Here is a 57671-nt window from a genome sequence, read left to right on the forward strand (position 1 = left end):
ACGTTCTTTAAGACATTACGAAACTTCCATTGGCGCCAATGTTTTAGGTGATATTGGTGAGGTGAATGATGCTATTATTGCCCGAGATCCTTATTATAAAATGGGCGACCTTATTGGAAAACAGGGTATTGAAACATCATACGAAAAAACATTACGTGGTGTAAAAGGTATTAAATTTATTCAAAAAGATAGATTTAACAGAGATTTAGGCCCGTATAAGGACGGCATTTATGATACCCTACCCAAACCTGGTAGCGATATTACCATTACAATTGATGCCAAGTTACAAGCCTACGGCGAGCTGCTTATGCAAAACAAACATGGTGGTATTATTGCCATAGAACCTAGTAGTGGCGAAATTTTAGCGATGGTTTCTACACCTACCTACAATCCTAATTTATTAGTGGGCCGTCAACGATCTGTAAATTTCTCAAAATTATATAACGATAGTATTAACAAGCCTTTATATGACAGAGGCCTTCAAGCCATGTACCCGCCTGGGTCGCCATTTAAAATTTTAAATGCGCTTATTGGCTTACAGGAAGGAGTGGTAACCACCGAAGATCGTTTTTCCTGTAACCACGGGTACAGTTACGGCGGCCGAAAAATGGGATGCCATTCACATGCAAGTCCGTTAAATATGAATGGTGGTATTTACAATTCTTGTAATGCCTATTTTGCTAATGTGTACCGAAGAATTATTGATAAGACAAAGGATCCTGCGGTGGGTATGGATATATGGAGTAACCATGTTAAGAGTTTTGGTTTAGGCAATTATTTAAATAATGATTTATCGGTTGGACAACCTGGAAAAATTCCAAACAGCAAAACATACGACCAACTTTATGGTGAACATAGATGGGGAAGCACCTTTAACTTGTCAAACGCTATTGGACAAGGTGAGGTATTAACAACACCCATTCAATTAGCAAATATGACAGCAGCTATTGCTAACCGGGGTTACTACTTCACGCCCCATATCATAAAACATATTGAAGGCCATACTATTGATGCGAAGTACACAACACCAAACCACACCACTATAAACAAAGAACATTTTGAGCCTATTGTACAGGGTATGTTTGATGTTTACAACCACGGTACTGCGGCAGGTGTACAAGTAAAGGGTATTGAAATTTGTGGAAAAACAGGTACTGCTGAAAACTTTATAAAAATTAATGGTGAACGCATGCAACTTACAGACCATTCTATTTTTATAGCTTTTGCCCCTAAAGACAACCCAAAAATAGCATTGGCCATATTTGTTGAAAATGGATATTTTGGTGCTAGATTTGCCGGTAAAATAGCCAGTTTAATGGTTGAAAAATATATAAACGATACAATTACCAGACCAGATCTGGAAAACTGGGTTTTAAGATATTCTTTAGAACATGAGTATGCTAAACCATATTCTGGAGAACCTTTTGGAATTAACAGAAATTCAACTTTAGACCCTATTAGCGAACCAGAATACCTAGAGCTCAAAGAACTATTGAACAAAATAAATAGTAAGTCAAGAAACCCTGAGGATATAAAGAAAAACCAAGGTGCTAATTTATAAACAACATTAACAAATTTTATAACCAGTTGAACAAAAAACAATGGTAGAAGCAGGTAGATATTATAAATTTGATTGGTTAACAATTATCCTATTCTTCATCCTAGTGGGTTTTGGATGGTTAAATATAGTGTCGGCTTCACATTCAGGAGATACCATAAATTACTTTGATTTTTCGCAACCCTATGGAAAACAACTCATGTTTATCTTTATGACCATAGGGCTTATAGTCCTTATTTTAGCAATAGAATCCAAGTTCTATGAACGCTTTGCCAGTGTAATATACATCGTTTCCATGTTATCGCTGGTGGGCTTATTTGTTTTTGGGAAAAGCGTTAACGGTGCCACATCTTGGTATGGTATTGGCGGCATGACGTTGCAACCCAGTGAGTTTGCAAAAGCCGCCACAGCCCTCGCCGTTGCCAAATATGTAAGTGATTTAAACACCGATATTAACAGACTAAAAGACCAAATTTACGTTTTTGGCATTATCGCTATTCCAGCTATTTTGGTATTACTTCAAAAAGATGCCGGTAGTACCTTAGTATATGGTAGTTTTATTTTTGTATTATATAGAGAAGGATTATCGCCCATTTATTTAATTATCTTGTTCATGATAATTTTTATTAGTTTATGTTCCTTAAAATTCGGGGTCATCATAACATCTACTATAATTACCGTTCTGGTTTTGGGTTATCATTTTACTAGAAGAAGAAAGCCGATTTTAATTCAACCAATTTCTATCATTTTAGTTAGTATTTTAGTTTCTTTCGGTATTCGTTATTTTTACGACAACATTTTGCCTTTCCATCAAAAAGATCGAATTACCATTTGGCTAAGTCTTGAAAAAGATCCTGTAAAACTAGAGCGCATGAAAAAAACCATCGCTTATAATTTAAACGAATCTGAAAAAGCCATTAGCTCGGGCGGATTAACAGGAAAAGGTTTTTTAGAAGGTACCCGTACCACCGGAAAGTTTGTACCCGAACAACACACCGATTATATTTTTAGCACCGTTGGTGAAGAATGGGGATTTGTTGGAAGTGCCGGTGTCGTCATAGTTTTTATATTATTGTTTCTTCGTATTCTGCATCTAGCCGAATTACAACGCTCGCAATTTAGCCGTATGTATGGCTATGCGGTTGCCTCTATATTTTTTATGCACTTTTTCATAAATATTGGTATGGTTATGGGCGTAATTCCAACTATTGGTATTCCTTTACCCATGTTTAGTTATGGAGGCTCTGGACTTTGGGGGTTCGCCATCTTATTATTTATTTTTGTTAAGTTAGATTCCGATAGGATTAACCAATGGTAAGTTTGATGAAGAAAAACGTTTTCCTTTTAATAGGTATTACTATCATACTTTCATCGTGTTACGGTTCAAAAAGTATACTGAAAAATTCTTTTACTGTTGAACAATCTGAACTCATAATGAATTCCGATTCTTTAACACCCATGCGTGTTCTCAAAATAACAAACAGACAAGATTCTTTACTACTCAGAACTAAAAGTCAGTACATAAAAGCAAACCCAAACGACCTTGTTTTACAAAGGTTTGTTAATCGACTTTATGCCACAGTTAGAGATAGTATTTCTTTAGGTGTTGGCATTGCGGCACCGCAAGTAGGAGTTTTAAAAAACATTATTTGGGTACAACGGTTTGATAAAGAAAACTTCCCTTTTGAAGTGTATTTAAATCCTGTGATTAAAACTTATTCTGATGAAAAACAAACTTTTAGAGAAGGATGCCTATCCATTCCCAACAGAACAGAAACATTAAACACACGTTCTTTTTCAATTTCAATAGAATACGATACTATGGAAGCTGAACACAAAACCGAAACGGTTGAAGGTTTTACATCGGTTATTTTTCAGCATGAAATAGACCATTTAAATGGCATTTTGTATCTGGACCATCTTCAAAAAGAAATAAAAGAAGCTAAGGAATAAATTTTTTAGATCCGATTCCCAAGAAAATAGTCTCAGAGTTGTTTTTACAACATAAAAACATCGTTAAAGTACAAAATTTGTAAGAAACATTATGTTTTAGCATCCAAACTAACGTTTATTACGTATTTTGGTCAGACCCAAATACCTACTTATGAAAAATCTCGTTTACTTAAGCCTGTTTTTTAGTTTATTGTTCTTGAATTGTAGTGAAGATAAAGATGACAACATCGTCAATCAAAATGATTTAGAAAACTTACCTGTAGATACTGGCGGAGAACAAACAGCAAATGTTCTTGGAAGTACGAACGCTATTTATGGACATTATATTTACACTCCAAGTGATTATAATAGTAATTCACCAGATTATCCTTTACTAATATTTTTACATGGATCTGGACAAGTAGGCAATAGCCAAAATAACGCAGATGTTTTAAAAAATGTATTCTATACCGGGCTTCCTAGTCTGATTGAACAAAAAAAATGGTCTCCAAAATACCCTATGATTGTTGCCTCTCCACAGCTAACATCTGGAAGTTGGAATGCAGATGATGTACATAATTTTATTAAATACATAATTGATAATTACAATATCAACACAAACAGAATTTACCTTACTGGCTATAGCTTAGGTGCTTATGGCTGCTTCACTTATATTTCTAAATATGGAGCCGATTCTTACGCAACAGCAATTGTTCCTATTGCGGGCGGTGGAGACACGGGCTCTGGCAGCCAATATACATCGGTTGCTGTTTGGGCATTTCATGGTGATAGTGACACTTCGGTGCCAACAAGTCGATCTTTAGATATGGTAAGCGCTATCAATGCTGCAAACCCTAGTACAAAAGCTAAGGTAACTATTTACCCTGGTGTAGCTCACAACTCAGACACTAGAACTTTCGATGGTACAGGTATGGGTACAGAAAGTAGTGATTATGACGCTTTTAACATGAGTATTTTCGATTGGATGTTATTACATGAAAAATAACCAATAAAAATCACTTTTTAATCTCCAATTTTTCAGCAAAATAGTCGCAGAAATCTTTCATGGTTGCTGTCATTTTTTCATCTTGCGTCGCTCTGTTAAATGTATCGCTCATTGCTACGAGTGTTTGATGGAAAAATACTTTCATTTCATCTACGGGCATATCTTTTGTCCATAAATCGATACGCAAAGTTTCTTGAGTTTTAGAATCCCAAACTGCCAACATCATTGCTTTAGCTTCTTCGTTGCTAATACCACCATCTTGGGCGGTCCAATGTAATTTCTCTGGCACTCTATTAGCATCAAGCTCGACGGTTAACTCTATTTTAGATGTAATATTCGACATTATTTTCTTGGTTTAAACTTTGAATTATTAAAAATTTCCTCCGGACTTTTTATCAACATATCTTTTAACGACACGTCATTGTTCTCCATATACGCCCTCACAATTTGCCACCCTATGTATTGTCCTAAACGCCCTGGCGATTCGGTATCAATATCTTCTAAATAAAATTTAGAAAAAGGCGCTGGGGTAATAAACCTACCAGCTAATTTGGCATCGGTACTATATAATAGTTCTCGTTCTACAAAATAGCGCCAAATATAATTTTCGTTAGATGTGGCCCAATCTAGTTGTTCTTTGGTGTACCCAATGCGTTCCGCTTCGGTTTTAAACGGAATAATTACATCCTTAAAATAAAGTTCCTTACCAAAATAAATAAGTTCGTCTAAAAACATTTTATTTGGCTGTTGATAGATATATTTTTTAGCATATTCAGTAGCTAAATCGACTACTATTCGTTCTTTCTTTAAATCTTCCCTTAAATATTTGGGGATATTTTCGTAAAATTCGTGGTTGCTTCCTAAATAAGTATCTAACGCAATAACAGCAATGGTATCGGTTACTATGACGCGACTTCTATAATCTACATCGCTTGTTGTAGTGATAATTCTCGGCGTATGAAACTCTGGAAAATAATATTTTAAATGATTGAATAAGGATTCTATTTCCAATTCGGTTTCATCCATATTTAAAAACGTTTTTTCAACCTCTTTAAATAATTGTTTTTGCAAGGTATCTTGCGATTTTTCAATCCAAAAAGAATCTGGATACTTTTCTGAAAACATAAATGGATATGCTTGCTTTAATTTAGGTAGATTTTCATTATTAATTTCAGCAAATAACAAATCAAAACGTTCAATTTTTGCATCTAAATTAATCTTAGCAATATCATTTTCTAACCCACTCTCATTTTTACAAGAAAAAGCCATAAGTATTATGCTTAAGAAAATTAATACTTGCTTCATATAAAACTTAAACGTCATAAATTTTTATTAATAGAGTGTTTCGTTTATTTTTGTTAGCAAAGGTACAATTCTTGGAATTAAATTCATTTAAAAATGCAAACAGAAAAAGTTATAAATCATATAGTTGATTGGTTAAAAGATTACGCCACCAAAGCAGGTGTTAATGGTTTTGTTATTGGAATTTCGGGTGGTATAGATTCGGCTGTAACATCTACATTATGTGCCAAAACAGGTTTAAATGTATTATGTATTGAAATGCCAATTCATCAAGCTGAAAGCCATGTAACCCGAGCACAGGAGCATATTAAACAACTAAAAAAACGCTTTGATAACGTAAGTGATACCAGAACCGATTTAACACCTATTTTTGAAAGCTTTAAAAGTGAAGTGTTTTTTGATGGCGACCAAGCCACTGTTGATATGGCGCTGGCAAACACCCGAGCCCGTTTACGCATGACAACCCTTTACTATTACGCTGGTTTATATAAATTGCTAGTAGCAGGTACTGGTAATAAAGTAGAAGATTTTGGTGTTGGTTTTTACACCAAATACGGAGATGGTGGCGTAGATTTAAGCCCCATTGCAGATTTACTAAAATCTGAAGTATATGAATTAGGGGCTTACTTAAACGTACCAGAATCTATTATGAAAGCACAACCAAGCGACGGCCTTTTTGGAGATGCGAGAAGTGATGAAGACCAAATAGGCGCATCGTACCCAGAATTGGAATGGGCCATGAAAATGGACGAAGCTGGCAAACATGCAGAAGACTTTTCAGGGAGGGAACAAATAGCTTTTAAAATCTATAAACGCTTTAATAACGCCAATAAACACAAGATGATTCCGATACCTGTTTGCGAAATTCCCAACAATATGATGTGATTCTTGCAAATTGTTTAAAAGTTTACTACTTTTACGGCAAGCCTATTCTCTCAACTTTCATTAAACCTCTAACTTAATATAAAAGTAGGCTTAAAACATTATGATAAAATTATTGATAGCAGACAACCACCCTATTACCAGGAAAGGACTAGAAGTACTTTTTTCAGCATCTTCAAACATTAAAATTGTTGCAAGTGTTGATAATGGCGAAGCCATTTTAGAGTATATCAAAAAAAATCCTGTAGACATTATTTTAACTGAAGCTGACCTACCTAAGCTTAATGGTTTAACCGTTTTACGTTATTTAAAAAATGACTATCCAGACGTTAAAACTATTATTCTTAGCGCACAACCAGAAGAAGTGTATGCCGTAAACGCCATTAAAGCTGGTGCACATGGTTACATTCACAAATCAGTTAACGTTATTACCATCAACGAAGCTATTTTGAAAGTGAACGATGGCGGTATTTATTTAAGCAACGATTTAACGCAACAATTAGCTTTTGGAAACAGAGTTAATAAAGGCGGATCGTTTTACAAAAAACTATCAACTAGAGAAGCAGAAGTTTTAAAACTTCTAACTATTGGTAGAAAAAACAAAGAAATTTCAAAAGAACTTAACATCAACGAAAAAACAGTTAGTACTTACAAAGCACGTTTAATGCGTAAATTAAAAGTGACTAATTTAGTTGATTTAGTTAGTCAAGCAAAACTCAACGAATCGATGTTATAAAACACGATTCAGTTTTCTAGACAACAACATTTTTAGACCCGAATAGTCTTTTACTTCTTCAAGTATATTTCTATTCGTGTCTATTTTGTTTTGTAGCGTTTCTTGCTGAAATTCCTTAACCTTTTGGTCTATTAAAAAACAGCGAAGACTTAATATGGTTTCGCTTACCAATTGGGCAACACTATGTGTTTTTTCCTTGGGAAAAATATTCATACGCTGCCAATTATCTAACGCATAGCGCTCATCCTCCATTAAAATATGAGTGATTTCATTACCCATTTCAGCATCTACTGAATTAATGAAATTTTTAAGTTCGAACTCTGGATTTTGATTTAAAGTATCAATAATGGTATAGTACAAGCTTTTAAATTGCGGATTAGTAAATTGCATTTCATCATCCTGAAGATCTAAAAATATTTTTTCAAACACCTTTGCTTGGTGAATTACAGGTTCTAAAACCAATTCCTTTTTATCGTTTTCTTTTAAAACCAAATCTTCAAAATCTTCAGTTCTATTTCCATAAAGCAATAAGGCTTCAATTATTTTACGTTCTAACAAATATTGAACATCTACTTTTTCAACAGGGCGCTCGTGCTTAATAACATCAAATGCCTTTTGTTCGGTTTTAAACTGTTTGTTTTCTTCTTGGAATTCCTTTTTATTAATTTGAGCCAAGGTACTAAACAATACTTCCTCACTAATATCCATAATTCGGGCACATTCCTGAATATAGATTTCCTTTTTAATACGATCTGGAATTTTCGAAATACTATTTACAATATCTCGAACCGTATCTGCTTTTTTTATCGGGTCGTTTTTAGACTCTTCAAATAAAATAGAGGCTTTAAACTGAATAAAATCTTTAGCATTTTCATTTAAATAAGAAGAAAGTTCTTCCAAGGTATTTTGTTTTGCAAAACTATCAGGATCTTCACCTTCAGGGAACGTACAAACTTTCACATTCATTCCTTGTTCCAAAATTAAATCGATACCACGAAGCGATGCACGCATACCAGCAGCATCACCATCAAAAAGCACGGTGATGTTTTTTGTGAGACGATTTATTAATCGAATTTGTTCTGAAGTTAAAGCAGTTCCAGAAGAAGAAACCACATTTGTAATGCCTGTTTGGTGAAACTGAATCACATCGGTATAGCCTTCAACCAAAAAACAATTATCTTCTTTGGCAATGCTTTGTTTAGCATGATGAATGCCGTAAAGCACATTACTTTTGTGGTAAATATCACTTTCGGGTGAGTTTACATATTTAGCGGCTTTTTTATCAGTAATTAAAATACGTCCACCAAAACCCAAAACACGACCGCTCATACTTTTTATAGGAAACATAACGCGCCCTTTAAACCTATCGAAGCGCTTATCGTCTTTTACAATGGTAAGTCCTGTTTTTTCTAAAAAATCGATGTTATAACCTTGTTTTAATGCCTCATCTGTAAAGGCTTGCCATTCATTTAAGGAATAGCCTAAATCGAATTTCTTAATAGTTTCTTCAGTAAAACCACGTTCTTTAAAATAACTTAAACCTATAGATTTTCCTTGATCGGTTTTATGCAGTATTTTTTGAAAATACGTGTTTGCAAACTCACTTACCAAATACAAACTTTCGCGTTCGCTCGCTTTTTCCTTTTGTTCGTTACTTTGCTCGGTTTCTTCTATCTCAATATTATACTTTTTTGCTAAGTATTTTATCGCCTCAGGATAGGTAAAATGTTCGTGTTCCATTAAAAACGACACCGCAGTCCCTCCCTTTCCTGTTGAAAAATCTTTCCATATTTGTTTAACTGGAGATACCATGAAACTTGGAGAACGCTCTTCGCTAAACGGACTCAAGCCTTTAAAGTTACTGCCCGATTTTTTGAGTTGTACAAAATCGCCAATAACCTCCTCAACCCGAGCGGTTTCAAAAACTAAATCTATGGATGCTGCTGATATCAATTATGAAGAATTATTTTTAGAATGTAAATGTAATTATAAAGTATTGATTTTTGAAATTAAGAAGCATCAGAAGGTTGGCTTTGTGGGAAAAAAGAATTAAATTCGTTTAATAAAAGATATATAATACCGAAGTAATTTAATACGTTTAAGTAATGCGTCATTATAAAGAAACCAAAGTAACAAGTAAAATTAGACTATTAAAAAAAACATTTACACTCATTTTCACTTTGCTTTTAACTAATATTATAAATGCAAATGACATAATCCAAATTAATCAGAATCAATATTTTATTGATATAAATAAGGGTATTGTTATTACAAATATGGATGTTACTACAATAAATTCAACTTGGCCAAATTCCAAAACCCATATTTTACTCAATGAACTATGTGAATTTACAATTCCACCAGTTAATATAGAAATAGGAACAGTTTATACAATTCATATTCCATCTCAAAACTCAAATTTTGCACTGTATTTTTCAGAATTACCAATTATTAGTATTTTCTCGGATAATACTATAGTTGATGACCCAAATGTTTTGGCGTATTTTAAAATGATAGAAACTAATCAAAATTTCCTAGAATCGAATATAGGAATACAGTACAGAGGGGGATGGTCTCAATCCTTGGCTAAAAAATCGATGGAAATTGAATTTTGGACTGACTCTACAGGCGCTGAAACAGAGGACTATAATTTATTAGGTATGGCAAACAATGATGATTGGAATTTGCAAGCAATGTACAACGAACCTTTACGGATAAGAAGTAAAACAAACAATGACTTATGGCGTAAGATTAACACACTTCATTACCAAAACCAAGAACCAGAAGCCATAAATGGTATAAGAATGAAATACATTGAACTTTTTCTTAATAATGAATACAGAGGTGTTTATTGTTTAGGGGAAAAGGTTAGCAGAAAACAATTGAAACTTAAAAAACATAATGGTATTATTAGAGGAGAGTTATATAAAGGTGTTTCATGGGGAGCAAGTACCTTTACTTCTATCCCTACTTATAACAACAATTTGTTGGCTTGGAGTGGTTTTGAATATAAACATCCTGATGAAGAGGTTGATTGGTCTAATTTGCATGGATTAGTTGACTTTATTATAAATTCATCTAATGGAAATTTCTTTGACGAATATAAAGATCGATTTGAGATTGACAACTTAGTAGATTATTACATTTTTCTTAATCTATTAAGAGCCACAGATAATACAGGTAAAAATATTTATATAGCTAAATATAACACAAATGACAATTACTTCTATGTGCCTTGGGATTTGGATGGCTCCTTTGGAACCATTTGGAATGGCACAAACGACAACACTACGAATGACTTACTATCTAACGGATTTTATAACAGATTAATTTATGATTGTAGTCCAAACGGCTTTAAAGAGAGATTAAAAAACAAATGGCTTTTATTACGCTCAACCGTTATTACACACGATTCCTTAATGTCTTTATTTACTTCAAATCACGATTATTTAAAAGTTAATGGCATATATGATAGGGAGAATTTGGCTTGGACAAGTTATACTTATAATAATACTGATTTAAATTATATGTCTGCTTGGATAACTAACAGATTAATTTATTTAGATGTAAAACTTACAGAAAACTGTATTCCCCTTTCCATAAACCAAAGTACTTTTAATAATGAATTGATTAAAATTCACCCAAATCCTACAGATGATTTAATTTTTATAAACACAGAATTTTTACATGATTACAAAGTTTCTGTGTACAACTATTTAGGACAGGTAGTTCAACATGAACTGATTAGCAAATCAAATAACACCATTTCTTTAGGAAATCTAAATAGTGGAATTTATTTTATAAAATTAGAAAATAAAGAACATACTGAAATTCGAAAAATAATATTAAGTAAATAACAAACTCCCATCAAGCCTTGTAAAAAAACAGCCGATTTAATAATAAATCGAAGGCTCTTCTTTTCATACACGCAAACTCCTTAAACGAAAACAAAAAAGCTTCCAATTACAGAAGCTTTTTTAACTTTAAATAAGTTGACTAATCCATATCAAACCGTAAACCAATGGATATATTATTTTGTTTTATGGCTTGATCTTTAAAAACAGGTGATAAATCGTATTTAACATACAACGCAACCTCATCAAAAGCTATGTAGCCACTTAAACCGTAAACCAAATCACTAGTATTAAAGCTTTGTTTTTGCTTATCTTTTTTTCGGTCACCATCTAATTCATATTTTAATTTTTGGCGTGTGCCTATGTTAAATCCGCCATAACCACCAAGTCCTATTTTAAATTGATTATCGGTTGAGTACCTAAAATAAGTGTCTTTTTCTATTTTTTTGGATGGACCGAATTCAAAATGTACAGGAAACACTAAATTAGTTATTGTCAATTTCGACTTTTTAAGATTTTCAGGAAATGTTTCTAAAGTGGTTTGGTTTCCATCTTGAACAAAGTATTGATTATCGGTTGGTTTCAAACCATTAAACTGAAAGGAATACCCATATTTTAAACGCATAAAGTTCGATTCTTTAAACACACGGGTTTTCCACGCCCAACCTATTTCGAAAAAACGCGAACCACCAAATTTATATGGCGAATCGTCTAATTTTTCACCTGCAATAATAGCATTGTTTAAACCGAAGGCTAAAACAAAATCACTTGATGTGCGTAAATCATATTTTTTTGGTTTATTCTTATAGTTAATCTTCACACATGCAAAACTATCATCATTGCCACCTATGCTGAAACCAACTCGCGATAAATCCTCTTCATTATTAATACGATAGCCTTCATCATTGCGTTCCATGAGCATTATTTTATTATCAATAATAGCCAAACGATTTTCTATATTAAGCGCTCGTTTTTCAGCAGATTCTTTTTTTAAAATTTCTGCTTCAGCATTTGAAATATCTCTCTTACCCAACCTTAAATTAATAGCCTCAACTTCTGCTTTTAAAAAATTGCGTTCTTCATTTTGAATTTGCTCTTTAAGCTTTTTTAAGACTTCAATTTTATCTTTATTATTCCCATTTGGAATACTGTCTTGTGCATTGATGAATTGCACACTTAACCCAAGCACTACGAGTGCTAAATACTTAGTAATTGTTTGCATAACTGTTCGTTTTTATCCCTAAGGGACGTTTATAGATGATTTTGATTGATGATAATTTTATTTTTTTTAATGAGATTCCTGCCTTCGCAGAAATTAGAAACTACTCATTCCGTTGTGCTACTGCCGTTTTTACTGAATTATAACTTGCTTTTATAGCGTCGAATACTTTACTTCTGAATGATTGGTCTAAATCGGCTTCTACTTCCTGAAGCAGCATATTGGCATCTACTATTCCCGTAGTACTATTATACATTTTCTTTAGCCTAATTTCTTTTTGAGCTTGAAGTAACAATTGGTCTATAACAGCATCGGTAACTTCTAAATTTTGCGATTTTAGGGCTTCTACTTGGGCTACAACGTCTTGTATTTTTTGTTCTTCAAACCTTAAGTTTTCTTCTTCTTTTTTAACTGTTTGAATAATGACTTCTGTTTTAATTATGGTATTCTCTTTAGTTATAGCTATTGAATTTTTAATGTTTGGAAAACTTATCTTTTCTTTTAGTGGCAGCTTTTCAAATGCTTCATTTTCTTCAATGTCTTTTATTGCCGCTTTTTCAGTTTTTACATCATCAAGGACTACTTGAATGTTATTGTTTTTTTCATTTACTGTTGGTGCATCAACTATTATTGGTTTCACTTCCTCAGTATTAAAAAACTGAAATGCCATAAAGAAAACACCCACTAAACTCGCCGCTATACCCAACCACCATATGGTTTTTTTAGTATGATTTTTTTCTTCATGATCTAAACGTTCTGAAAGTTTTGCCCAAGCATCATTTGATGGCTGCAATTTTCTTCCTTCTAGCGTTTCTTTTATAGTATTATCAAATTTATTTGATTCCATAACCTGTGTTTTTATTCAATTCCTTTAGGCGTTCCTGCAGCATTTTTCGTGTTTTAAATAATTGCGATTTTGATGTGCCTTCGGTAATATTCAACATCGTTGCAATTTCATGGTGTTTATAACCTTCAATAGCATACATAACAAATACCATTTTATAGCCTTCTGGTAGGGCATCAATTAATTGTTGTATTTGGTCAACTTCAATATCTATATTTATTGCGTCGTTGTGCGTATTCTTAAAATCAATTTCTTCAACAGGAAATTCAATGTTTTTTTGCTGCCTTAAAAACGAAATGGATTCCCTAACCATGATACGGCGTATCCAACCTTCAAAACTACCTTCTTCCCTAAAACTTTTTAAATTGGTAAACACTTTAAAAAACCCATTAAGCATCGCTTCTTCGGCATGTTGAACATCTTTAATATAACACCTACAAATACTAAACATTTTTGGTGCATGCAACTCATACAACATATGTTGAGCTTCACGATTGCCTTTGGCAGCACTTTTTATGAGTGCAGATTCGTTTTTATGGAGTTGTATTACTTTCAAAAATGATTGCATTTAGCCTTCTATTTATAAAGACGCTTATTTTATACTAATGGTTGCCTGAATTAAATTTATTTTATTAAATAAAATTTAAGCATTAGTAAATATAATTCACTAATTTAAACACATGCTTATTCTTAAATTATTTATAACACAATTAAATAAGCAAAAAACAGCTTACTTATTAAAATTTCGAATTATTTTTAATGAAATGAAATAAACACTGTATTTAATTCATATAAACAGGCAAATCATTAAAAATCTTTTATCAATTTATTATATTTGGTTTTATAGCTTATAATATATGAATAACAATCATCTTTTCTCGTCTTACGACAAGCTCCCTAGTACTTGGGACGAAATGTACTGTGATAGCCAAAAATTCAGAGCTCAATATGAGGGCTTTATTGAATATCTTGAAAACACATCCCCAGAAAAACTCACTAAGAAAGAAGACCTTTCTAAACAGCTATTTATGAGTCAAGGGGTCACTTTTACGGTTTATAATGACAATGAGGGTATTGAAAAGATATTCCCTTTCGATATTGTTCCCAGAATTATTACAGCACCAGAATGGGATAAAATTGAAACAGGCATTAAGCAACGTCTTAAAGCATTGAACCTATTTATAAAAGATATTTATAACGAACAGTTTATTATAAAGGACGGTCTTATTCCTGCTGACTTAATTTACTCGTGTCCAAATTTTCTACGTGAAATGAAGGGTGTAAAAGTACCATACGATGTATATGTACACATTTCCGGAGTCGATTTGATAAGAAATAATGATGGTGAATTTTATGTGCTTGAAGACAACTTAAGAACCCCTTCTGGAGTTAGTTATATGTTAGAAAACCGAGAAATTTCCAAACGTTTATTTCCTGGGATTTTACCAAAAAACCATGTGCGGTCGGTATCAAATTACCCCAACATGCTTTATAAAAAACTTAAGGAACTATCAGACCTTAACAATCCTAACATTGTACTACTAACACCTGGTATTTATAATTCGGCTTATTACGAGCATACCACCTTAGCCCGATTAATGGGTATTGAATTGGTTGAAGGATCTGATTTGGTAGTAAAAAACCACTTCGTTTACATGAAAACCACAAATGGCTTAAAGCAAGTAGATATAATTTACAGGCGTGTTGATGATGATTATTTAGATCCTTTAGAATTTAACGCACAAAGTGTTTTAGGTGTTGCAGGTATTATGGCAGCATACAGAAAAGGCAATGTAAACATTGTAAATGCTCCTGGAACTGGTATTGCCGATGATAAGGCGATATATATTTATGTGCCAGATATGATTAAATATTATTTAAATGAGGAACCTATTTTAAAGAATATTGAAACTTATCAATTAGGTAGACCAGACGAGTTGGAATATGTTACCAAAAACATTAAAGACATGGTTATTAAAAAAACTGATGGTAGTGGTGGATATGGTATGCTAATGGGACATGAAGCAACAGATGAAGAAATAAAAGACTATTTGGACAACGTTAAGAAAAAGCCCGATAACTTCATCGCACAACCAATATTAAGGCTATCAACAGCACCTTGTTACATTAATGGACAATTATCACCGCGTTGTATCGATTTACGTCCTTTTGCTTTGGCTGGTAAAGATGGTATTGATATTTGCCCTGGTGGACTTACCCGAGTTGCTCTTAAAAAAGGCTCGTTGGTAGTTAACAGTTCACAAGGCGGAGGTAGTAAAGACACATGGGTATTAAAATAATTCTGAAAAAAATAATATATGTTAAGTAGAGTAGCTAACAACCTAATATGGTTGGATCGATACATGGAGCGCGGTAATGGAATTTTAAGTTTGCTTAAAGTGAATTTTTTAGCAAATCAAGACTCTCCGGAATTGTTTTCATGGACACCAATTATTAAAAATTTTACAACTTCTGAAAATGAATTTTATACTGAAGACGCCATAGAATGTATTTATTTCATGGTGTTTAATATAGAAAATTCAAACTCCATTCTAAATATTGTCACAAAAGCAAGAGAGAATGCCCGAAGTGTACAAGAACACATTTCCAGAGAGTTGTGGCTATGCATCAACAATTACTATTTATATTTAACAGATAAAGATCTACCTAGAAGACTTCGGGAAGAAGACCCTGTACAGTTTTTAGAAGATTTAAGAAAACACCATTTAATATACTACGGAACATCTGATGTTACGCAAGAACGCGGACCATCATATTACTTTATGAGTATTGGTAAATTTCTTGAGCGTGTTATTCAAATATCCGATTTCACAGAATTTAAACTTATGGAAATTGGAAACACTTCTGATAGTTTAGAAAAAAGTTTTTATTGGAAAAATTTATTGCTTTCAATTGGCGGGTATCAATTATACTTAAAAACCCATAAATCTACTTTCAATGAAGACCACGTTATTAGATTGGTGTTTCAAGAAAAATTATTCCCAAGGTCTGTTTATTATTGCGTCAATAAATTAAGCTGGTACATCACCAAACTTATTGATGCTAACGAGCTTGAAAAAACAAACTTGGAGTTTTTAATAGGAAAGCTAGAAAGCACCATAAAATATACCACCATTGAAAGCATAAAAGAACAAGGATTGCATAATTACATTGAAAGTATTAAACAAGATATTAGAAATATATCTATGAATATTAATTCTGTTTACCTTTCTAACATTAATTGATAATAAAAAACATCATGGCAACATTCTATATAAAACATATTACAAAATTCAGTTATAGTAATAAAGTAATTGATGGGGCGAATTTAATTAGGCTTTACCCAATAAATGATGACTTTCAAAAAGTGAATTCTCATTTTATTTCGGTTACAAACAATCCATTTGTAGAATCATTTAACGATTTTTACAATAACAGGGTTGGTACTTTTCTAATTACAGAGCAACATGATGAATTAACTATCACTTCAGATGTTGAAGTAGTAACTTATGATAAGTTATTTCCAGAAGATACTGTAGATTCAAAAACCCAATGGGAAGAATTAAAAACTAAAAAATACGATGCAGACATTATCGATTTTGTAAAACCAACTCTTTTTAGTGGTTCTGAAGATGTTTTAGCTTTAATTGCATCTAAAAATCTTAATGAAAAAACACCTTACAAAGCTGTTTTAGAACTTTGTGAATATGTGTACAACAACTTTAAATACATTGTAGGAGTTACTAATGTAGATTCTACCTTAGATGATGTTTGGAAACTAAAAGCAGGCGTTTGTCAGGATTTTACTAATATTTTACTGCAAATGGTGAGAATGTCTGGTATTCCGGCACGCTACGTTAGCGGGTATATTTGCCCTGCAGAAGATAATACAAGAGGTTTAGGCGCTACCCATGCTTGGATTGAAGCCTACATCCCTTTTTACGGCTGGTTTGGAGTAGATCCAACAAACAATGCCATCGCCAATGAAAACCATGTGCGATTAGCAGTGGGCAGAAACTATGCCGATTGCTCTCCTGTAAAAGGTGTTTTTAAACGAAAAGTAGATTCTGATTTGTATGTGAAAGTTGAGATAAGTTCAACAAAAAACAAAGAAACCATTGTAGTGCCTCCAAATACATTTTCTGATGCTAAAACCAATAGTTACCAACGTAATTTAGACCGCATACAGCACCAACAACAACAACAACATCAAAACCAGCAGCAACAGCAATAACAGTATTTAAAAAAATGGAATAATGGTTGGGCTTTTAAAAGTCAACCATTATTTTTTTCTATCAATCACATAATTCACCATCAACTCTAGTGAATTTCTATATTCAGAATTTGGGTATGTTTTAAGTAATTGTAAAGCTTCTTCTTGAAATTGCTTCATTCTTGCAATGGCATAATCTAGACCACCATTGTTTTTCACATAAGCGATCACTTCTTTAACACGTTTTGCGTCCTTATTATGATTTTTAATAGAGTTGATTAACCACTTTTTATCTTTCTTATCCGCTTGGTTTAGCACATAAATTAAAGGCAAGGTCATTTTTTGCTCTTTAATATCGATACCCGTTGGTTTCCCTATTTGGTCGTCGCTATAATCAAATAAATCATCTTTAATTTGAAATGCCATACCTATAAGTTCGCCAAACTTTCGCATTGTTTCTACATGTTGCGATTCTGGTTTTACAGAAGCAGCGCCCAAACTACAACACGCGGCAATTAAAGTGGCTGTTTTTTGTCGGATAATTTCGTAATAAACAGCTTCGGTTATATCAAGTTTACGGGCTTTTTCAATTTGAAGTAATTCGCCTTCACTCATTTCTCGTACCGCAATTGAAATGATTTTAAGTAAATCAAAATCATTATTATCAATACTTAAAAGTAATCCTTTAGACAGTAAATAATCGCCTATTAAAACAGCAATTTTGTTTTTCCATAAGGCATTTACCGAGAAGAATCCACGGCGACGATTACTATCATCAACCACATCATCATGTACCAAAGTTGCCGTATGGATAAGTTCAATTACTGATGCCCCTCTATAAGTACGTTCACTTACTTCACCATTCGACACCATTTTAGCAACCAAAAAAACAAACATGGGTCGCATTTGCTTCCCTTTTCGATTTACTATATACGTTGTAATTCTATTAAGCAATGCCACCTTACTAGACATTGAAAGCAGGAACTTTTGCTCGAAAAGATCCATTTCATAGCCTATGGGTTGTTTTATTTGCTCTACTATTTTCAAATTAAAAAAATCACTTTATAACAACAAACGTACTAAAAAAATACAATAACCGCATAAATAATTACAACCTGCTTACAATTAACTTTTTAAGTTTGAATACTTGCTCGTTATTTTATATATTATACTAAATTAATCTATAAAACATCAAAGCTTATGAAAAAAATTACTTTATTATTTTTACTATTGTTAACCTTTAGTTTTAATAGCTTTGCTCAATTTCCCGAAAATTTTGATACCGAGTTACCTACTACATGGTCTACGTTTATTGGGACAAATTCTGAAGGAACAGTTGAAAACTGGGAATATAATTCCTTTGGGTATATGTTTGTAGCATGGGAAGATGTGGCAACACTAGCAGAAGATTGGTTGGTTTCTCCTCAAATAGCAATTACATCTACCAACTCCTTGCTTACATTCAACCAAACGGATTATTACATTGATGATTATGGGTCTACATTAACAATTAGGATTTCTACAGGAAGTTCTCAAACATCCCATGGAGATTTTACAATTGTAGACACTCAAAACGAAACAGATGTAACAAATGGAACTGCTTTAACATTTTCTAGACATGAAGTTGATTTGTCAGTTTATGAAGGTCAAAGTGTTTTTATTGCTTTTGTCTGGGCTCAAGACAATGGAGATGCGTTGTTTATTGATGATATTAATTTGGAAAACCAAAACGTTTCTGCTCCAGATGCGGTTACTACCCCAGCTCCCACAGACACCACCATAAATGTCCCCATTGATGCAACAGACCCTGCTAACTTACTTATTGCTCCTTTTACTTGGGTAGCCGCAACAACAGGAGACCCAGCAACAAGTTTTAATATTAATCTAGGCACTAATGCTGCAGGCAATAATATAGGAACGATCTCTGGGTTTAATAGTGGCGGTGGTGTTATTTTTGATTGGGCCTATAATACAACTTATTATTGGTCTATAAATGCAGTAAATTTTGGGGGAAGTACCCCTAGTGCGGTATGGAGTTTTACTACCGAATCAGACCCAAGTTTGTCAATTAATGACGACCAATTAAAATTGTTTCATGTTTTCCCAAATCCAGTAAAAGGTGTTGTTACTATCAATACCAATAAAACCATTGAGAGCATTTCAATTATGAATCAACTTGGACAAAAAATTATGAATTTTAATCAATCACAAATTTTTAACAACAAGGTTGATTTAACTTCGTTGAAAAAAGGAATGTATTTTATGAATATTAGTTCTGAAAATAAATCTCAATCAATCAAAATAATCAAAGATTAGTTATTAAAAATCAAGATAGATAGAAAAGAGCTGCAATTCGCAGCTCTTTTTCTTAACTTTTATTTGCCAATTGACCACAAGCCGCATCGATATCTTTACCTCTGCTTCGGCGTACGTTAACAACAATTCTGTTTTTTTCTAAATTACTTATGTAATTCTCTAAGGCTTCGTTTGATGCTTGCTGAAATTCGCCATCATCAATGGGGTTATATTCAATAATGTTTACTTTACAAGGCACATATTTGCAAAACTTAACTAGAGCGTCAATATCTTTTTGCGAATCGTTTATACCTTTCCAAACCACATATTCGTAACTGATTTTACATTTGGTTTTAGCATACCAATATTCCAATGCTTCACGTAAATCTTCCAAAGGGAAATTTTCGTTAAATGGCATGATGGTAGTTCGAACTTCATCGATGGCAGAATGTAATGATACTGCTAAATTGAACTTCACATCATCATCTGCCATTTTCTTAATCATTTTTGGCACACCCGATGTGGAAACGGTAATACGTTTTGGCGACATACCCAAACCTTCGGGAGATGTAATTTTATCGATAGCTTTAATAACATTGTTATAGTTCATAAGTGGTTCGCCCATACCCATAAATACAATATTACTTAATGGACGGTTAAAATACAACTTACTTTCATTATCAATAGCTACTACTTGATCGTAAATTTCGTCGGGATTTAAATTTCGCATACGTTTTAAACGCGCCGTAGCACAAAACCTGCAATCTAAACTACAACCTACTTGACTGGACACACATGCAGTGGTTCTGGTGGCCGTTGGAATTAAAACCGACTCCACAATCAACCCATCGTGTAAACGTACCGCATTTTTAACCGTACCATCGTTACTACGTTGCATGGTATCTACTTTTATATGGTTGATAACAAAGTTGTCTTCCAGCATTTGACGTGTTTCTTTTGAAACATTGGTCATATCATCAAACGAGTGGGCACCTTTTTGCCACAACCATTCGTAAACCTGGTTGCCACGAAACGCTTTATCTCCTTGTTTTTCAAAGAAATCACGGAGTTGCTCTTTGGATAATGCGCGAATGTCTTTTTTTGTTGTTGCCATATAAGATGCAAAAATAGGGAAAGGATTATCGAATTACGATTTTTGATTAAAGAATGATGATTTTAACCTGTTGGTCGCAAACTACTTTTTAAATGTCAAATCAAATTTCTATGTTACTCAGAGCATATTGAAGCATCTCTATATTAGATATTCAACATGCTCATAACAACCTTATTATTCTTCTGCAATGGTTGGATGCAACCACTTTCTAGCTTTTTCTTTCGTGATGCTTTTTCTAGTGGCATAATCCGTTACTTGGTCATCTGTAATTTTACCTAATCCAAAATATTTCGCTTCTGGGTTTGCAAAATAATATCCGGAAACTGCTGCCGCTGGCCACATGGCTAAACTTTCGGTTAACTTCACGCCTATTATTTTTTCAACTTCCAATAACTCCCAAATAGTTTCCTTTTCTAAATGGTCTGGACATGCGGGATACCCCGGTGCCGGACGAATACCTTTGTAACTTTCTTTTATCAAATCATCATTTGAAAGTGTTTCATCAGAATCATAACCCCAATGTTTGGTTCGTATTTGTTTGTGTAAATATTCTGCAAAAGCTTCAGCAAAACGATCGGCAATAGCTTGCGCCATTATTGCATTGTAATCATCCTCTTTGGCTCTGTAGCTGTCGGCTAATTCTTGCGCGCCAAAAATGGCCACACAAAAAGCGCCCATATAATCGGTTTTGCCGGTTTCTTTAGGTGCAATAAAATCGGCTAAGGCAATGTTTGGAATGCCTTCTCTTTTACTTAATTGTTGACGCAAGGTTCTAAAAACAGCCACTTCTTTTCCGTTTTTTTGAACTGAAATATCATCATCATGTATCGAATTTGCTTCAAACAAACCGAAAACCGCTTTTGGTTTTAGCAATTGTCTTGCAATAATATCTTCAATCATTGCTTGGGCTTCGTTGTACATGATGGTTGCTTGTTCACCAACCAATTCATCCGTTAATATATCTGGAAATTTACCGTGTAAATCCCAGCTTCTAAAAAACGGACTCCAATCAATATAAGGCACCAATTCTTTTAAGCTTAATTGTTTTAACATCTGAACGCCTAATTCTTTAGGTTTTACAATTTCAGACGTATTCCAATCAATTTTATATTTTCTTGCTCGTGCTTCTCCAATTGAAATATATGATTTTTCTTTGCCTCGTTTTAAAAACTTAGTTCGGAATTCATCATAATCCTTTTTTAAATTGGCAACATATTCGTTTGAAGTTTTCTTATTTAGTAGATCCCCCACAACTGTTACTGCTCTTGAAGCATCATTCACATGAACCACCGCATTTTTATACTGCGGATCAATTTTAACTGCTGTATGTGCTTTTGAGGTTGTTGCACCACCTATTAACAAAGGAACAATGAAATTTTGGCGCTCCATTTCTTTAGCTAAATACACCATTTCATCAAGAGACGGCGTAATTAATCCAGACAAACCTATTGCATCCACATTATGTGCTTTAGCCTCTGCAATAATTTTTTCTGGTGGCACCATAACACCCAAATCGACAATAGCGTAATTGTTACAAGCTAATACCACGCTTACAATATTTTTTCCAATATCGTGCACATCGCCTTTTACGGTTGCCATTAATACTTTGCCTACGGGTTCTTGTAAATCGCCTTTTTCAGCTTCAATAAACGGATTTAAATACCCTACTGCTTTTTTCATTACACGAGCAGATTTCACTACTTGTGGCAAGAACATTTTTCCTGCTCCAAATAAATCGCCAACAACGTTCATACCAATCATTAAATGCCCTTCAATAACATCAATTGGTTTTTCGGCTTGTAATCTGGCTTCTTCTACATCTTCAATAATAAAAGCATCAATACCTTTCACTAAAGCGTGCGTAATTCTATCTTGAATGGGGTTTTCTCGCCATGATAAATCGACTCCTTTTTCTACTTTGGAACCTTTTACGGTTTCAGCGAAATCTAACAACCGCTCGGTCGCATCATCACGTCTGTCTAAAATAACATCTTCAACGTGTTCTAATAAATCCTTTGGAATATCATCATAAATTTCTAATAGTGCAGGGTTTACAATACCCATATTCATACCCGCTTGAATAGCATAATATAAAAATACAGAGTGCATTGCCTCACGAACACCATCGTTTCCTCTAAACGAAAACGACACATTGCTGACTCCACCACTCACACTAACGTTTGGCAAATTTTGTCGCACCCAACGTGTAGCTTCAATAAAATCGATGGCATTTCTTTTATGCTCATCCATACCTGTTGCTACAGGAAATATGTTTAAGTCGAAAATAATGTCTTCCGATGGGAAACCTACCTTGTTTACTAAAATATCATAGGAGCGTTTTGCTATTTCAATACGTCTATCGTAATTATCAGCTTGTCCAACCTCATCAAAAGCCATAACAACTACCGCTGCACCGTAACGTTTTATTTTTTTGGCTTCTGCTATAAACTTGTCTTCACCTTCTTTTAAGGAAATAGAGTTTACCACACATTTACCTTGCACCACCTGTAAACCAGCTTCAATGATTTCCCATTTTGAGCTATCAATCATGATAGGAACTCTAGAAATATCGGGTTCTGCGGCTATTAAATTTAAAAAACGCACCATAGATTCCTTTCCGTCTATAAGTCCGTCGTCCATATTAATATCGATAATTTGCGCTCCACCATCAACCTGATGGCGAGCCACTTGCAAAGCTTCATCGAATTTTTCTTCTTTAATAAGTCGAAGAAACATTCTAGAGCCTGCAACGTTAGTACGCTCTCCTACATTTATAAAGTTGCTGTTTTCGTTTAGGATTAGAGGTTCTAATCCTGATAAATGCATGTATTTTGTTTGCTTAATACTCATTATTTATAATGTTCTACAGTGGGAAATGGTTCGTAAAAATGATGTAATAATTGTTTCCATTGTTGGTATTTATCTGATTGTCTGAAACCAATTTCATGGTCTTCAATCGTTTCCCAATTCACTAATAATATATATTTATCTTGATGCTCAATACATTTTTTCAATTCATGGGACATATACCCTTTCATTGTTGAAATTATTTTTTCAGCTTCTTTAAAACTTGTTTCAAAATCTAAAGAAAAACCTTTTTTTATGTTTAAAGTAGCAACTTCAAGTATCATAATTTCATTTATTCTATAACCCTTCGACTGCGCTCAGGGCAACAGCAGTACGTGGTTTGTATTTTGCAGCTATGTTTGCAATTACTTTAATATGTTCTGGGGTAGTTCCGCAACAACCTCCAATAATATTAATTAAATTTTTCTTTAAATATTCTTCAATTTGCTCACCCATTTCTTCTGGAGATTCATCGTATTCACCAAAAGCATTTGGCAAGCCAGCATTGGGATGTGCAGAAATAGCAAAATCTGTTTTATTAGCAATTGCTTCCAAATGTGGCTGTAATAAATTAGCTCCCAAAGCGCAATTAAAACCAATTGACAGTAATGGAATATGCGATACTGAAATTAAAAAGGCTTCAGCAGTTTGCCCAGACAAAGTTCTACCTGAAGCATCAGTGATTGTTCCACTTAACATGATTGGAATATCTATGTTTCGTTCTTCTTTCACTTCTTCAATAGCGAATAATGCTGCTTTGGCGTTTAGCGTATCGAAAACGGTTTCTACCAATAATAAGTCGACACCACCATCAACCAAGGCCTCTACTTGTTGCTTATATGCAATACGTAATTCATCAAAAGTTACAGCTCTATAACCTGGATCATTTACATCGGGCGACATGCTTGCTGTACGGTTTGTTGGCCCAATAGACCCTGCTACAAAACGGGGTTTATTTGGTTCACGTTTTGTAAATTCATCGGCAACTTCTCTCGCTATTTTAGCCGATTGAAAGTTTAGTTCGTACACCAAATCTTCCATTTGGTAATCTGCCATAGCTATGGTCGTGCCAGAAAAGGTATTGGTTTCAACAATATCTGCTCCCGCTTCAAAATATTTTCCGTGAATGGTTTTAATAGCTTCCGGTTGGGTAATGGATAGTAAATCGTTATTCCCCTGTAATGGTGTTGGGTAATCTTTAAAACGCTCGCCCCTAAAATCTTCTTCAGTAAATTTATATTGCTGAAGCATGGTACCCATAGCACCATCGAGCACTAAAATACGGTCTTGTAAAGCTTGTTGTATGTTTGACATTTTGATAATTTATATCTGTATGTCATCAAGAAAAGTAAAAGAAACACTTTTCGTTATCTTTCCAATATTCTTTAAAATACTAGTAGAACGTAGCACCTTCTTTAAGAGCTAAAGGGTTGCCAAGGCTTCAACGGGTCTATTCCCTCTACCTTTCTTGATAACAATTATTAATACATTTATGAACTTGTGGACAAAAGTACCACACATTTTTTTAAATTCACAGTAATTCGGTTAAAATTGCCCGAATTTATTCGAAAAGTGTTGATGATAAATACCTATCTCCTCTATCGCAAATGATGGCTACTATAACACCTTCTTCCAAAGTTTCTGCTATTTTTAAAGCACAAAACACAGAACCACCACTACTCATGCCGGCAAAAACACCTTCTTCTTTTGCTAAACGTTGGGTAGTTGTTTTAGCATCTTGTTCACTAACATCCACCACCACATCTACTTTAGAGCGATTGAAAAACTTAGGCACATATTCTGGCGACCATTTTCTTATTCCAGGTATCTTTGCCCCATCTTCTGGTTGTGCACCAACAATGATGATGTTTTTGTTTTTCTCTTTCAAATAGTTAGAAACGCCCATAACGGTTCCGGTTGTACCCATGGCAGACACGAAATGTGTGATTTTACCATCGGTATCATTCCAAATTTCTGGACCTGTAGTTTTATAGTGCGCTTTCCAATTATCGTCGTTTTCAAACTGATTCAAAAGCGTATAGCCTTTTTCATCTCTTAATTGAAATGCTAAATCTCTAGAACCTTCAATACCTGTATCAGCAGGTGTTAAAATCACCTCAGCACCATACGCTCTCATAGTTTTAACGCGTTCTTCAGTAGAATTCTCCGGCATAATCAACACCATATGTACTCCCAATAGATTCGCAATAAATGCCAAAGCAATTCCTGTGTTACCACTAGTTGCTTCTACCAAATAATCTCCTTTTTTAATATCACCTCGTTTTAAGGCTTCACTTATCATATTAAAAGCGGCACGATCTTTAACGCTTCCACCAGGGTTATCTCCTTCTAATTTTAAATATAATTTTACACCTTTTTTTGAAATTAAATGGCTTGCCTCAACAAGTGGTGTATTACCTATTCTATCTAAAATACCTTTAACTGATGCCATTCTTTTTGGGTCTGATTTTTATTTCGGTTTGATAAGTTACTAAGGAGTTTTCTGGAACTGATTCTGTAATCCAAACATTGGCTCCAATAGTACTATTTGCTCCAATGGAAATATCACCACCGAGGATGGTAGCATTGGCGTAAATAGTTACATTATCTTCAATAGTTGGGTGACGTTTGGTAGACTCTAATATTTTTTTTACTTGGATACCACCTAATGTAACCCCTTGGAAAATTTTAACATTATTTTTTATAACAGACGTTTCACCAATAACTATTCCGGTGCCGTGGTCCACAAAAAATGAATCGCCAATAGTTGCTCCCGGATGAATATCAATACCTGTTATACCGTGAACATATTCACTCATCATTCTAGGAAGAATTGGCATGTTTTGTACGTACAACTGATGACTTAAACGATAAATTGAAATAGCATAAAACCCTGGGCAGGCTAAATAAACTTCTTCTAATGTTTTGGTTGCTGGATCAAAATTAACAACCGCAACCGCATCTAAATCTAACTTAGTCCTGATAGTGTGAAACTTACTTTGAAATTCATCCCAAATCGCTTCACCATCAACAATATCCAAATTATTTGCTATATCTAAAAAGGCTTTTCTTAAAGGTTGAAGCTCATTTTCATGCGAATCAAATATATAATAAAAAAGACGTTTTGTAAATATTCTTACAACATCCTTTAAACGAACATTATATTTTTTTTTAACTAATCTATCATTTAACTCATGGTACAAATCCATACAAAATAATTTAAATTATCTTTCATTGTCGCTTTTGACGCTTGAAATTTACAACAATAAAAGACTTTTCTAAAAAAAAATTGTTAAATGGACTGAACAACTGCCTTAGGTGCTTCTTTTCGTGACCCATCGAACCCATCGATGCCACTTACGGTTGTGTATTTTAATACATATCTTTTGCCTGGGTTTATAATTCTGTATGCCGCTTGACACATTAATGTAGCTTCGTGGAAACCACACAGAATTAACTTTAATTTTTCAGGATAGGTATTCACATCGCCAATAGCAAAAATACCCGGTATGTTTGTTTGATAATTTAAGGTATTATCAACTTTAATGGCGTTCTTCTCGATTTCTAATCCCCAATTACCAATAGGACCTAATTTTGGAGACAAACCGAATAACGGAATAAAATGATCTGTTTCTAAACGGAAATCTTCACCATCTTTATTCACGGTCAATGCTTCAATTTTACCATCGCCATGAAGTTCTGTCACTTCTGCAGGTGTGATTAAATTAATTTTTCCTGCTTCTTTAAGTTCACTCACTTTTTCAACAGAATCCAAAGCACCTCTAAATTCGTTTCTTCTGTGAATTAAAGTCACTTCAGAAGCTACATCAGCTAAAAAAATACTCCAATCTAATGCAGAATCACCGCCACCAGAAATCACAACACGTTTGTTTCTATATACCTCCGGGTCTTTAATGAAGTATTCCAATCCGTTATCTTCATAAATCTCCAGATTATCTAAACCTGGTTTTCTTGGTTCAAATGACCCTAAACCACCAGCTATTGCAACCACAGGTGCATGGTGCTTGGTGCCTTTATTGGTTGTTACAATAAAGGTGCCATCTTCTAATTTATCAATAGTTTCGGCACGTTCACCTAATGTAAAACCTGGTTCGAACTGTTTTCCTTGCTCTAACAAGTTTTTGGTTAAATCGCCAGCCAAAATTTCTGGAAATCCTGGTATATCGTAAATAGGTTTTTTAGGATAAATTTCTGAACATTGTCCACCCGCTTGTGGCAATGCATCAATTAAATGGCATTTAAGTTTTAACAATCCTGCTTCAAAAACCGTAAATAATCCCGTTGGTCCAGCACCTATTATAAGTATATCTGTTTTAATCATTTTGTTTGTAATTTAGACTTACAAGGTTTAAAAACCTTGCAGATCTCCTTTATTTTTTCTCAATTAATCCTTTGGTAAATTCGTTAAGTGTTTCCACTTTTTGTTCAAAATCACCTTTTATTGTTTTTCTGTATTCGTTTAAATTTTTGACCAAATCATCCACATTTTCTGGAATCACATCCTCAAAAAATTGACGTAAACGTTTGGCAGTTGTTGGCGACTTCCCATTAGTCGAAATAGCTACCTTCACATTACCTTTTGTTACAATACCTCCCATATAAAAATCGCAATATGGTGGATTATCGGCAACATTGACTAAAATGCTACGCTTACGACAATGTTTATGCACTTTTATGTTTACACTAGGAACATCGGTCGTTGCAATAACAATATGCTTACCCTTTAAATAGCTTTTATTATATTTTCTTTTAATTAATTTAACATCACCTTTTTTCGCTAATTCAACCGTCCCTTCCCTAAACATAGGCGACACCATAGTTACTTTGGCATCTGGACTTGATTTTAGTAAGAAAGTTAACTTTTCTTCAGCTACATTACCTCCACCAACAATAAGCACGTTAAGACTATTCAGCTTTAAAAAAATGGGATATAATGTATTAAGCCCCCTAACCCCCAAAGGGGGAACTAGCTCACTCACTGCGCTTATGTTTAACTTTTCTTTTTTCATGAATTATGAGCCAATTCGTTATAAATAGTTGTTAATTGAACGCGTTCTTTTACAACATCGCCAATAACAATAATTGCTGGGTTTGCCAACTGCTTTTCTTCAACCACTTTGCTGATTGTACTGATAGTTCCAAAACCAAATTTTTCATTTTCGGTAGTACCTTCTTGAATGATCGCTACTGGTGTATCTTGTTTGTTTTCTTCTGAAAAAATTCGAACAATTTCATCAAGTTTACCCATTCCCATTAAAATTACAACTGTTGCTGTTGATTTTGCTGCAAAAGCCACATCATCAGACAATTTATGGGCTTTAGTAGTTCCTGTAATAACCCAAAAACTTTCTGAAGCACCACGTTTTGTTAACGGAATACCTTGATACGCTGGAACTGCGATAGATGATGACACTCCCGGCACTACAAAGGTTTCTAAACCAAACTGTCGTACATAATCTATCTCTTCAGCACCTCTTCCAAAAATAAAGGGATCGCCGCCTTTTAAGCGTACTACGTGTCCTTTTTCCTTAGCTTTATTTACAATGAGTTCATTGATTTGCTCTTGTTGAAAAGCATAACACCCTTTGCGTTTCCCCACAAAAATAAGTTCCGCATTTCCAGAAGCGTACTTAAGAAGTTCTTCGTTTATAAGCGCATCGTACAAGATCACATTGGCAGATTCAATCGCTTTAATTGCTTTAAGCGTAATTAAATCTGGATCTCCTGGACCAGCACCTACAACCGTTAAACGCCCCCTAACCCCCAAAAGGGGAATTGGATTCTCTATATCTGTATGTTTTTCTTTTTTACTCATATATCATTTGCTAACCAAATGAAATTTGGCTTTAAACCGCTTTATTTTCAAGCTTGGTATCTGCTTCTCTGTATGCTCTTACTTTTTCTAAAAACTGGTTTGCACTTTTTATATAATTTGATGCAAAATCTTCAGTTGGTGCATTTTTGTTGATTTGATAAATCAATTCCGAAAAAGAAGTTCCTAAATCTAGTTTACCACTTTCAACAAATAATTCATCAAACTGACTTACAATACCTGCATGTGTATTGGTGCTTTTGTTTTCGGCTAGCAACATGGCTTTTGCCGAATTTACCATAGACGTATAGGCATGATAAATAGCGCTTGAATACACTTTATTGTTGAATGAATTTTGTGCGTTTTCAATTTTTTCTTCGCTCTCGAAAAATAACGTCGCGATTAAATCGATAACGACACCAGCGCATTCGCCAATACCAATTTCTTTTTCGTATTTTTCTTCAGATCCCCAGTCGATAAAATCTTCTTGGGTTAGGTTTGACACATCTTGAAGGTCGTTTAATAAATCGTAAAAATATCTGTCGCCAGTTACTTTGTAATACTCAACAAACTTTTTACCATCGGCGTTAGCTTCATAATCGTTTAAAATTCTTCGCAATGCTTCTGGTCCTCTTTTACTTGGTACTTTAACAACTTTATCAGCAAACAAGCCGTTCCCATCCCCTAAGTTGCCACCACCTAATAATACTTGTAAAGCAGGTGCCACTAATTTATCCGGTGTACGAACGGACATTCCTTGAAAACCAATATTTGCCATATTGTGTTGTCCACAAGCATTCATACAACCACTAATTTTTATAACAACGTCGTCATTTTTTAAATACTGTGGGTATTCTGCTTTTATAACGCGCTCCAACTCATCGGCAATTCCTGTACTACTTGCAATTCCTAAATTACAAGTATCGGTTCCAGGACAAGCTGTAATATCAACCGCTTTATTATAACCTGCTTCAACGAAACCTAATTTTTCTAATTCAGTATAGAAAAACGGCACTAATTCTTCCTTAACAAAAGGAATTACTATGTTTTGACGCAACGACAAACGAATTTCGCCCGCTGCATATTTTTGTACTAAATCGGCTAATAAACGTGCTTTATCTGTATAAAAATCTCCTAAAAGCACTTTGATACCGATGGCTACGTAACCTTCCTGCTTTTGAGGAATTAAATTCGTCGCTTTCCAAAGTTTAAAATCTTCTTGATTTTTAATGTCTACTTGAGGAACTTCAACCGACACTGGTTTTGAAGGGACATAAGCATCTGCATCAATAGCAACTGTTTTAAACTCAATTGCTTTTTGTTCTGCTTCAACTAATTCTTTAAAAGCATCTAAATCGATATCTTTTATTAAGAATTTCAATCGAGCTTTAGCACGACTTTTACGCTCACCATAACGATCAAAAACACGTACCACACCTTCCATTAAAGGTATAATTTTATCCGAAGGCAAGAAACTATATAATTCATCGGCATGACGCGGTTGTGACCCTAAGCCACCACCAATCATCACTTTAAAACCACGAACACCATTTTCAATTTTAGCTATAAAACCTAAATCGTGCATGTACGAAAGTCCCGTATCTTCATCTGAAGACGAAAAAGACACTTTGAATTTACGCCCCATTTCTTGACTTATAGGATTTCTTAAGAAAAAACGAAATAAGGCATCGGCATAAGGCGACACATCAAAAGGTTCGTTCACATCAATTCCCGCTAATTCTGAAGCAGTTACGTTACGAACGGTATTTCCACACGCTTCTCTTAAGGTAATATCGTCTTTATCCAATTCCGACCACAATTCTGGCGTTCTGTTTAAATCCACATAATGAATTTGAATATCTTGACGCGTAGTTATATGTAAACGTCCACGAGAATATTCATCTGAAACATCAGAAATTCTGCGTAATTGATTGCTCTTTACTTTTCCGTAAGGTAATTTAATACGAATCATTTGAACGCCTTCTTGACGCTGACCGTAAATACCACGAGCTAAACGAAGACTCCTGAATTTTTCTTCATCAATTTTTCCTGTATTGAATAATTCGATTTTTTTAGATAATTCTAAAATTTCTTGTTCAACCACTGGATTTTCTATTTCTGTTCTAAAAGTTTGCATGTCCCCACCCGACCTCCCCAAAGAGGAGGAACACTTTACGGTAAATTATTTAATTATACTTTTTTTATGTTTTTCCAGTTCCCCCTTCGGGGGTTAGGGGGCTTTTTTATTGAATAAACCCAGCTCCTACAGTACTATTGGTTTGTGTGTCGATTAAAATAAACGACCCATTTGTTCTGTGATTTTTAAATTGATCGAAAAATAATGGCTTATTGAATTTGAATGTTACCGAAGCAATATCGTTCACACCCAACCCTTGTACATTCTTTTCAATTCCAGAATAATCTGGATGTATTTTATGGTTGATGGTTTCAACCCTCGCCAATACTTTGTTTACACCATGTTGTAACACATATTTTGAACCCGCTTCCAATGGCTTGGAATCCATCCAGCAAATATTGGCGGTAAAATGGTTGTCGATGGTAGGTAAATCGTTTTCTAAAACAATCATATCACCTCTACTAACATTAATATCATTTTCTAAAGTGATAGTAACCGACGAACGTCTTGAAGCTGTTTGATATTTTTCATCATAGAAATAAATATCTTTAATCTTCGATCTTGTTTTTGATGGCAATACTAAAATATTATCACCAACACTTAATTCGCCACCATAAACTTTTCCTGCATACCCTCTAAAATCGTGAAAATCCTCCGTTTTTGGACGAATAACAAATTGTACCGGGAAACGTGGTGTACCCACATTGTAAATATCTTTCTTATCTAAATTTTCTAAATGCTCTAATAAAGATTGGCCTGTGTACCAAGGCATATTTTCAGAACGGTTCACGACGTTATCACCTTTTAAAGCACTTACAGGAATGAACGTGATTTTTTGGTCTTGGTAATCACGTTTGTTCATTAATTCAGAGAAATCTGCTTTGATTTTATTGTAAACCTCTTCAGAATAATCTACCAAATCCATTTTATTAATGGTAACAACAACATCTTTAATTCTTAATAAATTATTGATGAAGAAGTGACGATTGGTTTGCTCGATTACGCCTTTTCTAGCATCAATTAAAATGATGGATGCTTGAGATGTTGAAGCGCCCGTAACCATGTTACGTGTGTATTCCACGTGACCAGGTGTATCGGCTATAATGTAACTTTTCTTTCTTGTGGAAAAATATATGTGTGCCACATCAATGGTGATACCTTGTTCTCTTTCTGCCACTAAACCATCGGTTGCTAACGAAAAATCTAAGTAATCATAACCTTTCTGCTTACTTGTTTTTTCAATAGCTTCTAACTTATCGGTTGTTAATGATTTAGTATCATAAAGTATACGCCCAATTAAGGTGCTTTTTCCATCATCTACACTTCCTGCTGTTGCAATTTTTAATACTTCCATTCCTCACCCCAACCCTCTCCAAAGGAGAGGGAGTTCTTTACGGGTATATTTTAAAAATTAATACTTCTTCTTTTATATCTATAAGGTTTCGAACAACCTTGCTAGTTCCCCCTTCGGGGGCTAGGGGGATTAAAAGTACCCTTGTTGTTTACGTTTTTCCATAGCTGCTTCAGAGCGTTTATCGTCTATACGCGCACCACGTTCTGAAATTGTAGAATCTCTAATTTCTTCTACTACTTTAGAAATTGTTGCGGCTTCAGATAATACAGCTGCGGTACAACTCATATCGCCTACGGTTCTAAAACGCACCATTTCTTCAATGACCTCTTCGTTATCATCTCTATAAACAACTTCATCTTCCGCAGACCAAATCATACCATCTCTTAAGAATACTTTACGTTTATGCGCAAAATAAATAGAAGGAATTTCAATATTTTCTTGCTCTATATAAGACCAAACATCTAATTCTGTCCAGTTTGAAATTGGGAACACACGTACATTTTGACCTAAATTAATTTGGCCATTCAACATATCGAAAAGTTCTGGGCGTTGGTTTTTTTCATCCCATTGACCAAAATCATCACGTACTGAAAAAATACGCTCTTTTGCTCTTGCTTTTTCTTCATCACGACGGGCACCTCCTATACAAGCATCAAACTTAAATTCTTCAATAGCATCTAAAAGCGTGGTTGTTTGCAGTTGGTTTCTACTGGCGTATCTACCAGATTCTTCCTTTACTTTTCCTTGGTCGATAGAATCTTGAACATTTCTAACAATTAATTTCAAACCTAATTCTTTAACCAAACGATCTCTAAATTCAATTGTTTCTGGAAAATTATGTCCCGTATCAATGTGCATTAATGGAAATGGAATTTTAGCAGGATAAAATGCTTTAACCGCTAAACGTACCAATGTGATTGAATCCTTACCTCCAGAAAACAACAATACAGGTTTTTCAAACTGTGCCGCAACTTCTCTGATAATGTATATCGCTTCGTTTTCTAGTGAATTAATATGGTATGTATCTTTGTTCATAATAAAAAGCCCCACCTAACCTCCCCGAAGGGGAGGGATTCTTACTCGGGTGCAGCAAGAATATTGTTGTTTTAATTTTTGTTTTTTTATTACTGTTTACCGCGACTACGACTGTAAACTTTTTTAAGCATGTAAACCACACTCTCTGTTTTCTAAAGCTTTTGTCGGGTCGAAATATTTGAATTCGTTTGGCAACTTATTTTCTTCAAGGTATTTATCTAAATCGGCATCAGACCAATAGTAAAACGGACTTACTTTTAAAACTCCATCTTTACTCACGCTAAAAATCCCAATACTATCTCTAAAGGCTGTTTGTCCTTGGCGTAGATTTGTAAACCAAACTTTCGGTTTATGTTCTTCCATCGCACGTTTAAAAGGCTCTAACTTCACTTGTTCTGTAAACAAAGCATGCTCTGGAGCATCTACACTAGGAATCCCCATAACCACATCGCGATGCGCAGATGTTTGTTTTGGCACATAAAGAAACACGTTCAAGTTTAAATCTTTTATTACTTTCTCAGCGTGTTTGTATGTTTGTGGTGTGTTGTAACCTGTATCACACCAAACCACTGGGATAGCAGTTTCCACCGAAGCTACGGCGTGTAAAATAGCTGCTTCGTATGGCCTAAAATTGGTTGTTACAACCGCTTCTTTATTAAGTTCAAAAGCCTTCTGAATGATTTCAGATGGCTTCGCGTCTTTTAAAAGCGTATTTAATTCGTTTATTCTTTCTTGTGTAATCATCTTTATTTCCCCCATTTAATTGAATTCCAAATACGTTCATGAAAAAAGTACAATACCATTTTAGTAACTAGTTCTACAGAACCTATTTTAAAAGCTAAAGTTAAGTGACCTGTAATTATATAAGAAATAATAATGGTATCTAACGTTCCTATAATTCTCCAGCTAATGGATTTTACAATACTTCTAAGAGGTTTCTCTTTAGCACTGTCTTTTTTATAAGTGGTTTTTTCGTTTTTGTCTGAATTTATTAACACGTGACTAATCATTTTACTTAGTATTATATTAATCCTATCAATTTAGTAGGGTTTGCAAATTTAATACTTTTTATAAATTATCAAACTAATTTTTAATTTTTTTTAAATGATTGTATTTATTCTTAAATATTTGACTCATTATTTTTCATTTTCTCTAACAGATAGGTCTTTTAAAGAAGTATTTCTAAAAACTTCAAGCGTACTATCTCGCACTTGAATCATGAGTTTATTAACGCTACAAGCATGTTCATCTGGACAATCATCACACTTTTCATAAAAATTTAAGCTAACACATGGTACCATGGCAATAGGGCCTTCCAGTACGCGCATTACTTCGGTCATTAAAATTTCCGAAGGGTCTTTTCTTAAATAATAACCACCATGTTTTCCTTTTTTTGAGCCTAAAATTCCTGCTTTTCTTAGAGTAAGTAAAATGCTTTCTAAAAATTTTTGGGGAATGTTTTCACCTTTCGCAATTTCACCAACTTGAACTGGTAAATCACTGCCAGTTCTAGCAATAAAGGTGAGTGCTTTTAATCCGTACTTTGTTTTTTTAGATAACATGGTGCAAAGGTAGTTAATTTAGTGCTTGGTTCAAGTCGGAAATAATATCATCAATATGTTCTAAACCAACTGAAACTCTTACCATTCCATCTGTAATACCTGCTGCTGCTTTTACTTCGGGTTCTACCTTGGCATGCGTTGTGCTTGCAGGGTGCGTTACTATAGTTCTTGTATCTCCTAAATTAGCCGATAACGAACACATTTTAATGGCATCGAAAAAAGACCTTCCTCCTTCTAAACCACCCTTTACTTCAAAAGCTATGATATTACCACCTAATAACATTTGCTTTTTGGCAATATCGTGCTTAGGATGTGACTTTAAAAACGGGTATTTTACCCATTTCACTTTAGGGTGCGCTTCTAAAAATGTTGCCAATTTTAAGGCGTTTTCACAATGTTTTTCGGTTCTAACGGCTAATGTTTCTAATGATTTTGACAATACCCAGGCATTAAAAGGACTCATTGAAGGCCCTGTAAGTCTTGCAAATAAATAGATTTCTCGAATCAATTCTTTTTTCCCAACTGTAACACCTCCAAGCACGCGCCCTTGTCCGTCCATAAGTTTGGTAGCAGAATGAATTACCAAATCGGCACCAAATTTAATTGGGTTTTGTAAATAAGGAGTTGCAAAACAATTATCGACTACCAACAAAATGTTGTGTTTTTTACAAATAGCACTTAGGTAGGCTAAATCCAATACATCAACACCTGGATTGGTTGGTGTTTCTGCATATAAAAATTTGGTGTTCGGTTTAATTAAACCTTCGATTGTTTCTACTTCATTTACATTAAAATAAGAACACTCAATATTCCATTTAGGAAAGTATTTTGTAAACAAACCATGAGTAGCCCCAAATACCGAACTGCAAGACACCACATGATCACCAGCATCTAATAATGTTGCAAAGGTTGAAAAAACCGCAGCCATACCACTAGCGAAGGCAAAACCAGCTTCTGCACCTTCCATTAAACACACTTTATCTACAAATTCGTTAACATTCGGGTTGCTATAACGGCTGTACAAGTCGCGTTGTTTTTCTTCTGCAAAAGATGCTCTCATTTCCTCTGCATCATCAAAAACAAATCCTGATGTTAAATATAATGGTACTGAATGCTCAGAAAACTGAGTCGTTTCAGATTGTGTTCTTACGGCTAAAGTTTCAAACTTTTTATTACTCATATTTTTATATTTTGCCTAGACCACGCATAGGCATTTTAATCAATCTATTTTAAAGCTTTAATAGCTTCTAAGTTACAAAGTCGCAAAGTTACAAAGCTTTATCTCTTTGCAACTTTGAAACTTTGCGACTTTGTAACTTAATTAATATGCTTAGACAACCTTAAAATATCACCAAAAACGCCTCTTGCTGTTACTTCTGCTCCTGCACCTGCACCTTGAATCACAATGGGTTGTTCGCCATAGCTTTCTGTAAATATTTCAAAAATAGCATCGCTTCCTTTTATTTGACCTAACGTACTATCATTAGGAATGGATACTAATTTTACTTCTAATATGCCCTTGTCTTTTGATAAATCGCCCGATAAATCGCCAATATATCTTAAAACATGTTCAGGTTTTTGAGCTTCTTTTATTTTTTGAAATTCAGCATCTAAAACATGTAACTGACTTAAAAATTCTGGTACAGAAATATTCCTGTATGCTTCTGGAATTAAATTTTGAACAGAAACATCTTCAAATTCATTATGTAAATCTAACTCTCTAGCTAAGATTAATAATTTTCTAGCGACATCATTTCCAGAAAAATCTTCTCTTGGGTCGGGTTCGGTAAAACCTTTATCAATGGTTTCTTGTACAATAGTACTAAACGGTTTATCTTGTATAGAAAAATTATTAAATAAATAACTCAAAGTTCCTGAAAAAACACCTCGAATTCTGGTAATATTTTCACCCGATTCATGCAACAATTTAATAGTGTCTATCAATGGTAAACCTGCACCAACCGTGGTTTCATATAAATATTGCTTGTTGTGTTCTTTTAATTGTGTTCGTAAATCGGTATAAAATTCATGCGAAATGGTATTTGCTATTTTGTTTGACGATACTAAATCGAAACCAGCTTCCACTAAAGGCATATAATTGTCGTGAAATTTAGGACTTGCCGTATTATCTACAGCTATTAAATTTTCCAAATGATTTGCTTTTGCAAAAGCAATCACATCTTCTATGGAACTTTTTAGCTCTGACGTTTTAATAACATCTTTCCAGTTGGCATCCACCCCTTTTTTGTTTAAAAGCAGTTTTTTAGAATTACCAATCGCAAACACATTCAAATTAATCCCTTTTCGCTTTTCAATATCGTCTTTCGATTTTAAAATCTGATTAATTAAAGCTCCTCCAACACCTCCATGACCAAAAATGGCTATATTTATTTTCTTTGAAATTCCGAAAATTTCACCATGAATCACATTCATCGCTTTATGAAGTTGGTTCTTTTTAACTACCAAACTCACGTTTTTTCCAGTAACCGTATTGTTAAACAATAAGGGTGTAATCTGGTTTTTTATAAGCGCGTTAAATGGTTTATGGAACGAACTCAATTCAATACCAATAATAGAAATTACCGAAACATCATCAACCACCGCAATTTTATTAACATCTTGTGAATAGAAATCATTTTCAAACTCACGCTCTAAAGCTATAACCGCTTGAGTAGCTTGGTCGGCATCAATAATTAAGCCAATACCACGCTCTGAAGACCCTTGAGAAATGATGCTTACACTAATATTGTGAGTTGCTAATGCCCCAAAAATACGAGCATCCACACCACTTTTTCCTAATAACCCGCGACCTTCTAAATTCAACAATGCTACATTATCTAAAACTGATAATGATGTCACTTCTTTTGAGTTTGGTTTCGCAGTTATTAAAGTTCCTTCATCTTGAGGATTGAAGGTATTTAATATTCGAAGATTGATGTTTTTTTCAACCAACGGGATGATGGTTTTGGCATGTAAAACAGTGGTGCCAAAATTTGCCAACTCGTTGGCTTCACTAAATGATAATTCACGTATTTTTTTGGCATCTTCCACCATGTCTGGGTTGGCAGTGTAAATACCGTTTACATGGGTGTAATTTTGCAATTCTTCAGCATCTAAAAAATTAGCAATTAATGCTGCTGTGTAATTACTACCATTTCTACCCAATGTTGTGGTTTCATTTTTAATATTTGACCCAATAAAACCAGTTACCACATTTACAACATCGTTGCCTGCTTCTTTATAATACTTTTTAATATTATCTTTTGAAATTTGCTGAATAGGCTGCGCATTTCCAAAAGTATCATTGGTTTTTATTAAAGGTCGCGCATCAACCGCTGCGGCTTTAATGTTTTTCTTATTTAATAAATTGGCGATTAATTTTACTGAAAGTAATTCGCCTTGTGCTAAAATTTCATCTTTTGTTTTTTTACTGTAATCGCCTAATAAACTGACGCCTTCAAACAGTTTGTCTAAGGTTGAAAATTCTGCAGAAAAATCAACATTCTTTAAAGGTTCTGTTTGATAGTTTTTAAAAACTTGCAGAATTTCTTTATACGGATGTCCTTTTACGGCTTTGTTTAAAATATCTTCCAAATCATCGGTTGCCGAACTTCTTGCTGAAACGACTACCGTAATTTTTTCTCCTTCATTTACCTTATTTTCAATAATTGAAATAACGGTATTTAATCCCTCACCATTCGCTAAGGATTTTCCTCCAAACTTTAATACTTTCATGCGTCTTTTTTTCGAATTTGGCACAAAAATGCCTTCTACTATTTTTTCTAATTGTTCATATTCCATTAAAAAAGCATCGTGCCCATGAACGGAATGTATCTCGTTATAAGTGACATTCGGGTTCGATACCGCTAATTGTTTGTGGGTTTGTCTGTTTTCTTCCGCAGTAAAAAACAAATCGGAATCAACGCCTACAATATGAATATTACCATGAATGTTTTCCAATACATTAAAATCGGTTGGTCTATTTTTGGTTACATCAATCGATTTTAACAACTGATTCATTAATTTATATGCCGACAATTGAAAACGTTCTTGCAATTTATTACCATGATGCAACAACCAACTTTCTACATTAAAAATCTCTAATTCTTCATTTTTTGAACGCTGAAAACGCTCGTTGAAAGATTCTGGGGTGCGGTAACATAACATGGCGTGCATTCTGGCATCATGCACTGGGTTTCTTGAATTCAATAAAAATTGTTCTTGAATTTGGCAATTGGCAATAAGCCAATCGGTAGATTTCCAATCGGTCGCAACAGGTATTAAATTATCGGTAATATCAGGATTTAAAACTGCCATTTCCCAAGCAATACCACCACCTAACGAACCACCAATAAGGGCAAAAAGCTTATCAATTTTTAATTCTTTTAAACCCATTAAAAAAAGATTTGCAATATCGCGGGCTACAAAATCTTTATAGTTTTCTATTACAAAACCATCAAAACCATTTCCTGGAATATTGAAGGCTAAAATGGTGTAAAGTGTCGTGTCTACCACCTTGTCATCGCCTACTAAATCTTGCCACCAACCATCTTTACCAGCCACATTACTGTTTCCTGTTAAAGCGTGATTTACCAACACCACAGGTGCGGTACCCAAAGGCTTACCAAATACTTGGTAGCTTAACTTAATTTCAGGGTTAAGCACTTTACTTTGCGTGGTAAAGTTTTTAACGATTATATGTTGTAATACGTGTTCCAATGATTTTGTTTTGTTAATACCTATAAAGTTTTTAAAACCTTATAGGCATTATTAATTTGAATTATATTTTAGAAAAAGCTTCTTTTAAATCTGCTTTTAAATCATCAATATCCTCAAGACCAACTGATAGACGAATTAAATCTTGTGGTGCCCCTGCTGCTGCTTGTTCTGCCGCAGTTAATTGCTGATGCGTGGTACTAGCAGGATGAATGATTAGTGATTTGGTGTCTCCAATATTCGCTAATAATGAAAACAATTTCGAGTTATCTGCAATAGCTTTTGCTGCATCATAACCCCCTTTCGCACCAAAAGTAACGATACCACTTTTACCTTTTGGCAAATATGTATCCGCCAAAGTTTTATACTTACTAGATTCTAAACCTGGATAATTTACCCAAGCTACTTCTGGTTGTTCTTCTAACCATTTAGCTAATTCCAAAGCATTTTGGCTATGTTGTTTTATTCTTACTGGAAGGGTTTCTAACCCTTGAATGATATTAAACGCATTGGTTGGACTTAAAGCTCCTCCAAAATCTCGCAAACCTTCAAGAATTAGTTTAAATGTATAAGCCGCAGCCCCTAAAGCTTCATGATATACTAAACCATGATATCCTGCTGAAGGCTCTGTAAATTCTGGGAATTTTCCGTTAGACCAATCAAAAGTACCCGCATCAATAATGACGCCTCCTAATGATGTGCCTTGTCCCCCAATATATTTTGTTAATGAATGGATAACGATGTTTGCACCATGCTCAATAGGATTTAAAAGTACCGGAGTCGCCACCGTGTTATCTACAATAAATGGTACGCCTGCAGCTTTAGCATGTACAGAAATTGATTTTAAATCCAACACATCCAATTTCGGATTTCCTAAAGATTCTACAAAAAATGCTCTGGTATTATCTTGAACTGCTTTGGCGAAGTTATCAGGATTATCGGCATCTACAAACGTGGTTGTAATACCCAATCTTGGTAAGGTTACTTTCAATAAGTTGTAGGTTCCTCCGTACAAACTACTTGAAGCTACAATATGGTCTCCAGCTTTTAATAAAGTTAATAAACCTGTAGAAATGGCAGCAGTTCCCGATGCAAAAACTACAGCGCCAACACCTCCTTCTACAGATGCTAAACGGTCTTGTAAAATTTGATTGGTTGGATTGTTTAATCGTGTGTAAATGAAACCTAATTCTTTTAATGAGAATAGGTTGGCCGCATGATCGGAATTATTAAAAACATACGATGATGTTTGATAAATTGGCACTGCTCTAGTGCCTCCGTGTACCTTCACGTCATGTCCTGCGTGTAATGCGTTTGTTGCTAATTTTTGTGTACTCATTTTTCTAGTTTTTTTGAGTTAATAAATAAATTAAACCAAAAGCCAAATGCATCAAAATTTGATGTACTTAATAGAAAAATGTTAAAAAGAATAATAAAAATTACATGAGTAATTTCGTTTTGGTTATCTATCCAACTTTCAATAAATGAATTGAAAACTAAGTAGAATTTAGCACCTTCCCCGATAAGTTCGGGAGGTTGCTAAGGCTTCAAAGGGTCTAATCCCTCCACCTTTCTTGATAACATTTCAGTAAGTGTTTGAACTTTGTGAGTGCAAATATTCAGTTAGAAAAAGTTAATATCCAAATTTTTTAGTGGAAATTTTATAAAAATCTATTCTGAACGCTATTTCAAACAACTGAAATTTACTTATTAAATCGTTTATCATAAAATTTATTTTGAATCACTAAAGCTATGGGTCTGTTTTGAATTTTGGACTCTAACCAAGAAATAATATCAAGGTACAAAAACGCGCGACTTTGATACGGATCGTGCTCAAACTCCTTCAGTTTTTTATGAAGTTTTATAAATTCATTTCTAACCTCATTGGGGTAAATATCTCCCAATCCTCGTAAAAATTTGATAAATTCTCTTTGTACATCATACAAGTCTTCCATCTTAATTAAAAATTTATAGGTGCTTTTAATTAAGATGTCCAAATTATAATCCATTCCTGCTTCATAATGCGCCACCAAATTTAAAATTCTAGCAAAGCAAAGTAAATCTTCACGCATTTGTAAAGACTTATTATTTATGATTTTTTCTAAATAATAAATGCATTTTTTGTTTTCACCCGCACCAAAATACATACTTGCAAACTTGTAGTAAAACACCATGATATGGTGTTCATCAATGCGGTCGTTGTAATCTTTTAAACGTTCTAAAACCTCATCAATTAAGGGTAAACCCTCTTTAAAACTTCCTTCAATAAAATGTAAATTGAATTTATTATTGTTGATTGATAAAAACATTAATCCGTCAATATTATCATCCACAGGAAACCATTTTTCTTGGGTTACCGTTTCTAGTCTTACTAACGATTCTTTAAATTTTTCATAATGTCTTAAATAAAACAAGGCTTCAAGCAAATAGTGGTTTCCTCTTAGGAAAAAGACAGGATTTAAAACAATTTGATCTTTATTCTCATAAAACAAATCGACCCATTTAGTGGCATATTTATAACAGGATAAAAAATCAACCGTTAAAAAACTATACCATAAATACGCTTTATAAAGCCATAATTTTTCACGAAAACCTAAGGTATTTATATCGTATTTTGGCAGGCGTGCTTCAAAATATTTAATAACACGTTTGCTTTCCTTATCATTTTTTACGTAGCCTGTTTTTAAAAACAACCCATATAATTGAAGCGATAAATTTGATAATTTACTTGCCAGTACATTTTGTTGACTCAACTCTTTTGCTTGAATGGAGAGTTCATCGGCTCTATCTCCTAAACTTCGGGTTATATATTGAGACTCTATAACTTTTTCTAATTCAACAATTTCATAAGCCACATTTTTTTCTTCGTTTGCAATGGCTAAATTTTTTGCCTTATCTAAAATTTTCAAACTTTGTTTATATAAACCTTTATGGTATAAAATAGTTGCAAAGTCTAATTGTTCCCGAATTTGAATTCTAATATTTTGATGTGAAGGGTTTAATCGTAAACTAATTAATATCTGCTTATATAAATGCGCTTTTAAATTGGAAAGTTGTTCTTTTTTTACAATGCCTTTTTTCAAAATGGCAACTTCATCATACACCGAAAGTTTTTCCAAAATGTTGAAAAGCGTTAAAAATTTAGAGTCTTCATTTACCCCCAAACGCCCAACGTAAAGTTTAAATTGCCGCTTTTCAGACTTAGAAAGCGATTTTACTAATACAAACAAATTATCTTTTTGCTCTTTTGTCATAGTTACAAAAACCTTATTAAATATTTGATAAACAGATATTTAACTAAATTATAATTAAGTTAAACATCGTAAAAAAAGTGAGTTGCATTATCATTTACGGAAACCAAAATATACATTCGTAATACAATAAGAAAATTTATTTTATTAAATGTCCGATACTCAAGTACAAATTTTTGACACAACGCTTCGCGATGGCGAGCAGGTCCCTGGTTGCAAATTAAACACCGAACAAAAATTAATCATAGCTGAACAGCTCGATTTTTTAGGTGTTGATATTATTGAAGCCGGTTTCCCTGTATCTAGTCCTGGCGATTTTAAATCGGTTGAAGCTATATCTAAAATTGTAAAACACGCAACAGTTTGTGGCTTAACACGCTCTGTTGAAAATGATATAAAAGTAGCTGCCGAAGCTTTAAAATACGCAAAAAAACCTCGAATTCATACAGGAATTGGAACTTCCGATTCTCATATAAAATTCAAATTCAACTCTACAAGAGATGCTATTCTTGAACGTGCTTTTCACGCCGTAAGTTACGCAAAATCTTTTGTAGAAGATATAGAATTTTATGCAGAAGATGCAGGAAGAACCGATAATGATTATTTAGCGCGTGTTTGCGAAACAGCTATTAAAGCTGGCGCAACCGTTTTAAATATTCCAGATACTACAGGATACTGTTTACCACACGAATACGGAGCAAAAATTAAATACCTTAAAGAAAACGTAAAAGGTATTGAAAAAGCTATTTTATCATGCCATTGCCATAACGATCTAGGTTTAGCAACCGCAAACTCTATTGAAGGTGTTATAAATGGTGCGCGCCAAATTGAATGTACCATAAACGGTATTGGTGAACGTGCTGGAAATACGGCTTTGGAAGAAGTGGTTATGATTTTAAAACAACACCCCTATTTAAACTTAGATACTAATATTAAAACTGAGATGCTTTATGGTATTAGTCAATTGGTATCAGATAGTATGGGTATTTACACGCAACCAAACAAAGCTATTGTAGGCGCTAACGCTTTTGCACATAGCTCTGGCATCCACCAAGATGGTGTCATTAAAAATCGTGAAACCTACGAAATTATAGATCCAAAAGATGTTGGAGTTACAGAATCGGCTATTGTTCTAACCGCTAGAAGTGGTCGTGCAGCTTTAGCTTATAGAGCTAAAAATGTTGGGTACGAATTAACAAAACTTCAATTGGATGAAATCTATGTAAACTTTTTAGATTTTGCCGATAAAAAGAAGGAAGTTAATGATAATGACATCCATACTATTATAGAAAACAGCAGATTGTATAAAGAAATTATTTCAGCATGAAATTAAATATAGCCGTTTTACCAGGCGATGGTATAGGTCCAGAAGTTATAGCCCAAGCCGAAAAAGTCTTGAAAGCTATAGCTATGGAGTTTAACCATGTATTTACATTTCAACATGCTTTGGTTGGCGCTAGTGCTATTGAAAAAACGGGCAATCCGCTACCCGAGGAAACGGTTAACATTTGCGAAAATGCTGATGCTATTTTGTTCGGTGCTATTGGAAATGCTGCTTACGATTTAGATCCATATGCCAAAATAAGACCTGAACAAGGGCTTTTAAGGTTACGAAAATCCTTAGGTTTATATACAAACATAAGACCTGTAATTGCTTATGAGGATTTACTGAACAAATCATCTTTAAAGAAAAAGCAAATTACAAACACCAACATACTTATTTACCGCGAACTTACCGGAGGTATTTATTTTGGTGAAAAAAAATTGAGTGATGATGGCAATACCGCATCCGATATTTGCGAATATACCCGTTTCGAAATTGAGCGTATTGCTCATTTAGCTTTTAAAGCAGCACAATCCAGAAAACGCAAATTAACATTGGTTGACAAAGCCAATGCCATGGAAAGTTCTAGATTATGGCGTAGAGTGGTGCAAGAAATGGCACCACAATACCCAAATGTGCAATTAAATTTCATGTACATTGATAATGCCGCCATGGAACTTATTTTAAATCCAAAACAGTTTGATGTTATTTTAACCGAAAACATGTTTGGTGATATCCTTTCTGAAGAAGCCAGTGTTATTGTAGGTTCTATTGGCTTATTAGCATCTGCATCTTTAGGTGATAAACATGCCATGTTCGAACCTATTCATGGTGCCTATTCAAAAGTAGCCAATAAAGGTATTGCAAACCCCATTGCCTCCATTTTATCGGCAGCCATGTTATTGGAACATTTTGGATTAGACGACGAAGCTGCTTTAGTTAGAGAAGGTGTTGATAAATCGTTGAAATTACACATCACCACACCCGATTTAAACAGAAAGTACGACAACATTACCACCACAAAAGTTGGCGATTTCATTGAAGATTTTATTAATCATCCCGATGAAACCAATTTAAACTTTACCAATATACATTTAGGGCAATCCACAATCATTTGATTATTTGAGTTAGTCACCAAGAAAATTAAAATTTACGGGAAAGTCCTTAAAAGCGCATTGTTTACAGTGCGCTTTTTTAATTAACGTTTCGCAAGTTTTGCAGCAATAAAACTAATAATCACTATTTGTATAGCGTGAAACAGCATAAGGGGCAGTAAAACAATGCCAATAGCTGCCGTATTTCCAAAAAGAATTTTAGAAAAAACAGTACCATGTACCAACGATTTTTTCGTACCACAAAATTGGGCTGTAATTTGGTCTTCCTTATTGAACTTCAACTTTTCAGCCACAAACCGTGTAACAAAAAACACTAGGAAAAACAAAATCAACACAGCTATAAACATTAAAATCAAATCCAAAAGAGATACACCACTAAATATATCTTCGTAAAACGATTGTGCAAAACTCTTATAGATTATAAGCAAAATAACCGATTTATCAAATAACGTAAGCGTACTACTATATTTGTTCGCAAACTTGCCTAAAAAGCGCTGTAAAAAGATCCCAACAACCACAGGTAATATAATTTGTACTATAAGCTTTGTATAAATTTCGGTAAAATCAAAATCGGTTTGAGCACTATCAACAAACAGCCCCATCCAAAGTGGTGTAATGGCAATACCTATAATACCCGAAATACTCGCATTAAAAATAGCGGCGGGTACGTTACCCTTCGCAATAGACACCATAACTACCGAAGACGACACTGTTGATGGTAAGGTCGCCAAAAAAAAGAATGCCAGCCACATAACTTCTTGCTCTTGAGTTCTCAAAAAAGGGTGAAACACTAAAACAATCAGCGGAAATATAATAAATGTTGAAGCCTGTACTAGTAAATGGAGCTTCCAATTTTTAAGACCCGATTTTAATTTATCAGGACTTAACTTCAACCCATAAAAAAAGAAAATTAACGAAATCCCTATGGTAGAAATCGTATTTATAGGTATAGGGCTTTGCGGTATTCCCCAAGTGGGAAAAAAATAGGCGATAGCAATTACGACTATAATAGATAGAACAAACTTGTCAATTTTTACTTTCATGCACGTTTAAACAAAATGAATATTAAAATTATTTGGGCGTTACCCTGCGGGTCGCGCTTTCCGCACTACACGGTAGTTTGCTTCAATCGCTAACGCGGGCATATTTGCTAATTTGCATCTTATCAGGAAATGAATTGCAACTTAACAAGGTTATTTGCTAACAAATTCTTGAAAAGCATCGTTGTAATAAATAGTTATTTCTGTTCCTTTCTCAATATCTGTTTTAGCCACAAATGTTTGAATTAAATTCTCAAAATCACGTTTAGAAACTTCCGCAGTTGGTTCATTACTATGGTTAAAAAAACTACCCACATCACTAATGCAAATAGCATCATATTCTTCAATCCAAGGAAATTGAAGTGTCGCTAAAACTTCTGGCAAATTTTCATTCACATGAATAAGTGCCATATCACAGGTCGCCAACAATTCACCTTTTCTAATATTTCGAGTTGCAAAAACACCTTTCCCGTGTACTAACGATTGTTTTACTTCTACCATAATAACTTGAATTTTCTATATAGAAATTAAAAACTTTGTAACCAATCAAACAATCTGTCGGGCCATGTTTGTAAATAACCACTTCCTATAGCTAAACTAAAACCATGTCCACCTTCCGGGTAAATGTGCATTTCCGTTTTAACGCCTTTATCCTTTAAAGCTTTGTATAGATTCAAACTATTTTCTACTGGCACTGCAGCGTCATCAGTAGCATGCACTATAAATGTTGGAGGTGTGTTTTCAGTAACCTGTAATTCATTTGAATACTGATTTATTAAGACATCTGTCGGATTTTCACCCAATAAACTCAATCGAGATCCTTTGTGTGTATAATCCGTTTTCATGGTGACAACGGGATAAATTAATATCATAAAATCGGGTCTTGCAGAAATAGCATCAATGGTAGTTTCTTTAAAAATGTTTGGCTTATCAAATTGAATCCCTAAAGTAGACGCAACATGACCACCAGCTGAAAAACCCATAATACCAATTTTGTTTGGGTTTACTTGCCATTTCTCAGCTTGTGAACGCACTATTCTCAAAGCACGTTGCGCATCTTGCAAAGGTGCTTCATAAGATACTTTTACCGATTTTGAATTTGGCAATCTGTATTTTAAAACAAATGCAGCTATTCCTTTCGAATTATACCATTTTGCTATATCTGTACCTTCCCAATCGTAAACAACATATTTATAGCCCCCACCCGGACAAATTATAACAGCCTTTCCTGTTGCACTTTTTTTAGTTGGTAAAAACACTTCTAACGTTGGTGTTTGGACTAATGAAATTCGTGTTGCATCCGTACTTAAAACAATTTCTTTGTCGTTAGATTTTTGACTATTTGGAATATCTCCATTCCATAACGGAATTATTTCATTTTGTGAAAAACTATTCAGCATAACTAAAGAAAGACAAAAAGTTAGAAACGTTTTATTTATTGGCACAGGAACAAATTTTAATTATTTCTATAAAGGAAATTTAGCTTTTATCTTATCCAAGCACAAATTATGAATACTACCAACATGCGTATGTTTTTTAGAGGTATCTGGTTTATAAGTTCCATCTTGAACTTGACCGCCTATTTTTTGGTAGGCTTCTCTAAAACTTTGTCCTTCAACAACTAGTGTATTAATATTATCGACTGTAAAAAGGTATTTATACAAATCGTTATGCACATCAACATCTTTTACAATGGCTTGTTTAATAGAGAAATTGAAAATATCTAAAATATCTTTTACATCTTCGAAAGCAGCAATCATATTTTCTTTTAATAACTGAAAATCTCTGTGGTATCCACTAGGTAAATTATTCGTTATTAAAACCATTTCCGTTTGCAGTGCTTGTATCTTATTACATTTACCACGAATCAATTCAAAAACATCTGGATTTTTCTTATGAGGCATGATGCTACTTCCTGTAGTTAATTCATCTGGAAAGGAAATAAACCCGAAATTCTGACTCATATACAAACACACATCCATAGCAAAACGGCTCATGGTGTTGCATAAACTCCCTAAACTTGCCGCAATGGTACGCTCACTTTTGCCACGACTCATTTGTGCTGCCACTACATTGTATTTAAGCGTTGAAAAATTCATTTCTTTAGTCGTAAATTCCCTATCAATTGGGAATGAACTTCCATAACCAGCCGCAGATCCTAATGGGTTTTGGTCGACAGTTTTTAAAGCGGCATCTAGCAAATACACATCATCAATCAATACCTCTGCATACGCCGAAAACCATAATCCGAACGATGATGGCATAGCGACTTGCAAGTGTGTGTAACCCGGAAGCACCTTGTCTTTATAAGTATCTGCTAAGCCTAAAAGGGTTTCAAAAAGTGTTTTGGTTTTATCTTTTACAATGCCTAAATTTTCTTTGTAGTATAATTGTAAAGCCACTAAAACTTGGTCGTTTCTAGAGCGAGCTGTGTGGATTTTTTTTCCTACCTCACCTAAAGTTTTTGTTAATTCAAACTCAATTTTAGAGTGTACATCTTCAAATTGGTCATCAATTACAAAAGTACCATTATCAATTTGTGTTTCAATCTTTTTTAAACCACCCAATAATTCGACCAACTCATTAGTTGTAAGAATCCCGATTTTTTGAAGCATTTTAGCATGTGCTTTCGATGCTATCACATCGTATTTTGCTATATGGACATCAATTTCTCGGTCGTTTCCAACAGTGAATTGTTCTATTTTTTTATCGATTGATATGCCTTTATCCCAGAGTTTCATTTTGTAATGTTTATTTGTTTATGCGTTTATTTGTTAATTATAATTTCGTCATTGCGAACAACGTGAAGCGATCTTTTTACTAGTTTTCAACTCATGAGATAACCACGTCGCTTTGCTCCTCGTTATGACGTTAAACGATTACCCGATTCAACAATTCAACATAAATTTCTATACCTTCTTCTATTTCATTTAAATAAATAAATTCATCTGCTGAATGGGAACGTGTGCTGTCACCAGGACCCATTTTTATTGATTTACAAGACAACCAAGCTTGATCTGATAATGTTGGCGATCCGTATGGTATTCTTCCCATGGCAATTCCTGCTTTTATCAAATCATGACTCACTGGAATTGATGATGAATTTAAATGTAAACTTCGCGGCACAATGCTAGAACATGGTGCGTTTTTTTGTAAAAACTCAGCAATTTCAGTATTGGTATATTTATCGTTTACACGTACATCGATGACTAATTCTACATCGGCAGGTACCACATTATGTTGTTTTCCAGCGTTTATTTGTGTGACTGTTAGTTTCACGTCGCCTAAAGCTTCCGAGGTTTTTTCAAATTTCACATCTTTAAACCATTGTAAAGTTTCAATCAGTTTATATATAGGGTTGTCATCATTTGGATGTGCTGCATGACTTGCCGTTCCTTTCACTTTAGCATCGAACACCACCAAACCTTTTTCGGCTACCGCTAAATTCATTAAGGTTGGTTCACCTACAATAGCGACGTCAATCTTAGGTATGATTTTCAGCATGGAGTTTAACCCGTTTGGACCACTGCTTTCTTCTTCCGCGGAAGCGACTAAAATTAAATTATATTTTAAATCTTTATGATTGTAAAAATGGGTGAAGGTTGCTATTAAGGAAACCAAACATCCACCAGCATCATTACTACCTAAACCGTATAATTTACCATCTTCAACAATGGCTTTAAGCGGATCTTTGGTATATGCTGAATTTGGTTTTACCGTATCGTGGTGCGAATTCAATAACATGTTGGGTTTGCTAGCATCGAAATGCTTATTAACTGCCCAAACATTATTTTGATTTCGTTTATACTCAATATCATTTCGCTTAAACCAAGCTTCTATATGTGATGCTGTTTGATCTTCTTCCGATGAAAATGATTGCGTTTCTATTAACTGTTTTAATAGTGCAATTGCATCGGTTGTTAATTCTTTTAAAGCCATTTTATAAGGTTATTCTTGTAAAATTATCATTTTCTTGGGTTAACATATTAGTATTTCCCATGTTGATGGTTTTTACACCATGGTTCAAAGCATCGAAACAATTTTCCAATTTAGGAAGCATGCCATCTGCAATAATGCCTTGTTCTAGTAATTCTTTATATAAGCTAGAATCGATGTGTTTTATTACCGAATTTTTATCGTTGATATCTTTTAAAACACCATCTAATTCAAAGCAGTAATAAATAGAAGTTTCATACAAATTACTCATACCGACAGCTAATTGTGATGTAATGGTATCAGCATTTGTGTTTAGCAATTGTCCTTTTCCATCATGCGTAATCGCACAAAAAACAGGTGTAAAATCGGCTTTAATTAATTTATCAATAGAATTATGAGCTACTTTTTTAACATCACCCACAAATCCGAAATCAACATCTTTTACAGGTCTTTTTTCTGAAGTCATACTATTTATATCGGCTCCAGTTAACCCGATGGCATCTATATTTGAAGCTTGTAACTGTGCTACAATATTTTTATTTACCAAACCACCATACACCATGGTAATTACTTCTAAAGTTTCTGCATCGGTGATGCGTCTGCCGTTTATCATTTTAGATTCAATTCCTAACTTTGCAGCAATAGCCGTGGCACGTTTTCCACCGCCGTGTACTAAAATTTTCTTACCTTTTAAGTTAGCGAATAGTTTTAGAAAGGCGTTTAAAGACGTATCGTCCTCAATAATATTTCCTCCTATTTTTACTATGGATAGTTTTTCCATTTCTTTCACTCTGCCCTTTCCTTTGGAAAGGGAACTTGTTTTTTGTTATGTTTTATATTTATCAATACGATGTGATTTTCACAATGAATCAATCTGTTTCTAATGAAAAGATTGCTTCGTTCCTCGCAATGACGTTATGAATTTACTTTAAATCTTCTAATATTTTTTTCAACACTAATTGTGCGGCGTAGGTTCTGTTATTTGCTTGCTCGATAACTAACGAACTATCGCTATCCAACACAGCATCTTCAACAATTAAATTCCGTCTTACTGGTAAACAGTGCATAAATTTAGCATTTCCTATTTTTTCTTTAGTAATCATCCAATTTGGGTCGGTATTCAATACTTTTCCATAATCTCCATAACTGCTCCAGTTCTTAACATATACAAAATCGGCATCTTTTAAAGCCTCATTTTGATTGTAATTTACAGTGCTTTCTCCAATAATTTCCGGATTTAAATCGTAGCCTTCGGGATGTGTAATAACAAACTCTACATCCATTTTTTGCATGGCTTCTACAAAACTATTTGCCACAGCATGCGGCAACGCTTTTATATGCGGCGCCCAACTTAAAACGACTTTTGGTCTTTCTTTTTTGGTGTTTTCTGAAATGGTAATAGCATCGGTTAACGCTTGTAACGGATGACCCGTAGCACTTTCCATATTTACAATAGGCACAGAAGCATATTTTACAAATGCTTTAAGTACTTGCTCGCTTTCATCCTTTTCTTTATCCGTTAAAGATGGAAACGCTCTTACCGCAATAATATCGCAGTATTGAGATATTACGGCCGCTGCTTCTTTGATATGTTCTGCTGTGTTTCCATTCATGATAGTTCCATCTCCAAATTCAATGCCCCAAGCATCACCAGAAACGTTCATAACTATAGGATCCATACCTAAATTTAAAGCTGCTTTTTGCGTGCTTAAACGGGTACGTAAACTAGAATTGAAAAATAACAGGCCTAAGGTTTTATTTTTTCCTAATTCTTTATAGTTAAGCGGATTTCTTTTTAATGCTTTAGCTTCCTGAATCCAAGTGTTGATATTATCTATATCTTGTATGGAGATGTAATGTTTCATTCTTCTTGTTTTTATATCAAACCTACAAGGATTTAAAACCTTGCAGGTTTATTTTATTTTAGTAAACTGAATTTTATTTTCGAAGGCATTCACAATGAAATTATCTTCCAAACCGTTTACAATCCATGTTTCTATATTTGCTTTTTTTGCTACTGAAGCAGCTTCTATTTTCGACTGCATACCACCACTACCATGTGATGATTTTGAATTGACCACTTGTTTTGCTAATTCATCAAAATCTTCGACCAATTCAATGGTTTTTGGCGTACCATTTTCCATCGATTCTTTGGTGTAAATACCGTTTGTATTGGTTGCAATAATGAATAAATCTGCCTTTAAAAGGGATGCTGTTAACGCTCCTAATTTATCGTTATCACCAAATTTAATTTCATCAGTCGCTACAGTATCATTCTCATTAATGATGGGAATGAAATTATTAGCAACCAACACATTAATGGTGTTTACAATATTGGTTCGGCTTTGTTCCTTTTCAAAATCGGAATACGATAATAAACATTGTGATGTTGCCAAGCCACACTCTCTAAAAATATCTTGATAAATACGAATTAAATGCGGCTGACCAATAGATGCCAAGGCTTGTTTCACCTTAATTTCCTTGCCCTTGCTTTCCAATTTAACAAACTGTTTTGCAGCAGCAATAGCGCCAGAACTTACAATAATAAACTCGCAAGTATCTTGAAGTTTTGCCATTTGATTTGCCAAATCTTCAATTTTACCCCAAGAAATATTATCGGTTTCTTTGGTAAGCGTGTTGGAACCAACTTTAAGTAATATGCGTTTTTTCTTCATCTATTTAAACCTTCGCTTGTTAATTGTAATTTATAGCAAGCGTTTTAAATGCCCATTATGGGCTTATCTTATTTGTCCATTTCCATGAACATACCATTTATTAGTAACTAAATGTTGTAAACCTATGGGTCCGCGTTGGTGTAATTTATCGGTACTTATTGCTAATTCGCCACCTAATCCCATCTGGCTTCCATCGGTAAAACGAGTAGAAGCATTGTGATAAACCGCCGCTGTGTCTACATTTTCCATAAAGGTTTCAGCAACTGCGTTATTTGTGGTAATAATAGATGCTGAATGACCTCCAGAATATTTGTTTATCATAGCAATAGTCGCTTCATTAGATTCTATTTCTGCAATAGCAATTTTATAATCTAGAAATTCTTTATACCAAATAGCATAAGATTCAATAGCTTCAACACCTTCAAATTTCACAAGTGCTTCATCTCCCAAAATTTGCACATTGAATTCTTTTAATTTTGAAATTAATGTTTTAATAAAAGCCTCCTTATTAGGTAGATTTTCATCAATTAAAACCTTATCTAAAGCATTACAACCAGAAATTTTAGCAGTTTTAGCATTAATAATCACTTTTAAAGCAATATCTAGATCTGCTTCTTTATGAACGTACAAGAAATTATTTCCCCGACCACTAATAATCACCGGACAATTAGCATGTTCTTTTACAAAAGCAATTAAACGTTCACCACCACGAGGCACGATTAAATCAAGTTTCTGTGTCGGTTTTTCTAAAAATGCTTGGGTTTCGGTTCTGTTGTATTGTAAATATTCAACCCAATCGGTTGAAGCACCTTGACTTTTTAAAGCCTGGTGCCATAATTCAACAATCTTCAAATTCGATTTTAAAGATTCTTTTCCGCCTTTTAATAAAATTTTATTCCCTGATTTAAAAGCAATTCCCGCAGCTTCCACTGTTACATCTGGACGCGATTCATAAATAATCAAAATCGTTCCAAACGATGCTGTTTTATTATAAACCTGCATGCCGTTTTCGTGTTTAAAGCTGAAACGCTCTACACCAACCGGGTCTTCTTGTGAAGCCAAATGTGTTGCAGATTTAATCATTTCATCTACTTTTGAATCATCAACTTTTAAACGATCGTACATAGAAATATCATCACCATCATAGGCTTCTAAATCGCCTTTATTGATTTTCATAATAGCGTCTCTTTCTTTGTCTAAAAGTTCTGCCATTTTTAGTAATACAGCGTTTCTTGTTTCTATGTTTAATAACGTATTCATTTTTTTTATTTTTTCAGTTGCAAAGCTTCAAAGTTTCTGAGACTCAAAGCTTTGATACTTAGTAACTTTGCAACTTATTTTTTCTGAACTTTTAAATTCTCAGGCTTTCTAAGTTTTTAGTTCAAAATTTTTAATTTACATGTTAGCTTAAAGCCTTTTTTAAAGCTTCGAAAAATTGATCAACATGCTCTTTTTTAATGGTTAACGGTGGCAAAATTCTAATTAATTTTTTATTAGAAGCGCCTCCTGTAAATATGCGATGTTCGTAAATGAGTTTTTTTCTAAGTTCTCCAACTTCAAAATCAAATTCCAACCCAATCATTAAACCTCTTCCTTTAATATTTTTTATCTGCGGAATAGTTTTAGCCACAGAAATAAAATACTCAGAAATAGTATTCACATTAGCTATTAGATTTTCATCTTCAATGGTATTTAAAACTGCTAATCCCGCAGCACAAGCCAAATGATTACCACCAAAGGTAGTACCTAACATACCATGTTTCGCTTCAATATCTGGATGAATTAAAATCCCTCCAATAGGGAATCCATTCCCCATACCTTTAGCAATTGAAATTACCTCTGGCGTTACATTGTAATACTGAAACGCAAAGAATTTTCCAGAACGTCCGTAACCCGCTTGCACCTCATCTGCAATAAAATAAGTGTTGTTTGCTTTACAAAGTTTATCAACTTGCTCGAAAAATTCGGCAGTTCCTTGGTCTAAACCACCAACACCTTGAATAAATTCTACAATAACCGCACAAACATCGCCTTTTTCTAATTCTCTTTTAACACCTTCAACATCATTCAACGCTAAAATAGTGACTTGTTGTTGGGCATTGATTGGGGCAATAATATTGGCATTATCGGTTGCTGCCACTGCTGCCGATGTACGCCCATGAAACCCATTTTTAAAAGCGACAACCCGTGATTTTCCTGTTTTAAACGATGCTAGTTTCAATGCGTTTTCGTTGGCTTCAGCACCGGAATTACATAAAAATAATTCGTAGCCTTTGCAACCAGAAAGCGCTTCAATTTTATTAGCAAGTTCAACTTGTAATGGATTTTGAATCGCATTAGAGTAAAAACCAAGTTTCGAAACCTGATTCGTAATAGCAGTAACATAATTTGGGTGGGAGTGCCCAATAGAAATCACGGCATGACCTCCATAAAGGTCTAAATATTCAACACAATTTTCGTCATAAACATGCATGTCTTTGCCCGAAACTGGTGTTACATTGTATAATGGATAAACGTCAAATAATGGCATTTTAATTCTTTTTAATTTGATTAATTTTTTCGAAAGAAGCAATAATACCTTGTATCAAAGCCGAGCTTAAACCTTGATGTTCCATGGCATTTAACCCTTCAATAGTGCAGCCACTTGGTGTCGTAACACGGTCTATTTCTTGTTCTGGGTGTTTACCCGATTCTAGTAATAAACTCGCAGCGCCAAAACACGTTTGAGTTGCTAATTGATGTGCTTCGTGGGCTTCAAAACCTAATTGAATAGCTCCTTGTGTAGTCGCACGCACAAGGCGCATCCAAAACGCAATGCCACTGGCACAAATAACGGTTGCAGCTTGAATTAAATCTTCTGGAATCACCAACGTGGTTCCTAATTGGTTAAAAACTTCTTGAGCTAAACCAACCTTATCTTGCGCTTTTTCATTAGCGGCAATGCAAGTCATCGACTTTCCAATAGAAATTGCTGTATTTGGCATCACACGAATAATGTTTTTGTCTTTCCCAATAATCCCTTCAATTCTAGGAATTTCAACACCAGCAGCCACCGAAATTATGATATGTTTATCTGTAATTTTCGATGCTACACTTTCCAAAACAGCATTAATGTGCTTAGGTTGCAATGCAAAAATAACCATATCGCTGTCCTTAACCGCCGTTATATTATCGTTTGTAACGGTAACATAAGCTTCGGTTCTATAAACCTCAACATTCGCTGTATTTTTATCAGCTAAATACAACGATGTAAACGACTTATTATTGATAAGTCCTTTGGCGATGGAACTCCCTAAATTTCCAGTTCCTATAATGGCTATTTTCATATTAATTAAATTCCTCCCCTAACCCCTCCAAAGGAGGGGGAACTTGGGCGTGATTACTCATGTTTTTTTACTTTATTTTTATTTACCACAATCCATTCCCCTCCTTTGGAGGGGTTAGGGGAGGATTAAAAATAAGTCGCTTTTATTTGCAATCCTGTTGCTTCTTCTAAGCCAAACATCAAATTCATATTTTGAATCGCCTGTCCAGAAGCTCCTTTTAATAAATTATCAATAATACTGGTTACCAGTAATTTGTTATTATGTTTATGTAAATGAATTAAACACTTGTTCGTGTTCACCACTTGTTTTAAATGCAACATATCATCAGACACAAACGTGAATTTAGCATCTTTGTAAAATGCTTTAAATATTTCTTTCGCTTCCTCTAAAGTACCATCAAAACTAGTATACATAGTTGCAAAAATACCTCTTGAAAAATCGCCTCGATTTGGCATAAAAATAATTTCTGAACCAAATCCGTTTTGCAATTGTTTAACCGACTGGTTTATCTCCCCTAAATGCTGATGCGTAAAAGGCTTATAATACGAAAAGTTATTATCTCTCC

Annotated in this window: 51 protein-coding genes and 2 riboswitches (2 of these 53 running past the window's edge); of the genes, 13 read left to right on the top strand and 38 right to left on the bottom strand. The window is 34.2% G+C overall.

Features of this window, described 5'->3' with window-relative positions; genetic code table 11:
• The 4 genes from mrdA to EV196_RS11280 all read left to right on the top strand — a co-directional run.
• Positions 1–1561, top strand: the 3' portion of a protein-coding gene (gene mrdA, locus EV196_RS11265; protein ID WP_132217864.1) for a penicillin-binding protein 2. The gene continues 416 nt to the left of window position 1, outside the view; the window shows 1561 of its 1977 coding nt (coding positions 417–1977); its start codon lies beyond the left edge, outside the window; the stop codon is at positions 1559–1561.
• 40 nt (positions 1562–1601) lie between these two features.
• Positions 1602–2876: a rod shape-determining protein RodA gene (rodA, locus tag EV196_RS11270; protein ID WP_132217865.1), complete on the top strand. Its 1275-nt coding sequence runs from the start codon at positions 1602–1604 to the stop codon at positions 2874–2876.
• Positions 2877–2881: 5 nt separating this feature from the next.
• Entirely contained in the window at positions 2882–3511 is a 630-nt protein-coding gene (gene def, locus EV196_RS11275) for a peptide deformylase (protein ID WP_132217866.1), read from the top strand.
• 151 nt (positions 3512–3662) lie between these two features.
• Positions 3663–4496, top strand: a complete 834-nt coding sequence (locus tag EV196_RS11280) for a carboxylesterase family protein (protein WP_132217867.1) — start codon at positions 3663–3665, stop codon at positions 4494–4496.
• Positions 4497–4506: 10 nt separating this feature from the next.
• Here EV196_RS11280 and gldC read toward each other — a convergent pair whose 3' ends face one another.
• Entirely contained in the window at positions 4507–4839 is a 333-nt protein-coding gene (gldC, locus tag EV196_RS11285; RefSeq protein WP_132217868.1) for a gliding motility protein GldC, read from the bottom strand.
• Complete coding sequence (gene gldB, locus EV196_RS11290) at positions 4839–5801, bottom strand: gliding motility lipoprotein GldB (RefSeq protein ID WP_132217869.1); 963 nt, start codon at positions 5799–5801, stop codon at positions 4839–4841. Before gldB ends, gldC begins: the two co-directional genes overlap by 1 nt.
• Before the next feature lie 93 nt (positions 5802–5894).
• Here gldB and nadE point away from each other — a divergent pair, with 93 nt between their 5' ends.
• Both nadE and EV196_RS11300 read left to right on the top strand, forming a co-directional pair.
• Positions 5895–6683, top strand: coding sequence for an NAD(+) synthase (gene nadE, locus EV196_RS11295; RefSeq protein WP_132217870.1), 789 nt, complete (start codon positions 5895–5897; stop codon positions 6681–6683).
• A 100-nt stretch (positions 6684–6783) separates the two neighbouring features.
• Complete coding sequence (locus EV196_RS11300; RefSeq protein WP_132217871.1) at positions 6784–7416, top strand: response regulator transcription factor; 633 nt, start codon at positions 6784–6786, stop codon at positions 7414–7416.
• Here EV196_RS11300 and dnaG read toward each other — a convergent pair.
• A complete protein-coding gene (dnaG, locus tag EV196_RS11305) occupies positions 7411–9369 on the bottom strand; it encodes a DNA primase (protein ID WP_132217872.1) in 1959 nt (652 codons plus the stop codon). The two genes, EV196_RS11300 and dnaG, sit on opposite strands and share 6 nt — an antisense overlap.
• A 152-nt stretch (positions 9370–9521) precedes the next feature.
• Between dnaG and EV196_RS11310 the strand changes: the two genes are divergently transcribed.
• A complete protein-coding gene (locus EV196_RS11310; protein WP_132217873.1) occupies positions 9522–11273 on the top strand; it encodes a CotH kinase family protein in 1752 nt (583 codons plus the stop codon).
• A 139-nt stretch (positions 11274–11412) separates the two neighbouring features.
• On the opposite strand, the gene EV196_RS11315 is transcribed toward EV196_RS11310, so the two are convergent.
• From EV196_RS11315 to EV196_RS11325, 3 genes are all read right to left on the bottom strand, one after another.
• Complete coding sequence (locus tag EV196_RS11315; protein ID WP_132217874.1) at positions 11413–12492, bottom strand: hypothetical protein; 1080 nt, start codon at positions 12490–12492, stop codon at positions 11413–11415.
• 100 nt (positions 12493–12592) lie between these two features.
• Positions 12593–13336, bottom strand: coding sequence for a hypothetical protein (locus tag EV196_RS11320; RefSeq protein WP_132217875.1), 744 nt, complete (start codon positions 13334–13336; stop codon positions 12593–12595).
• Complete coding sequence (locus EV196_RS11325; protein ID WP_243652230.1) at positions 13323–13901, bottom strand: RNA polymerase sigma factor; 579 nt, start codon at positions 13899–13901, stop codon at positions 13323–13325. The genes EV196_RS11320 and EV196_RS11325 overlap by 14 nt, the downstream gene beginning before the upstream one ends.
• Before the next feature lie 289 nt (positions 13902–14190).
• Between EV196_RS11325 and EV196_RS11330 the strand changes: the two genes are divergently transcribed.
• Genes EV196_RS11330 through EV196_RS11340 form a run of 3 tightly spaced genes read left to right on the top strand, consistent with a single transcriptional unit; the run spans position 14191 to position 17567 of the window.
• A complete protein-coding gene (locus EV196_RS11330; RefSeq protein WP_132217876.1) occupies positions 14191–15633 on the top strand; it encodes a circularly permuted type 2 ATP-grasp protein in 1443 nt (480 codons plus the stop codon).
• An 18-nt stretch (positions 15634–15651) separates the two neighbouring features.
• Positions 15652–16578 (top strand): alpha-E domain-containing protein, encoded by a 927-nt coding sequence (locus tag EV196_RS11335; RefSeq protein ID WP_132217877.1) that lies wholly within the window; start codon positions 15652–15654, stop codon positions 16576–16578.
• A gap of 14 nt (positions 16579–16592) precedes the next feature.
• The gene (locus EV196_RS11340; protein WP_132217878.1) at positions 16593–17567 is read left to right on the top strand and encodes a transglutaminase family protein; all 975 of its coding nucleotides are present in this window, start codon (positions 16593–16595) and stop codon (positions 17565–17567) included.
• A gap of 48 nt (positions 17568–17615) precedes the next feature.
• On the opposite strand, the gene EV196_RS11345 is transcribed toward EV196_RS11340, so the two are convergent.
• Positions 17616–18593, bottom strand: coding sequence for a polyprenyl synthetase family protein (locus tag EV196_RS11345; protein ID WP_132217879.1), 978 nt, complete (start codon positions 18591–18593; stop codon positions 17616–17618).
• Between the two features lie 153 nt (positions 18594–18746).
• On the opposite strand from EV196_RS11345, the gene EV196_RS11350 reads away from it, so the two are divergent.
• Positions 18747–19862, top strand: coding sequence for a T9SS-dependent choice-of-anchor J family protein (locus tag EV196_RS11350; RefSeq protein ID WP_132217880.1), 1116 nt, complete (start codon positions 18747–18749; stop codon positions 19860–19862).
• A gap of 52 nt (positions 19863–19914) precedes the next feature.
• On the opposite strand, the gene rlmN is transcribed toward EV196_RS11350, so the two are convergent.
• The 19 genes from rlmN to EV196_RS11445 all read right to left on the bottom strand — a co-directional run bounded on the left by rlmN (position 19915) and on the right by EV196_RS11445 (position 43693).
• Positions 19915–20955, bottom strand: a complete 1041-nt coding sequence (gene rlmN, locus EV196_RS11355; RefSeq protein WP_132217881.1) for a 23S rRNA (adenine(2503)-C(2))-methyltransferase RlmN — start codon at positions 20953–20955, stop codon at positions 19915–19917.
• A 174-nt stretch (positions 20956–21129) separates the two neighbouring features.
• Positions 21130–23805, bottom strand: a complete 2676-nt coding sequence (gene metH, locus EV196_RS11360; RefSeq protein ID WP_132217882.1) for a methionine synthase — start codon at positions 23803–23805, stop codon at positions 21130–21132.
• Positions 23805–24086, bottom strand: a complete 282-nt coding sequence (locus EV196_RS11365) for an antibiotic biosynthesis monooxygenase family protein (RefSeq protein ID WP_132217883.1) — start codon at positions 24084–24086, stop codon at positions 23805–23807. Before EV196_RS11365 ends, metH begins: the two co-directional genes overlap by 1 nt.
• Before the next feature lie 13 nt (positions 24087–24099).
• Complete coding sequence (locus EV196_RS11370) at positions 24100–25116, bottom strand: homocysteine S-methyltransferase family protein (RefSeq protein ID WP_132217884.1); 1017 nt, start codon at positions 25114–25116, stop codon at positions 24100–24102.
• Positions 25117–25166: 50 nt separating this feature from the next.
• A riboswitch (SAM riboswitch) is annotated at positions 25167–25280 on the bottom strand.
• Positions 25281–25363: 83 nt separating this feature from the next.
• Positions 25364–26254 (bottom strand): cysteine synthase CysM, encoded by an 891-nt coding sequence (gene cysM, locus EV196_RS11375; RefSeq protein WP_132217885.1) that lies wholly within the window; start codon positions 26252–26254, stop codon positions 25364–25366.
• The gene (epsC, locus tag EV196_RS11380) at positions 26241–27011 is read right to left on the bottom strand and encodes a serine O-acetyltransferase EpsC (protein ID WP_132217886.1); all 771 of its coding nucleotides are present in this window, start codon (positions 27009–27011) and stop codon (positions 26241–26243) included. The genes cysM and epsC overlap by 14 nt, the downstream gene beginning before the upstream one ends.
• Positions 27012–27094: 83 nt before the next feature.
• On the bottom strand, positions 27095–28144 hold the full coding sequence (locus EV196_RS11385) for an NAD(P)/FAD-dependent oxidoreductase (protein ID WP_132217887.1): 1050 nt from the start codon (positions 28142–28144) through the stop codon (positions 27095–27097).
• A gap of 49 nt (positions 28145–28193) precedes the next feature.
• Positions 28194–28832: a precorrin-2 dehydrogenase/sirohydrochlorin ferrochelatase family protein gene (locus EV196_RS11390; protein WP_132217888.1), complete on the bottom strand. Its 639-nt coding sequence runs from the start codon at positions 28830–28832 to the stop codon at positions 28194–28196.
• Complete coding sequence (cobA, locus tag EV196_RS11395) at positions 28829–29638, bottom strand: uroporphyrinogen-III C-methyltransferase (protein ID WP_132217889.1); 810 nt, start codon at positions 29636–29638, stop codon at positions 28829–28831. The genes EV196_RS11390 and cobA overlap by 4 nt, the downstream gene beginning before the upstream one ends.
• Before the next feature lie 31 nt (positions 29639–29669).
• Positions 29670–31772: a HEPN domain-containing protein gene (locus tag EV196_RS11400; protein WP_132217890.1), complete on the bottom strand. Its 2103-nt coding sequence runs from the start codon at positions 31770–31772 to the stop codon at positions 29670–29672.
• A gap of 106 nt (positions 31773–31878) precedes the next feature.
• Positions 31879–33126 carry a sulfate adenylyltransferase subunit 1 gene (locus tag EV196_RS11405; RefSeq protein ID WP_132217891.1) on the bottom strand — a complete coding sequence of 416 codons (1248 nt, stop codon included), beginning with the start codon at positions 33124–33126 and terminating at the stop codon, positions 31879–31881.
• Between the two features lie 129 nt (positions 33127–33255).
• Entirely contained in the window at positions 33256–34161 is a 906-nt protein-coding gene (gene cysD, locus EV196_RS11410) for a sulfate adenylyltransferase subunit CysD (RefSeq protein WP_132217892.1), read from the bottom strand.
• Between the two features lie 123 nt (positions 34162–34284).
• Positions 34285–34905, bottom strand: coding sequence for a phosphoadenosine phosphosulfate reductase domain-containing protein (locus EV196_RS11415; RefSeq protein ID WP_132217893.1), 621 nt, complete (start codon positions 34903–34905; stop codon positions 34285–34287).
• A gap of 2 nt (positions 34906–34907) precedes the next feature.
• Positions 34908–35171, bottom strand: a complete 264-nt coding sequence (locus EV196_RS11420) for a DUF2061 domain-containing protein (RefSeq protein ID WP_132217894.1) — start codon at positions 35169–35171, stop codon at positions 34908–34910.
• A gap of 126 nt (positions 35172–35297) precedes the next feature.
• The gene (locus EV196_RS11425; RefSeq protein ID WP_132217895.1) at positions 35298–35723 is read right to left on the bottom strand and encodes an RrF2 family transcriptional regulator; all 426 of its coding nucleotides are present in this window, start codon (positions 35721–35723) and stop codon (positions 35298–35300) included.
• Positions 35724–35736: 13 nt separating this feature from the next.
• The gene (locus EV196_RS11430) at positions 35737–36903 is read right to left on the bottom strand and encodes a trans-sulfuration enzyme family protein (protein WP_132217896.1); all 1167 of its coding nucleotides are present in this window, start codon (positions 36901–36903) and stop codon (positions 35737–35739) included.
• Between the two features lie 137 nt (positions 36904–37040).
• Positions 37041–40442, bottom strand: coding sequence for a bifunctional aspartate kinase/homoserine dehydrogenase I (thrA, locus tag EV196_RS11435; RefSeq protein WP_132217897.1), 3402 nt, complete (start codon positions 40440–40442; stop codon positions 37041–37043).
• A 61-nt stretch (positions 40443–40503) separates the two neighbouring features.
• On the bottom strand, positions 40504–41778 hold the full coding sequence (locus EV196_RS11440; protein WP_132217898.1) for an O-acetylhomoserine aminocarboxypropyltransferase/cysteine synthase family protein: 1275 nt from the start codon (positions 41776–41778) through the stop codon (positions 40504–40506).
• A 120-nt stretch (positions 41779–41898) separates the two neighbouring features.
• Positions 41899–42023, bottom strand: a riboswitch (SAM riboswitch).
• Positions 42024–42142: 119 nt separating this feature from the next.
• Positions 42143–43693 carry a hypothetical protein gene (locus EV196_RS11445; protein ID WP_132217899.1) on the bottom strand — a complete coding sequence of 517 codons (1551 nt, stop codon included), beginning with the start codon at positions 43691–43693 and terminating at the stop codon, positions 42143–42145.
• 148 nt (positions 43694–43841) lie between these two features.
• On the opposite strand from EV196_RS11445, the gene EV196_RS11450 reads away from it, so the two are divergent.
• Positions 43842–45017 carry a 2-isopropylmalate synthase gene (locus EV196_RS11450; protein ID WP_132217900.1) on the top strand — a complete coding sequence of 392 codons (1176 nt, stop codon included), beginning with the start codon at positions 43842–43844 and terminating at the stop codon, positions 45015–45017.
• Entirely contained in the window at positions 45014–46132 is a 1119-nt protein-coding gene (gene leuB / locus EV196_RS11455; RefSeq protein ID WP_132217901.1) for a 3-isopropylmalate dehydrogenase, read from the top strand. The genes EV196_RS11450 and leuB overlap by 4 nt, the downstream gene beginning before the upstream one ends.
• An 80-nt stretch (positions 46133–46212) precedes the next feature.
• On the opposite strand, the gene EV196_RS11460 is transcribed toward leuB, so the two are convergent.
• From EV196_RS11460 to argC, 12 genes are all read right to left on the bottom strand, one after another.
• Positions 46213–47172 carry a bile acid:sodium symporter family protein gene (locus tag EV196_RS11460; RefSeq protein ID WP_132217902.1) on the bottom strand — a complete coding sequence of 320 codons (960 nt, stop codon included), beginning with the start codon at positions 47170–47172 and terminating at the stop codon, positions 46213–46215.
• Between the two features lie 150 nt (positions 47173–47322).
• Entirely contained in the window at positions 47323–47670 is a 348-nt protein-coding gene (locus EV196_RS11465) for an SET domain-containing protein (RefSeq protein WP_132217903.1), read from the bottom strand.
• A gap of 26 nt (positions 47671–47696) precedes the next feature.
• Positions 47697–48614 (bottom strand): alpha/beta hydrolase, encoded by a 918-nt coding sequence (locus EV196_RS11470; RefSeq protein ID WP_243652231.1) that lies wholly within the window; start codon positions 48612–48614, stop codon positions 47697–47699.
• 21 nt (positions 48615–48635) lie between these two features.
• Positions 48636–49910, bottom strand: coding sequence for an argininosuccinate lyase (argH, locus tag EV196_RS11475; RefSeq protein WP_132217904.1), 1275 nt, complete (start codon positions 49908–49910; stop codon positions 48636–48638).
• Between the two features lie 130 nt (positions 49911–50040).
• On the bottom strand, positions 50041–51108 hold the full coding sequence (locus EV196_RS11480; RefSeq protein ID WP_132217905.1) for a M20 family metallo-hydrolase: 1068 nt from the start codon (positions 51106–51108) through the stop codon (positions 50041–50043).
• A 1-nt stretch (position 51109) separates the two neighbouring features.
• Positions 51110–51886: an acetylglutamate kinase gene (gene argB, locus EV196_RS11485; protein ID WP_132217906.1), complete on the bottom strand. Its 777-nt coding sequence runs from the start codon at positions 51884–51886 to the stop codon at positions 51110–51112.
• 142 nt (positions 51887–52028) lie between these two features.
• The gene (locus EV196_RS11490; RefSeq protein ID WP_132217907.1) at positions 52029–52970 is read right to left on the bottom strand and encodes an N-acetylornithine carbamoyltransferase; all 942 of its coding nucleotides are present in this window, start codon (positions 52968–52970) and stop codon (positions 52029–52031) included.
• Between the two features lie 48 nt (positions 52971–53018).
• Positions 53019–53780 carry a glutamate 5-kinase gene (gene proB / locus EV196_RS11495; protein ID WP_132217908.1) on the bottom strand — a complete coding sequence of 254 codons (762 nt, stop codon included), beginning with the start codon at positions 53778–53780 and terminating at the stop codon, positions 53019–53021.
• A 63-nt stretch (positions 53781–53843) separates the two neighbouring features.
• Complete coding sequence (locus EV196_RS11500; RefSeq protein WP_132217909.1) at positions 53844–55040, bottom strand: glutamate-5-semialdehyde dehydrogenase; 1197 nt, start codon at positions 55038–55040, stop codon at positions 53844–53846.
• 142 nt (positions 55041–55182) lie between these two features.
• Positions 55183–56310, bottom strand: a complete 1128-nt coding sequence (locus EV196_RS11505; RefSeq protein WP_132217910.1) for an aspartate aminotransferase family protein — start codon at positions 56308–56310, stop codon at positions 55183–55185.
• 1 nt (position 56311) lies between these two features.
• Complete coding sequence (proC, locus tag EV196_RS11510) at positions 56312–57106, bottom strand: pyrroline-5-carboxylate reductase (RefSeq protein ID WP_132217911.1); 795 nt, start codon at positions 57104–57106, stop codon at positions 56312–56314.
• Positions 57107–57231: 125 nt separating this feature from the next.
• On the bottom strand, positions 57232–57671 hold the 3' end of the coding sequence (gene argC / locus EV196_RS11515; protein ID WP_132217912.1) for an N-acetyl-gamma-glutamyl-phosphate reductase. 544 nt of this gene lie beyond the right edge of the window; 440 of the gene's 984 nt are visible here — the last part of the coding sequence; its start codon lies beyond the right edge, outside the window; the stop codon is at positions 57232–57234.

The sequence above is a fragment of the Mariniflexile fucanivorans genome, from assembly GCF_004341235.1.
In the GTDB taxonomy this organism is placed as follows: Bacteria; Bacteroidota; Bacteroidia; order Flavobacteriales; family Flavobacteriaceae; genus Mariniflexile; species Mariniflexile fucanivorans.

Excerpts from the sequence above, each read along its gene's own strand:
- proB (WP_132217908.1), bottom strand. The coding sequence starts at position 53,780 with ATGAAGAAAAAACGCATATTACTTAAAGTTGGTTCCAACACGCTTACC.
- cobA (WP_132217889.1), bottom strand. The coding sequence starts at position 29,638 with ATGAGTAAAAAAGAAAAACATACAGATATAGAGAATCCAATTCCCCTT.
- leuB (WP_132217901.1), top strand. The coding sequence starts at position 45,014 with ATGAAATTAAATATAGCCGTTTTACCAGGCGATGGTATAGGTCCAGAA.
- EV196_RS11385 (WP_132217887.1), bottom strand. The coding sequence starts at position 28,144 with ATGATTAAAACAGATATACTTATAATAGGTGCTGGACCAACGGGATTA.
- EV196_RS11325 (WP_243652230.1), bottom strand. The coding sequence starts at position 13,901 with ATGCAATCATTTTTGAAAGTAATACAACTCCATAAAAACGAATCTGCA.
- EV196_RS11490 (WP_132217907.1), bottom strand. The coding sequence starts at position 52,970 with ATGAAACATTACATCTCCATACAAGATATAGATAATATCAACACTTGG.
- EV196_RS11370 (WP_132217884.1), bottom strand. The coding sequence starts at position 25,116 with ATGTCAAACATACAACAAGCTTTACAAGACCGTATTTTAGTGCTCGAT.
- cysM (WP_132217885.1), bottom strand. The coding sequence starts at position 26,254 with ATGGCATCAGTTAAAGGTATTTTAGATAGAATAGGTAATACACCACTT.
- cysD (WP_132217892.1), bottom strand. The coding sequence starts at position 34,161 with ATGAACAAAGATACATACCATATTAATTCACTAGAAAACGAAGCGATA.
- EV196_RS11430 (WP_132217896.1), bottom strand. The coding sequence starts at position 36,903 with ATGAGTAATAAAAAGTTTGAAACTTTAGCCGTAAGAACACAATCTGAA.
- EV196_RS11330 (WP_132217876.1), top strand. The coding sequence starts at position 14,191 with ATGAATAACAATCATCTTTTCTCGTCTTACGACAAGCTCCCTAGTACT.
- EV196_RS11335 (WP_132217877.1), top strand. The coding sequence starts at position 15,652 with ATGTTAAGTAGAGTAGCTAACAACCTAATATGGTTGGATCGATACATG.
- EV196_RS11365 (WP_132217883.1), bottom strand. The coding sequence starts at position 24,086 with ATGATACTTGAAGTTGCTACTTTAAACATAAAAAAAGGTTTTTCTTTA.
- EV196_RS11505 (WP_132217910.1), bottom strand. The coding sequence starts at position 56,310 with ATGCCATTATTTGACGTTTATCCATTATACAATGTAACACCAGTTTCG.
- EV196_RS11340 (WP_132217878.1), top strand. The coding sequence starts at position 16,593 with ATGGCAACATTCTATATAAAACATATTACAAAATTCAGTTATAGTAAT.
- EV196_RS11440 (WP_132217898.1), bottom strand. The coding sequence starts at position 41,778 with ATGAGTACACAAAAATTAGCAACAAACGCATTACACGCAGGACATGAC.
- EV196_RS11480 (WP_132217905.1), bottom strand. The coding sequence starts at position 51,108 with ATGGCTTTAAAAGAATTAACAACCGATGCAATTGCACTATTAAAACAG.
- def (WP_132217866.1), top strand. The coding sequence starts at position 2,882 with ATGAAGAAAAACGTTTTCCTTTTAATAGGTATTACTATCATACTTTCA.
- EV196_RS11280 (WP_132217867.1), top strand. The coding sequence starts at position 3,663 with ATGAAAAATCTCGTTTACTTAAGCCTGTTTTTTAGTTTATTGTTCTTG.
- EV196_RS11500 (WP_132217909.1), bottom strand. The coding sequence starts at position 55,040 with ATGAATACGTTATTAAACATAGAAACAAGAAACGCTGTATTACTAAAA.
- EV196_RS11450 (WP_132217900.1), top strand. The coding sequence starts at position 43,842 with ATGTCCGATACTCAAGTACAAATTTTTGACACAACGCTTCGCGATGGC.
- metH (WP_132217882.1), bottom strand. The coding sequence starts at position 23,805 with ATGAGTATTAAGCAAACAAAATACATGCATTTATCAGGATTAGAACCT.
- EV196_RS11405 (WP_132217891.1), bottom strand. The coding sequence starts at position 33,126 with ATGGAAGTATTAAAAATTGCAACAGCAGGAAGTGTAGATGATGGAAAA.
- proC (WP_132217911.1), bottom strand. The coding sequence starts at position 57,106 with ATGAAAATAGCCATTATAGGAACTGGAAATTTAGGGAGTTCCATCGCC.
- EV196_RS11445 (WP_132217899.1), bottom strand. The coding sequence starts at position 43,693 with ATGACAAAAGAGCAAAAAGATAATTTGTTTGTATTAGTAAAATCGCTT.
- epsC (WP_132217886.1), bottom strand. The coding sequence starts at position 27,011 with ATGGATTTGTACCATGAGTTAAATGATAGATTAGTTAAAAAAAAATAT.
- EV196_RS11310 (WP_132217873.1), top strand. The coding sequence starts at position 9,522 with ATGCGTCATTATAAAGAAACCAAAGTAACAAGTAAAATTAGACTATTA.
- EV196_RS11425 (WP_132217895.1), bottom strand. The coding sequence starts at position 35,723 with ATGTTATCTAAAAAAACAAAGTACGGATTAAAAGCACTCACCTTTATT.
- argH (WP_132217904.1), bottom strand. The coding sequence starts at position 49,910 with ATGAAACTCTGGGATAAAGGCATATCAATCGATAAAAAAATAGAACAA.
- EV196_RS11315 (WP_132217874.1), bottom strand. The coding sequence starts at position 12,492 with ATGCAAACAATTACTAAGTATTTAGCACTCGTAGTGCTTGGGTTAAGT.
- EV196_RS11415 (WP_132217893.1), bottom strand. The coding sequence starts at position 34,905 with ATGATTACACAAGAAAGAATAAACGAATTAAATACGCTTTTAAAAGAC.
- EV196_RS11390 (WP_132217888.1), bottom strand. The coding sequence starts at position 28,832 with ATGAAAAAAGAAAAGTTAAACATAAGCGCAGTGAGTGAGCTAGTTCCC.
- EV196_RS11465 (WP_132217903.1), bottom strand. The coding sequence starts at position 47,670 with ATGGTAGAAGTAAAACAATCGTTAGTACACGGGAAAGGTGTTTTTGCA.
- gldC (WP_132217868.1), bottom strand. The coding sequence starts at position 4,839 with ATGTCGAATATTACATCTAAAATAGAGTTAACCGTCGAGCTTGATGCT.
- EV196_RS11350 (WP_132217880.1), top strand. The coding sequence starts at position 18,747 with ATGAAAAAAATTACTTTATTATTTTTACTATTGTTAACCTTTAGTTTT.
- EV196_RS11300 (WP_132217871.1), top strand. The coding sequence starts at position 6,784 with ATGATAAAATTATTGATAGCAGACAACCACCCTATTACCAGGAAAGGA.
- rodA (WP_132217865.1), top strand. The coding sequence starts at position 1,602 with ATGGTAGAAGCAGGTAGATATTATAAATTTGATTGGTTAACAATTATC.
- EV196_RS11420 (WP_132217894.1), bottom strand. The coding sequence starts at position 35,171 with ATGATTAGTCACGTGTTAATAAATTCAGACAAAAACGAAAAAACCACT.
- EV196_RS11460 (WP_132217902.1), bottom strand. The coding sequence starts at position 47,172 with ATGAAAGTAAAAATTGACAAGTTTGTTCTATCTATTATAGTCGTAATT.
- EV196_RS11400 (WP_132217890.1), bottom strand. The coding sequence starts at position 31,772 with ATGCAAACTTTTAGAACAGAAATAGAAAATCCAGTGGTTGAACAAGAA.
- EV196_RS11320 (WP_132217875.1), bottom strand. The coding sequence starts at position 13,336 with ATGGAATCAAATAAATTTGATAATACTATAAAAGAAACGCTAGAAGGA.
- gldB (WP_132217869.1), bottom strand. The coding sequence starts at position 5,801 with ATGAAGCAAGTATTAATTTTCTTAAGCATAATACTTATGGCTTTTTCT.
- nadE (WP_132217870.1), top strand. The coding sequence starts at position 5,895 with ATGCAAACAGAAAAAGTTATAAATCATATAGTTGATTGGTTAAAAGAT.
- argB (WP_132217906.1), bottom strand. The coding sequence starts at position 51,886 with ATGGAAAAACTATCCATAGTAAAAATAGGAGGAAATATTATTGAGGAC.
- rlmN (WP_132217881.1), bottom strand. The coding sequence starts at position 20,955 with ATGGCAACAACAAAAAAAGACATTCGCGCATTATCCAAAGAGCAACTC.